Raw genomic sequence first — 55,888 nt, 5'->3', positions numbered from 1 at the left:
GACATCCGGCTCAGCGACTTCGTCAAGGGGCCGCAGCCCGGCGGCACCGTCGTGGCCAGGACCGAGAACGGCACCATCACCGAGGCCGAGGTCGGCGACAAGACCCGGGACGACGCCGGGGTCCCGCAGGTGGACGCCAAGTCCCTCACCGCCGGCCAGCGCGCCGCGCTCGGCTCCGTCGCCCAGGACCAGGGCAAGCACACCGTCGACCTGCCCGGCCTGGGCGGCTACCGCGTCGTCCACGCCACCGGCCCCAACGGCAGCTTCTACGTGGCCATACCGACCACGGAGGTCGACAACACCGTACGGACCCTGGTCCTGGTGGAGATCAGCGTCACCGTCGCCGGGCTCGTCGCCGCCTCGCTCGCCGGTGCCGCCATCGTCGGCGTCGCGCTGCGCCCGCTGCGCCGGGTCGCCGCCACCGCCACCCGGGTCTCCGAACTCCCCCTGCACGCGGGCGAGGTGAACCTCAGCGAACGCGTCCCGGCACCGGAGACCGACCCGCGCACCGAGGTCGGACAGGTGGGCCTCGCGCTCAACCGCATGCTCGACCACATCCACGGCGCCCTGCACGCACGGCAGCGCAGCGAGACGCGGGTCCGCCAGTTCGTCGCGGACGCCAGCCACGAGCTGCGCACCCCGCTCGCCTCGATCCGCGGCTACGCCGAACTCACCCGGCGCGGCGGCGAGCGGATCGGCCCGGACACCCGGCACGCGCTGGGCCGTATCGAGTCCGAGGCCGACCGGATGACGCTGCTCGTGGAGGATCTGCTGCTGCTCGCCCGGCTGGACGCGGGCCGGCCGCTGCGCTTCGAGCCGACCGACCTCCTGCCGCTGGTCGTGGACACCGTCAGCGACGCGCGGGCGGCCGGTCCCGGCCACACCTGGCGGCTCGACCTGCCCGGCGAACCGGCCGCGGTGTCGGCGGACCCGGCGCGCCTCCAGCAGGTGCTGGTCAACCTGCTGGCCAACGCCCGTACGCACACCGCGCCCGGCACGACCGTGACCGCGCGCGTGCGGCGGGACGGGCCGTGGCTGTGCCTGGACGTCGAGGACGACGGACAGGGCATCCCGGCCGGGCTGCTGCCGCACGTCTTCGAACGGTTCGCGCGCGGCGACTCGGGCCGCTCCCGCGCCACCGGTTCGACCGGGCTCGGGCTGGCCATCGTGCGCGCCGTGGCCGCCGCGCACGGCGGCACCGTCGGCGTGGACAGCGAGCCGGGGCGGACCGTCTTCACGGTACGGCTGCCCGCCCTCGGCACGACCGCCGCACCGGCCACCGGCCTCCTCGCCCTTCCGGTCTCCGGCTCCCCCGCCCTTCCGGTCTCCGGCTCCCCCGCCCTTCCGGTCACCGGCTCCCCCGCCCTCCCGGTCACCGGCCCCGCTGCCCTCCCTCCGGCGGTCCCGGGCCCTCCGGCGGTCCCGGGCCGTCCCGCGCCCTGCGGGAAGGCGGCCCCGGCCCCGCACTCACAGGCGCAGCACAGTGTCACCACATCGGTGCGACAGGGGGGTTGAGAAGAGTCGGTCCCATGCGAACCGACCCTTATCCCGGTCCTCTCCCGGCACGGGAGCACCTCCCGGCCGCGGACGCCGGTACACCGGTCCTGGACGTGGTGATCCCCGTCTACAACGAGGAGAAGGACCTCCGGCCCTGTGTGCTCCGCCTGCACGAGCACCTGACCCGGACCTTCCCGTACGCGTTCCGCATCACCGTCGCCGACAACGCCTCCACCGACAGCACCCCGCGGGTGGCGGCGGCGCTGGCGGCGGAGCTGGCCGGGGTGCGCAGCGCGCGCCTCGAACAGAAGGGGCGGGGCCGCGCCCTGCGAGCCGTCTGGTCGGCCTCGGAGGCACCGGTCCTCGCCTATATGGACGTGGACCTGTCCACCGACCTGAACGCGCTGCTGCCCCTGGTGGCGCCGCTGATCTCCGGCCACTCCGACCTGGCCATCGGCTCCCGGCTCGCCCGCAGTTCACGGGTGGTGCGCGGCACCAAGCGGGAGCTGATCTCCCGCTCCTACAACCTGATCCTGCGCGGCTCGCTCCAGGCCCGCTTCTCCGACGCGCAGTGTGGGTTCAAGGCGATACGGCGCGATGTCGCCCAGGTGCTGCTGCCGCTGGTGGAGGACACCGGGTGGTTCTTCGACACCGAGATGCTGGTGCTCGCCGAACGGGCCGGGCTGCGCATCCACGAGGTGCCGGTCGACTGGGTCGACGACCCGGACTCCACGGTGCACATCCTGCGGACCGCGACCGACGACCTGAAGGGCGTGTGGCGGGTCGGCAAGGCCCTGGCCACCGGTTCGCTGCCGCTGGACCGGCTCGCCCGGCCCTTCGGTGACGACCCGCGCGACCGGGACATCCAGGACGTGCCCAGGGGACTGGCCCGGCAACTGGTCGGGTTCTGCGTCGTCGGTGTCCTGTCCACCCTCTTCTATCTGCTGCTCTACAGCCTCTTCCGGCAGTTCGCCGGCTCCCAGACCGCCAACGCGCTCGCCCTGCTGGTCTCGGCGGTCGCCAACACCGCGGCCAACCGGCGGCTGACCTTCGGTGTGCGCGGGCGCGGCGGCGCGGTGCGCCACCAGGCGCAGGGCCTGGTGGTCTTCGCCATCGGCCTCGCGCTGACCAGCGGCTCCCTGGCGGCGCTGGCCATGGCGACCAGGGAACCGGCGCACTCCACCGAACTGGCCGTCCTGGTCGCGGCCAACCTGGCCGCGACCGTGCTGCGCTTCCTGCTCTTCCGCGCCTGGGTCTTCCCGGAACCGCGCGAGGAGCCGCCACGGACGGCGCCCGCGCACCCGCAGGGGTCCCGGCCCGTCGCGATCCGGCCCCAGCACCCGTACGGCACCCGCCACGACCACAGCGACACCGACGCCATCGGCCGCAGCGCCGCCGAAGACAACGGCCTCGACCTCGACCTCGAAATCGACCTCGGAATCGACCAGAAGGACCCCCGATGAGCACCGAACACGACCGGGACGGTCGCCAGCCCGGCACGGGTACGTCCTCCTGGGACCCGCCCCCGGCAGCACCTCCGGCAGCACCTCCGGCAGCACCCCCGGCCGCGTCACCCTCCGTATCCCCGTCCGTGTCCCCGTCCGCGCCCGCATCCGCCGTGGCGACGGCCGAACCCCCGGTCCCGGCCGCCGCCCCGCCCTCCGCGGCCCCCGCCCCGCACGGCGCCGATCCGCGGCTGCCCTTCGCGCGCCGCCTGTGGCGCGGCCGGCCCGAGGATCCGCGCTGGGCCCGGCCCGCCCTCCTCGCCCTGCTGCTCGCGACCGCCCTGCTCTATCTGTGGAATCTGAGCGCCTCCGGCTACGCCAACTCCTTCTACTCGGCGGCCGTGCAGGCGGGCAGCACCTCGTGGAAGGCGTTCTTCTTCGGTTCGCTGGACGCGGGCAACGCCATCACCGTGGACAAGCCGTCGGCCGCACTGTGGCCGATGGCGCTCTCGGTGCGGCTGTTCGGCCTCAGCTCCTGGGCGATCCTCGTGCCCGAGGTGATCATGGGCGTCCTCACGGTCGCCGTGGTGTACGCCTCGGTGCGCCGCCGGTTCAGCCCCGCGGCCGGACTGATCGCGGGCGCGGTGCTCGCGCTCACCCCGGTGGCCGCGCTGATGTTCCGCTTCAACAACCCGGACGCGCTGCTCGCCCTGCTCATGGCGCTCACCGTGCACCTCGTGGTCCGCGCCCTGGAGGACGGACGCACCAAGTGGCTGGTGTGGGCGGGCGTGGCGGTCGGCTTCGCCTTCCTGGCCAAGACCCTCCAGGCGTTCCTGATCCTGCCGCCGCTGGCCCTGCTCTACGGGATCTGCGGGCCGGTCGCCCTGCGCAAGCGGCTCGGGCAGCTCGCGCTGGCCACCGTGGCGCTGGTCGTCTCCGGCGGCTGGTGGGTGGCGGTCGTCGAGCTGTGGCCGGCCTCCTCCCGGCCGTACATCGGCGGTTCGCAGCACAACAGCTTCCTGGAGCTGACCTTCGGCTACAACGGCCTCGGCCGGATCAACGGCGACGAGACCGGCAGCGTCGGCGGCGGAGGCGGTCCGGGCGGGCGCGGCGGCGGGGGCGGCATGTGGGGTGAGACCGGCTGGGACCGGATGTTCAACTCCGAGGTCGGCGGCCAGGTCTCCTGGCTGCTGCCGGCCGCGCTGATCCTGCTGGTGGCCGGGGTGCTCGTGACCCGCAGGGCCCGGCGCACCGACCTCGCCCGCGCGTCCTTTCTCGCCTGGGGCGGCGCGCTGCTGATGACCCTGGCCGTCTTCAGCTACATGGCGGGCATCTTCCACCAGTACTACACGGTCGCCCTCGCGCCCTACCTCGCGGCCGTGGTGGGCATGGGCGTGACCGTGCTGTGGGAGGAGCGGTCCAGGACCTGGGCGTCGCTCACGCTGGCCGCCGCCGTCACGGCGACCGCCGCGTGGGGGTACGTCCTGCTGCACCGCACCCCCGACCACCTGCCGTGGCTCCGCTGGCTGGTCCTGGTCGGCGGTCTCGCCACCGCCCTCGGACTGGTCTTCGTGACCCGGATCGGCCGGCGGCTGGCCGTCGCCGTGGTCGCCGCGGGCTTCGTGACCTGCCTGGCCGGTCCGACGGCGTACACGCTGAGCACGGTGGACTCCGCGCACACCGGCTCCATCCCGACGGCGGGTCCGGCGGGCGCGGGCATGCGGGGCTTCGGCGGCCGGGGCGGCTTCCCCGGCGGCGGTGAGGGCATGCGCGGCGGCCTCCCCGGCGCGGGCGGCCAGCCGGGCCGGAACCAGCAGAACGGCAACGGCTTCCCGGGCGGCGGCACCGGCGGCACCGGCGGCACCGGCGGCACCGGCGGCACCGGCGGCTTCCCGGGCGGCGGCTTCCCCGGCGGCGGCCAGAACGGCGGGACCGCCCCCAACGGCCAGAACGGCACCGGTGGCCAGAACGGCAACGGCTTCCCCGGAGGCGGCTTCCCCGGTGGCGGCCGGACCGGCGAGGGCGGCCGCGCGGGCGGCCCCGGCGGCATGGGCGGCCTGCTCGACGGCGCGAACGTCTCCGCCGCCGCCAAGAAGCTGCTGGAGCAGGACGCGTCCGCCTACACCTGGGCCGCCGCGTCCATCGGCTCGCAGAACGCGGCCAGTTACCAGCTCGCCACCGGCAAGCCGGTCATGGCGATCGGCGGCTTCAACGGCACCGACCCGTCCCCGACCCTGGCCCAGTTCCAGCAGTACGTGGCGCAGGGCCGGATCCACTACTTCATCTCCGGCGGCGGCATGGGCGGCGGCATGGGCGGCAACGGCACCTCCGCCCAGATCACCTCCTGGGTGGAGAAGACCTTCAAGAAGGTCACGGCGGGATCGGCCACGTTCTACGACCTGACGCAGAAGACAGACACCACGGACAGCACCGGCAGCACCGGCACCACCGGCGGCACGGACAGCACCGGCTGACGGACGCCTGAGCACCCCTCACCGCACCAGGGGAGGCGGCGGCCGTACACCGGCCACCGCCTCCCCTCGCTGTGCCCGCCGCGCCCGGGGTAAATGCGTTGTACACCGTACAGGGACAGTTCTACGCTGTATGGCATGTCAACCGCCTCCCCGGACCGGACCGGGGCCCCGAGCCTGCCGCAGCCCCAGGGCCACCCCCAGCGCTGGCTGATCCTGGGCGTCATCTGTCTCGCGCAGCTCACCGTGCTGCTCGACAACACCGTCCTGAACGTCGCGATCCCCTCGCTCACCCGCGAGCTGCACGCGGCCACCTCCGACATCCAGTGGATGATCAACGCGTACTCGCTCGTGCAGTCCGGGCTGCTGCTGTCCGCGGGCAGCGCGGCCGACCGCTACGGCCGCAAGAAGATGCTGATCGCGGGCCTGGCCCTGTTCGGCGCGGGCTCGCTGGTCGCCGGACTCGCCCAGTCCACCGGACAGCTGATCGCCGCCCGCGCGGGCATGGGCGTCGGCGGCGCGCTGCTGCTGACCACCACGCTCGCTGTCGTGATGCAGATCTTCACGCCGGACGAGCACCCGAAGGCCATCGGCATCTGGAGCGCGGTCAGCGCGCTGGGCTTCGCGGCCGGGCCGCTGATCGGCGGCTTCGTGCTCAACCACTTCTGGTGGGGCGCGATCTTCCTGATCAATCTGCCGGTGGCGGCCCTCGGCCTGGTCGCGGCCGTCGTCCTGGTCCCCGAGTCGAAGGCGGCCCGCGCCCCCCGGCCGGACCCCGGCCCGGCGGCGGCCCCCGGCTCCCCGGACCCGGGCGGCAGTCCCGGGCGTCCCGACCGCCCCGACCTGCTCGGCGCGCTGCTGTCCACGGTCGGCATGGCCGCGCTCGTCTACGCCATCATCTCGGGCCCCACGCACGGCTGGACGTCGGCGCGGGTGCTGGGCACGGCGGCCGCCGCCGTGGTGGTGCTGGCGGTCTTCGCGCGCCACGAGAGCCGGACCCCGTACCCCATGCTCGACATGCACTTCTTCCGCGACCGGCGGTTCACGGGCGCGGTCTCCGGGGCGGTGCTGATCGCGTTCGGGATGGGCGGCTCGCTGTTCCTGCTCACCCAGCACCTCCAGTTCGTACTGGGCTACGGCCCGCTGGAGGCCGGTCTGCGCACCGCGCCGCTCGCCCTGACCGTGGTGGTGCTGAACTTCTCCGGGCTCGGGGCCAGGGCGACGGTGAAGCTCGGTACCCCGGTGTCGATCCTGCTCGGCATGGTGCTGCTCTCGGGCGGCCTGGTGTCGATCGCCCTTCTGACGGAGCACGGGTACGCCGGTACGCTCCTCGGCCTGCTGCTGATCGGCGCCGGTACCGCGCTCGCCGGTCCGGCCATGGCGCACGCCATCATGAGCGCGATCCCACCGGCCAAGGCGGGGGTCGGCGCCGGGGTGAACGGCACGCTGGCCGAGTTCGGCAACGGGCTCGGGGTGGCCGTGCTGGGCGCCGTCCTCACCTCGCGGTTCGCCGCGCTGGTCCCGGTGGCCGCGACCTCCCTGCCCGCCGCGCTGGCCGCGGCGCACGACGGCGCGGAGCGGGACCGGGTCCTGGACGCGTACGCCTCCGGGCTGTCCACCAGCCAGCTCGCCGGGGCGGCGGCCGTGCTGCTCGGCGGCGTACTGGCCGCCGCGTTGCTGCGCCGGGCGGAGCGGGCAGACTCGGAGGTGGCGGCGGAGGCAGGGGCCTGAAGGCCGTCCCGGGGCTCCGCCGGGAGGCGCCCGCGCGAGGAGATCTAGCATGACGGGCGTCGGGACGGCTGAGGAAGGTGCGCCATGGTGAAGGCAGCGGGAGCCAGGGGCGCGGCCCGGACCAGTGTCTGGCTGGCGGGCAGGGAACGCCGGGGCGGGCGCGGCGGCGGGCAGCCGTCCGGGCTCGACCGGGAGCGGATCACCGCGGCCACGGTGCGGCTGCTGGACGCCGACGGGCTGTCCGGGTTCTCCATGCGCCGGCTCGCCGCCGAGCTGAACGTCACCGCGATGTCCGTCTACTGGTACGTCGACACCAAGGACGACCTGCTCGAACTCGCCCTCGACGCGGCCTTCGCCGAGCTGCGCCTGCCCGAGGCGGAGGCCGGGACGGACTGGCGCGAGGAGGTGCGCTCGCTCGCCGCCGAGTACCGCGCGCAGCTGGTGCGCCACCCCTGGGTGTCCCCGCTGCACGGCCGCTACCTGAACATCGGCCCGAACCACCTGGCCTTCTCGCGCGCGGTGATGGGCGTCATCGGCCGCACCGGACTGCCCGAGCACCGGGTGGCCGGCGCCATCGCGGCCGTCTTCCAGTTCGTCTACGGCTACGGCACGATCGAGGGCCAGTTCCTGAGCCGGTTCGCGGACAGCGGCATGAGCGTGGACGACTTCCACCGGCAGGCGATGCGCGAGGCGCTGGAGCACCGGACGGCGGCGGACGTCATGCGGCGGTCCAAGGAGATCAGCGACGCCCGCGGCGGCGACACGGTCGCGGAGATGCTCGACCGCGACTTCGCCTTCGCCCTCGACCTGCTGGTCGCGGGCATCGAGGCGATGGTCGCCCGCGGCGGCTGAGCGCCCCCGCCCGGTCCGCTACGGCTCCCGCGGTGCCAGGCGCGCCGGGAAGCCGCCGGTGGCGACCGGGCCCCAGCGCTCGGGGGTGATGCGGATGAGCGACTTGCCCTGGTCGGTCATCGCCTGCCGGTACTCGTCCCAGTCGGGGTGCTCACCGGCGATGGCGCGGTAGTACTCCACGAGCGGTTCGACCGAGTCCGGCGCGTCCACGACCTCGGCGGTGCCGTCGATCTGCACCCAGGGCCCGTTCCACTCGTCGCTGAGCACGACGAGGGCCACCCGGGCGTCCCGCTTGGCGTTGCGGGTCTTGGCCCGCTCCGGATAGGTGGAGACGACGATCCGCCCGGCGCCGTCCACCCCGCAGGTCAGCGGAGAGGCCTGCGGGCCGCCGTCGGCGCGCCGGGTCAGCAGCAGGGCGCGGTGGCGGGGGCGTACGAAGTCGAGGAGTTCCTCGCGCGAGACGCGGGTGTTGGTCGCGATGCCGGGTGCCATGCCCGCAGCCTAGGACAGGTCCCGGGGCCCGGCCCGGCCGCCGGGCCGCTCATGTCCGCAGCGCCTGCTCCGGGTCGTCGTACACCGGGACGTCCCGGCGTACGCCGGTGACCTCCAGGACGCGGCGGGGGATGCCGTGCGGGGCCGCCGCGACCCGCAGCCGGATGTGCGGGGGCAGCCGGTGCAGGACGTCGAGGACCAGCCGGGCGCCCTGGGAGTCCATGAAATCGGTCTGCGTGAGGTCCAGCACCAGCAGGCGCAGCCGGGCGGCGCGGGCGGCCGCGTGCGCGAGGACACCGGCGCACAGGGCGGGGGCGTTGGACAGGTCGATCTCGGGCGGCAGGACGAACAGCGTGCCGCGGCCGGGCACGTCACGCACCCGGCACGGGCTCGGGATGTGGGTCATGGCACTCACCTGGGGGATAGGCGGACATCCGTCCGGTCAAGGCCCGTCCGGCGGGCGGCCGCCGGGCCGGGGGCCCCTCGTCGGCAGGCCGACGGAACCCAGGCCGCTTCCTGACCCGTCGTACCCCATTCCACCACTCCCACGCGCCGGTTCCCAGGGCCCGGGGCCGACCGTCAACCAGGCGTAAGACTCCTGGAAGGACGAGATAAGGTTCTGCTCGTCCTGTGCTCGCAGTCGGGAATGTGCTGCGGAGCTCTCCTGCGCATGGCCTTGGTGCCGTGCATGCCGAAGAGGTTCGTGGTGCCTGCGTCCGACTTTTCTGAATTGCCCCGTTTTTCGGGGGGCATCGAGCTGTCCGAAGCCCTGACCGTGGCCGCTCAGCAGCTCCATGACACCGACAGCCCGCACAACACCATGCGCGCCGCCGTCCGGCTCGCCGTGCATCTGCTGCCGGGCGCCGAGTACGCGGGCATCGCGGTGCTCGACCGCGCGGCCCCGCCCCGCACGGTGGCCTGGAGCGACGACGTCGTACGCGCCGCCGGGGCCCCGGACGGCGACGGCCGCCGGCCGCCCTACTGGGACGGGCTGTGGCAGGCGCCCGTGGTGCGGGTGACCGACAGCGAGACCGAGGACGGCTGCGCGGCCCTGGCCGCCGCGGGGCTGCGCTCGGCGCTCGCGCTGCGGCTGCGCGCCGAGAAGCGGCGGCTGACGGTGCTCACCGCCTACTCCGGCAAGCCGCGCGCCTTCGACGCCACGGCGGTCCGGGTGGGGCGGCTGTTCACCGCGCACGTGAGCCTCGCCCTGGACTCGGCGACCGTGCGCGAGCAGCTCACCGAGGCGATGCGCACCCGCGACCTGATCGGCCAGGCCACCGGCATCCTGATGGAGCGTCTGGACATCGACGCGGCCGAGGCGTTCGACAGCCTGGTGCGCGCCTCGCAGCGGGAGAACGTCAAGCTGCGCGACCTGGCCCGCCGTCTCGTCGACACGAAGAACGCCACGTGAGGGCGGCGGCGGGGCCGGGGTGAGGCGCGGGGCGGACGTCAGGCCGCGGGCAGGGAGTCGCCCTGCACGGCCTGGATGTCCAGCTCCACCTTCAGGGTGGTGCCGATGGCGGCGATGCCCGCCTGGAGGACCTGGTTGTAGTTCATGGCGAAGTCCTCGCGCCGCAGTTCGGTGACGGCCCGGAAGGCGGCGCGGGTGCCGCCCCAGGGGTCGGCGCCGGTGCCGAGGTAGGCGAGGTCGAGTTCGACCGGGCGCACCACGCCGTGCATGGTCAGCTCGCCGCCGACCGTCCAGCGGTCCGAACCGGCGGCGGTCAGCGCGGTGCTCCGGAAGGTGATCTCCGGGTACCGCTCGACGTCCAGGAAGTCCGCGGACTTCAGATGGCCGTCGCGCATGCCGTTGCCGGTGTCGATGGAACCGGCCCGGATGACCGCCTCCACCCGGGACTTGGTGACGTCGTCGGGGGCGATCTCGATGGTGCCGCCGAACTCGGTGAACCGGCCGTGCACGCTGGAGATGCCCAGGTGCTGGGCGACCGCGGCCACCGAGGAGTGCGCCGGGTCGATGGTCCACGGCCCCGGCGGCGGCAGCTCGGTGCCGCCCTGGCGGGCCAGCGTCACGGTGCCCGCCTCGGCCCGCCCGCTGGCGGTGACGATCGCGCTGGAGGCGGCCGGCGCGTACCCGACGGCGGTGACGATGACGGTGTACGCCCCCGGCGCCAGCTCGGTGGTGTCCCGCACCGCGCCCTCGTGGTCGGCCTCGGCGCGCAGCACCTGCGTCCCGGTCATGTCGGTCACCGTGACGACCGCGTGCGACACGGCCCATCCGTCCCGGGTGCGGATCCTCGCGGTCAGTCCCATCCCGTTGTCTCCCTGAGAAGCCTTGCGTAAAAAGTCCGGAAAATGACCGGCCCGCGGCAGGGCGCCTCCACTGGGAGCGCGCCCCGCCCCGGGCCGGGGGTGAACTACTCGCCGGGGTGGGCGAGTGCGATGTCGTGGTCGTCGACACCGCGGCCCGAGACCGCGAGCGCCGTCGCCACCGGCGGGTAGCCCGTCGCGATGACGGTGTACTCGCCGCTGTTCAGGTCGGTGAAGGCGTACGCCCCGTCCACGCCGGTGGTGGCCGTGCCGACCACGTTGCCCGCCGCGTCGACCAGCGTCACGCGGGCGTCCGCGAGCGGACCGTGCGGGGCCCGTACGACGCCCTGGAGCTGCGCGCCGGAGTCCAGGTCGACCTCGATCCGGGTGACCCCGGTGCCGCCCACCTCGACGGGCAGCGCGCGCGGCCGGAACCCGGCGGCGTTCACCGCGACGGTCACCACGCCCGGCACCAGCTCGGCGAAGGAGAACTCGCCCTGCTCACCGGTGGACCCGGTGGCCAGCAGATCGCCGCGCACATCGGTGACGATCACCATGGCGTCCTTGACCGGCAGGGTCGTCTCCGCGGCCCGCACCACACCGCTCAGTCCGCTGGTGCCGCTGAGCAGGATGTCGAACGCCACCGGCTCGTCGTGGACGACGATCGTGGACGCCTGCGGCTGGAAGCCGTCGGCGGAGGCGATCAGGACGTACGAGCCCGCGCCGGGCGTGTCCACCGTGTAGCCGCCGTCGGCCTGCGCGACCGCACGGCCGAGCTGGCGGCCCGTCAGCGAGATCAGCGTGACGGCGGCCCGGGGCACCGGGGCGCTCTCGGCGCCGCGGACGAAGCCGTGCACCGGGATCCCGCCGCCCGCGGGGGCCGCGGCCGGCTCCCGCGGGGCCGCCGTGGCGACGGCGGCCATCCGCTGGGTGCCCTCGGGGCCGGTCTCCGTGGTGGCGGCGGCCGTGGCCCAGCTGGGCACCTTGTCCTCGGCCGGGGCCGCGAACTGGTCGGCGGCCGCGAGGGGGGCCTGCTCCTGGGCCTCGGCGACGGCCGGGGCCGCCACCGGGTCGACCGGGGCCGGCTCGCCCTCGGCGCTCTGCGCGAGACCGCCCCGGGTGCGCAGCGGGACCTCCTTGATGAACAGCGTGATCAGGAAGGCGATGGCGGCCATGCAGCCGGCGATCAGGAAGATGTCGGCGATGCCGTGCCCGTAGGCGCTCTCGATGACCGTGCGCAGCGGCGCCGGGAGCTTGGCGACGTCCGGGATGGTGCCGGTGGACGAGCCGCCCATGGCGGCCTGGTACTTCGGGTCGAGTCCGGCCAGGCCGTCCTTGACGTAGTCGGTGATCCGGTGGGCCAGGACCGCGCCGAGCGCGGAGACGCCCACCGCGCCGCCCAGCGAGCGGAAGAAGGTGACCGTGGAGCTGGCCGAGCCGAGATCGCTCGGGTCGACCTGGTTCTGCGTGCACAGCACCAGGTTCTGCATCATCATGCCGATGCCGAGACCCAGCAGGGCCATGAAGATCGCCATCTTCCAGTACGCCGTGTCGTACCGGATGGTGCCCAGCAGGCCGAGGCCCGCCGTCACCAGCACGCCACCGCTGACCAGCCACGCCTTCCAGCGCCCGGTGCGGGTGATGAACTGCCCGGAGAGGGTGGAGGAGACGAACAGACCGCCGATCATCGGGATGGTCAGCACACCGGACATGGTCGGGGTCTTGCCCCGGGCCAGCTGGAAGTACTGGCTGAAGAAGACCGTGCCGGTGAACATCGCGACACCGACGAAGAGCGAGGCGAGCGACGCCAGCGTGATCGTGCGGTTGCGGAACAGCCGCAGCGGGATGATCGGCTCGGCGGCCCTGGACTCGATCAGCACGAACAGCAGGCCGAGGAGGATCGATCCGCCGACCATGACGGCGGTCTGCCAGGACAGCCAGTCGTACTTGTCACCGGCGAAGGTGACCCAGATCAGCAGCAGCGAGACGGCCGCGGCGATCATGGTCGCACCGGCCCAGTCGACCTTCACGTCCCGCTTGACGACGGGCAGGTGCAGGGTCTTCTGGAGGACGATCAGGGCGAGGACCGCGAAGGGCACGCCGACGTAGAAGCACCAGCGCCAGCCCAGCCACGAGGTGTCGGTGATGACACCGCCGAGCAGCGGGCCGCCGACGGTGGCGACGGCGAAGGTGGCACCGAGGTAACCGGAGTAGCGGCCACGCTCGCGCGGGGAGATCATCGCGGCCATGACGATCTGCGCCAGGGCGGACAGACCGCCGACGCCGACGCCCTGGACCACGCGGCAGACGATCAGCATGCCGGGGTTCTGCGACAGCCCGGCGGCCATCGACGCCACGACATAGATGATCAGGGCTATCTGGACGAGCGCCTTCTTGCTGTACAGGTCCGCCAGCTTGCCCCACAGGGGGGTCGAGGCGGTCATCGACAGCAGGGCGGCGGTGACCACCCAGGTGTAGGCGGACTGGCCGCCACCGAGGTCACCGATGATCTTCGGCAGGGCGTTGGAGACGATCGTGGACGACAGGATCGCCACGAACATGCCGAGCAGCAGCCCGGAGAGCGCCTCCATGATCTGCCGGTGCGTCATCGGAGCGCCGTCCGGGGAGCCGCCCCCGTGCTTGGCGTGAGCCCGCACACCGGCTGGTGTGGTCGTTGCCATGGGCTTCCTTTACTTACGTGCTTGCGGGTGTACGGGTGGTCTCTTCGATCACGGGCTCGGGGATCCGGACCGACGTGGACCGGCAGTCGCCGAAGCTGTCGCGGAGCCTGGTCATCAGCCGGATGAGCTGGCCGACCTCGTCGTCGGTCCAGTCGCTCAGCCGCTCCGCCAGCAGGTGCGTGGTGCGCCGGGACAGGTCGTCGAGCCGGTCGTTCCCGGCGGGCGTCAGGCGCAGGATGCGCGAGCGCTTGTCCGCGGGGTCCGGCAGCCGGTCGATCCAGCCGCGCGCGGCGACGTGCGCGACATGCCGGCTGGTCACCGACAGGTCCACGGCGAGCAGCTCGGCGAGCTTGCTCATGCGCATGTCGCCGTGCCGGCCGAGCAGCGTCAGCACGGCGGCGGATCCGGCCGGGCAGTCGGGCGGCAGGATCCGCCCCATGTCCCGTTTCACGGCGCCGATGGCGCTGAGCTGACGCGCCAGCTCTTCGTACTGCGCGCGCTCGGCCATCACACCTCCCGTAATCGTTGCTTGGGGCAACCATAAGTTCGTTGGTTGCTGAAGGCAAACAAATCCGGGGTCGATGGCGCAAAAACTTGGCAAAGGCAAGTATTGCGACCGTAAACACGCAGGTGAAGAGCGGGAACGCGGGTTCCCCGGCCCGGGGGCGGCGGCAGCGGCCGCCGGGGCGCCGTCCGGGGCGCCCGGCACCACCGGACCAACAGCACAAACAGGCCCCCCACTTGGGCAGGGGCCCGCGTCTTCGCTAGGGTCTCGGCCCATGGCTAACACCCAGGGCCCCCAGGGCAACCACGACCCCGCCGGCAGCACCCAGATGTTCCGCGCGTTCGTCGACGAGGCCGCCCCTCAGGCGAGGCAGCAGCCGCAGGCGGCCGCCGGTCCGCGGGTCGGCCTGATCATCGGCGTCGTCGTCGCCGTGATCGTCGTCGCGGCCGTCGCCTGGCTGGCGCTCAAGTAGCGCTCATCGCTCAGGCAGCGCTCGTACGGGACGGCGGGCCGGGCCCGGTGCGCGGCGGCCGCTCGGCGGACAGCACGACGGCCGCCGACGCGCCGCGTGGGCGCCTCGGCGGCCGGTACGGGCCGCGGGACCGGGGTCCGGGCCGGACTCAGTCCGAGATGAGCCCCTCGCGGAGCTGGGACAGCGTCCGGGTCAGCAGCCGGGAGACGTGCATCTGCGAGATGCCGACCTCCTCGCCGATCTGCGACTGCGTCATGTTGGCGAAGAAGCGCAGCATGATGATCCGCCGCTCACGGGGCGGCAGCTTGGCGAGCAGCGGCTTGAGGGACTCGCGGTACTCCACGCCCTCCAGCGCCGTGTCCTCGTAGCCGAGGCGGTCCGCGAGCGAGCCCTCGCCGCCGTCGTCCTCGGGGGCCGGGGAGTCGAGCGAGGAGGCCGTGTACGCGTTGCCCACGGCGAGGCCGTCGACGACGTCCTCCTCCGACACGCCCAGCACGGTGGCGAGTTCGCCGACGGTCGGGGAGCGGTCGAGCTTCTGCGACAGCTCGTCGCTGGCCTTCGTCAGCGCCAGCCGCAGCTCCTGGAGGCGCCGGGGCACGCGCACCGACCACGAGGTGTCGCGGAAGAAGCGCTTGATCTCACCGACCACCGTCGGCATCGCGAAGGTCGGGAACTCCACGCCGCGTTCGCAGTCGAAGCGGTCGATCGCCTTGATCAGGCCGATGGTGCCGACCTGGACGATGTCCTCCATCGGCTCGTTGCGCGAGCGGAAGCGGGCGGCGGCGTAGCGGACGAGCGGGAGGTTCAGCTCGATCAGGGTGTCCCGGACGTAGGCACGCTCGGGGCTGTTCTCGTCGAGCACGGCGAGCCGCAGGAACAGGGAGCGGGACAGGGTGCGGGTGTCGATGGCCTCCGGGGCCTCGAACGCCGGTGCCGGGGCCGGGACGGCCGGAAGGGCCGCCACGTCGTCGAGGGCGTCGATCGGTTCGAGCGCCGGGGAAGGCGCCTCGCCCTTGGTGAGCGTGAGCACCTCGGAGCTGCCCTGTTCTGCGGACATGCCACCCCCTCTGGGTCGCGGGACGGTCGTGGCGGCGTTCTCTGACGAGGAGAACATCAGCCTTCACCTGAATACCGGAGCCGGAGCCACGGCAAACGCGCTTCCCGCAGAATGTCACATGTCGGCAACGCGCTGTAGTGACATGTCGACATCGACGACATGAATCAGCCCTGGCAGAAAGGGGTCTGACGGTCTTTCGGGGGAAGATGACGGGATCCGCCCTGGTGAGCGATTCGCTCGTGACGGTTACGCCTCGATCCTGTTTGCGGACCGCAGCCGCTGGAAGCTGCGCGCGAGCAGTCGCGAGACATGCATCTGGGAGACGCCGAGCTCCGCACTGATCTGCGACTGGGTGAGATTGCTGTAGTAACGCAGCAGCAGGATGCGCTGCTCGCGCTCGGGGAGCTGGACGAGCAGATGGCGGACCAGGTCGCGGTGCTCGACGCCGTCCAGGGCCGGGTCCTCGTAGCCGAGCCGGTCGAGCAGTCCGGGCAGCCCGTCGCCCTCCTGGGCCGCCTCCAGCGAGGTCGCGTGGTACGACCGGCCCGCCTCGATGCAGGAGAGCACCTCGTCCTCGCCGATGCGCAGCCGCTCGGCGATCTCGGCGGTGGAGGGGGAGCGGCCGAAGGCGGTGGTCAGGTCCTCCGTCGCGCTGTTGACCTGTACCCACAGCTCGTGCAGGCGGCGCGGGACGTGGACGGTGCGGACGTTGTCCCGGAAGTACCGCTTGATCTCGCCCACGACGGTCGGCATCGCGAAGGTGGGGAACTGCACGCCCCGGTCCGGATCGAAGCGGTCGATGGCGTTGATGAGCCCGATCGTGCCGACCTGGACGACGTCCTCCATCGGCTCGTTGCGGGAGCGGAAACGGGCGGCCGCGTAGCGCACGAGCGGGAGATTGGCCTCGATGAGCGCCCCGCGCACGCGGGCGTACTCCGGGCCGCCCGGCTCCAGCTGCTTCAACTGGGCGAAGAGCACCTGGGTGAGGGCCCGGGTGTCGGCACCGCGCCGCTTCTCGGGGGGTGTGGCGGCCGGTGCGGAGGGCGCGTCCGCCGACTGGGCGGAAGCTTCCTCCTGGGGCGGCGCAGTACTGGCCGACACGGTCAACGCCACCTCTTCGTCGATCAACTCATCCGTCAAAAGCGGTCATAGCATCACAAGACAGGCGCTAAGTGTTCAAGCACCGCATATGCACGTGTTGAGGGATGAATTAGTGCATCAGGTGTGTGTGGCGGCGCGTGCGCCAGGTGTGCGCGGACACGACGAAGCCCCGCACCGCTCGGGTGCGGGGCGCGGCGGGGGCCACGGGGCCGGGGAAGGGCTCAGGGGGGCCGTACGGGGCCGTACGGCTAGAACTCGTAGTCCGCGATCACCCAGGTGGCGAACTCCCGCCACAGGGCCACACCCGCCTGATGGGCCGGGTGCTCCAGATAGCGCTTCAGGGCGTCCGCGTCCTCGACCGCCGAGTTGATGGCGAAGTCGTGGGCGATGGGCCGGTCGCTGATGTTCCAGCCGCACTCCCAGAAGCGCAGGTCCTCGATCTGCTCGCCCAGGGCGCGGAACGCCGCGACACCCTCCACGACGCGCGGATCGTCGCGCCGGACGCCCTCGTTGAGCTTGAAGAGGACCAGGTGGCGGATCATCACTTTCCTCCGTTCGCGGCCCAGGTCATGAAGTCGCCGATGGCCTTGGCGGCGTTCGATATGCCCTCGAAGCCTATCTGGACGTAGTCGGCGGCCTTGGCCGGGTCGGTGATGACCACGTACAGCACGAAGACCACGAGCACATAGACGACGACCTTCTTGGCGTTCACCGCCACCGTCTCCCCCTGTCGCTGGTTGCCCCTGCCGCCGGCCGCCCCGTCGTCGACCGCCGCGCGCCGAGCGCTGTCGATGATCGCACGATAGTTGCACGAAGGGCCCCGTCCGACGGACGGGGCCCTTCTCAAGCGGTAGCGGAGGGATTTGAACCCTCGGTGACTTGCGCCACACTCGCTTTCGAGGCGAGCTCCTTCGGCCGCTCGGACACGCTACCGAGAGAGACCTTACAACACCCGGGGTCGTAGACCGAAATCCGTTTCCCGGGGCCCGGCGGGACGGGCTCAGCGGGTCCGGAAGAAATCCGTGAGGAGCCCGGCGCACTCCCCGGCGAGCACGCCCTCGACGACCTCGGGCCGGTGGTTGAGCCGCCGGTCGCGCACGACGTCCCAGAGCGATCCGGCGGCGCCCGCCTTCTCGTCCCGGGCGCCGTAGACGACCCGGTCCACCCGGGCCAGGACGGCGGCTCCCGCGCACATCGTGCACGGCTCCAGCGTGACGACCAGCGTGCAGCCGGACAGCCGCCACTCGCCCGTCCGCGCGGCGGCCCGCCGCAGGGCGAGGACCTCCGCGTGGGCGGTCGGGTCGCCGGTCGCCTCACGCTCGTTGTGCCCGGCTCCGAGCACCGTCGTGCCGTCGCCGGAGAGCACGACGGCACCGATCGGGACGTCGCCGCCCCGGACGGCGAGCCGGGCCTGCTCCAGAGCGAGCCGCATCGCCCCCCGCCAGGGGTCGCGGACGGGGTCGGGATCCCTGGCGGGGGGGCCGGAGCCGGAGTCGGGAGCGGCAGCGGGGCCGGGGGCGGTCCCGCAGCGCTCCGGGTGGTCGGGATGGTCGGGGTGGTCCGGGTGGTCGGACCGGTCAGTGGATCCGGGGTGGCCGGGCCGACCGGGGGATCCGGACCGGCCGGGGCGTGGCGCGCCGGCCGGGTCGTGCGGTCCGGACGGGCGCGGTGTGCCGTCGGGCCGGGGCGGGTGCGGGGTCAGCGGACGGTCTCCAGCACCTCCGAGGCGCCCAGGACCTCGGCGATCGCACCCAGCGCGTCCTCCGCGTCCAGAGCGCGCAGCTCCTTCTCGCCGATGCCGAGGTCGTCGAGGATCTCGGCATCGCCCAGCGGGCTGTGCGTGATGGCCTCGGCGGCACCGGGCTCCTCTTCCTCGTCGTCGGAGGAGGAGGGCTCGCCGTCCTCCGTGCCGTCGAGGTCGAGGGCGTCGAGATCGGGGCCGTCGTCACCGGGATCCCGGCCGAGCAGTTCGTCGGTGAGCAGGATCTCGCCGTACGAACTGCGGGCCGCGGCCGCGGCGTCCGACACGTAGATGCGAGGGTCCTCCTCGCCGTCCACCCGGACGACGCCGAACCAGGCGTCCTCCTGTTCGATGAGGACGAGCACGGTGTCGTCCTCGGCCGAGGCCTCCCTGGCCAGGTCGGCCAGGTCGGCGAGCGTCTCCACATCGTCGAGCTCCGTGTCGCTCGCTTCCCACCCGTCTTCGGTGCGCGCGAGCAGTGCGGCGAAGTACACCGTGACTCTCCCACTGGTCATAGGCGTGCCGGTTGGGGGTCCCCCCGGCGGAGGTCGTGGGCGGGAAGAAGCTGGGCTCCGAGCCCCACCCACTCGGAATCGTGGCAGAAACAAGGCGATCAGGGGACGTCTTCGGCTCCCTGTGTCCGGCTCTTTTGCGGCTCGTCGGTAAAGGACTCACCAGCGCACTCGTTGCCGCCACCTGCGGATCGTACGCGGCATTGCCCGGCAGTCACGAAGGTCCGCCCCGGAACGTCGGCCCGGGTTTCCGTCTCGCCCCGGCTTCCCCAGGGCTTCGCCCGTACTTCCCCGGGGCTTCCCCGGAGCGTCCGCGGACCGGTGGGCGGGCGCCCGCCGCTCGCGCGCTACCAGCGGAACGTGCGCATCCGCATCGCGTGCCGCAGCCGGGCGGCCTTGGCCCGCCGGGGCTGGACGCGGTCGCGCAGCTCGCGGGCCTCGGCGAGGTCGCGCAGGAACTGGGCCCGGCGGCGGCGACGCTCGGCCTCCGTGTCGGCGCCCGGGGCGGTGTCGGTGCCGCTGTCGGCGCTGGTGCCGGTGCCGGTGCTGGTGCCGGTGGTCATGGTGGCGCGGCTGGCGGTGAGAGGGCTGGTGATCGGGCCCGTGCCCGGTCGGCCAGTCGGTCCGCTCGTCGGTCCGCCTGTCGGTCCGCCGGTGGGTGTGGTGCCGTCCGGGTCCGCGGGGTCCGGCTCCCGGCGCGTGCTCCTGCGGCGTACCGCCGCCGTGGCCGCGCTCCTCGGCCGCTCCGCCGCCGCTTCGGGCCGCTCGCCCGGCGACGGTCGCTTGCGGGTCTGCCGGTCAGCCATCGGTCACCACCCCAGTTCCGTCCCTCCCACTTTCCCCCGGACGGCGGGTTTGATGCCACGACGGTGCCGGAGGGGGCGGGTGCGCCCGCCCCCGGTGCCAGGACGGTGGCGGGCGGGCGGGCGCGCGGAGCGCCCGGTTACTGTTGGCACATGCGTCTCCACGTCGTCGACCACCCCCTGGTCGCCCACAAGCTCACCACGCTGCGCGATAGGCGCACCGACTCCGCGACCTTCCGCCGGCTGGCCGACGAGCTCGTCACCCTGCTCGCCTACGAGGCGACCCGGGACGTGCGGACCGAGCAGGTCGACATCGCCACGCCGGTCGCGCGGACCACCGGCGTCAAGCTCTCCCACCCGCGCCCGCTGGTGGTGCCGATCCTGCGCGCCGGACTCGGCATGCTGGACGGCATGGTGCGGCTGCTGCCCACCGCCGAGGTGGGCTTCCTCGGCATGATCCGCAACGAGGAGACGCTCCAGGCGTCGACGTACGCCACCCGGATGCCGGAGGACCTCTCCGGCCGTCAGGTGTACGTCCTCGACCCGATGCTCGCCACCGGCGGCACGCTGGTCGCCGCGATCCAGGAGCTGATCAAGCGGGGCGCCGACGATGTGACCGCGGTGGTGCTGCTGGCCGCCCCCGAGGGCGTCGCGGTCATGGAACGCGACCTCGCGGGCACCCCGGTGACCGTCGTGACGGCGTCGGTCGACGAACACCTGAACGAGCAGGGCTACATCATCCCGGGCCTGGGCGACGCGGGCGACCGGATGTACGGGGCGGCCGAGTAGGACCCCGCTGCCGGTCCCGCCGGTCCCGCCCTCCGGCCGAAGGAACCTCCGGCAGAAGGAAACTCGGGTCGAAGGCACCTCGGGTCGAAGGCCCCCCGGTCGAAGACGATCGATCCCTCCGACCGCCGACCGGACGACGTCGTCGTGTGTCGTCCTGGTCGGCCGGGCGGCCGGGCGGGTTCCGCCGGGCGGCCGGGTTCGGCGAGCCCGCGGTGGCGGCTCCCGGCCTCAGCAGCTCTTCTGCGAGGCGCCGGGCGTCGGCCGGGGCGCGGCCAGGGCGGTCAGTGCCTTCTCGGCGGCCTGCTGCGGCGCCAGTTGCTTGAACGCGTCGCCGATGATCAGGTCGACGTCGGCGCCCTTGCGCGTGTCGGTACGGCTCTCGGCCCCCGGGAGCTGGGTGCCGAGCACCGGCAGCGAGCCGTCGAGGGCCGGTGCGGCGCCGAGCAGCATCCCGGCGCCCTTGACCTTCTTGTCGTACTCCTTGGGCGCGTTGCCCACCTTGCCGATGCGGAAGCCGCGCTTCTTCAGCTCGTCCGCCGTCTGCTTGGCCAGTCCGCCGCGCGGGGTGGCGTTGAGGACGTTGACGGTGATCCCGCCCGGCTTGGGCAGCGCGTGGGCCGTGGCCGCCGGGGAGGGGCCCGTCCGGGCCGCCGCGCCGGTCGCGCAGTGCGTCCCGCCGCCGGCCGCGGCCGCCTTGTCGCCGCCGCCCGTGAAGACGTCGATGAGCTGCAACGTGCCCCAGCCGGCCACTCCGAGCACGACGACGGAGGCGGCGACCGCGGACACGAGCTTGCCGTGCCGCCGGGGCCGGCGCATCCGCGGGTACTTGTTCCCGGTGATCCGGTACTTCCCGCCCATGCCGGGGGGAGTCAGCATGCTCATGGGCGCAGCGTAGTGCGCCGGGGCGACGATTCCTACCAGATGATCATTCGATATCGCCCAGGAGAACCCGAAAGGTCCAAACCGATGCCGGAGGCCCGTCCGGGCCCGGGCGCCGATGCGGAGCCGGTCCGGGGTCAGCCCAGTTCGAGCACGCGCGCGTGCAGGACCTGGCGCTGCTGGAGCGCCGCCCGCACCGCGCGGTGCAGTCCGTCCTCCAGATACAGGTCGCCCTGCCACTTCACGACGTGCGCGAAGAGGTCGCCGTAGAAGGTCGAGTCCTCCGCCAGGAGGGTCTCCAGGTCGAGCTGCTGCTTGGTCGTCACGAGCTGATCGAGGCGGACCGGGCGCGGCGCGACATCCGCCCACTGCCGGGTGCTTTCCCGGCCGTGGTCGGGGTACGGCCGGCCGTTTCCGATGCGCTTGAAGATCACACGGAAAGCCTACCGGCCCGGAGCTTCCGGGCGCAGCCTCGGCAGCGCAGTGCGACGCTGGAAATGCCATGGCAAACCCGGGCGAATCGGTAACCGGGGCTGAACAGGGGCTTGAGATGAGCGACAGCGAGACGGCGCCCGGCGCGCCGAAGCCGCCGGGGGACGACACCCGGATGCCGCCCGAGGCCGGGCGGATCGCCTCCGGATACGCCTTCGCCGGTCCCGCCCTCGACCTGGGCGCCCTCCTCTGGGACGGCCGCTGCCTGCCCGGTGCCCGGATCCGGGTCCCGCTGCCGATGCTCAACCGCCACGGCCTGGTCGCGGGCGCCACCGGCACCGGCAAGACCAAGACGCTCCAACTCGTCGCCGAACAGCTCTCGGCGCAGGGCGTGCCCGTCTTCCTGGCCGACGTCAAGGGCGACCTGTCCGGCATCTCGGCGCCCGGCACGCCCGGCGACCGGACCGGCGCGCGCGCCGCCGAGGTGGGCCAGGACTGGGCCCCGGCCGGTTTCCCCGCCGAGTTCTACGCGCTCGGCGGCATGGGCCACGGCGTACCGGTGCGCGCGACCGTCACCAGTTTCGGCCCGGTCCTGCTGTCCAAGGTGCTCGAACTCAACCCGACCCAGGAGCAGTCGCTCGGCCTGATCTTCCACTACGCCGACACCAAGGGCCTGGAGCTGATCGACCTCAAGGACCTCAGGGCGGTCGTCGCCTTCCTGACCTCTGAGGAGGGCAAGCAGGAGCTGCGCGGCATCGGGGGCCTGTCGACCGCCACGGCGGGCGTGATCCTGCGCTCCCTCACCGCCTTCGAGGCGCAGGGCATGGCGGACTTCTTCGGCGAGCCGGAGTTCGACACCAGCGAGTTCCTGCGCAGGGCCGACGACGGGCGGGGCATCGTCTCCGTCCTCGAACTCCCCGCCGTGCAGGACCGGCCGCGGCTCTTCTCGACGTTCCTGATGTGGCTGCTCGCCGACCTCTTCCACGATCTGCCGGAGGTCGGCGACGTGGACAAGCCCGAGCTGGTGTTCTTCTTCGACGAGGCCCACCTGCTGTTCAACGGCGCCTCCAAGGCGTTCCTGGAGTCGGTCACGCAGACCGTGCGGCTCATCCGCTCCAAGGGCGTCGGCGTCTTCTTCGTGACCCAGACCCCCAAGGACGTGCCCGCCGACGTGCTCGGCCAGCTCGGCAACCGTGTCCAGCACGCGCTGCGCGCCTTCACCCCCGACGACCAGAAGGCCCTGAGGGCCACGGTGCGGACCTTCCCGGACTCGGCGTACGACCTGGAGGAGGTCCTGACCGGGCTCGGCATCGGGGAGGCGGTGGTGACGGTGCTCAGCGAGAACGGCGCGCCGACCCCGGTGGCGGCCACCCGGCTGCGGGCGCCCGAGTCGCTGATGGGCCCGGTCACCGGCCCGGACCTGGACCGCGCGGTACGGGAATCCCCGCTCCACGCACGTTATGCACAGGCTGTGGACCGGGAGTCGGCGTACGAGAAGCTGACGGCGGCTCAGGCCGCTCGGGCGGCTCAGGCGGCGGAGACCGGGGCCGCGCAGCCGTCTCCGTCCCCGGGGCGGGAACCGGAGCGCCCGCGCGGCGGCGGCCGGGGCCGGGACACCGGGGCGGAGCCCTCGGTCGTCGAGCAGGTCGTGGGCAGCGGCGTCTTCCGGTCCCTGGCCCGGTCGGTGGGCACCCAGCTCGGCCGGGAGATCACCCGCTCCCTCTTCGGCACGGCCCGCAGAAGGCGCTGAACGGGAGCCGTACGCCTACGCCGTCGTATGCCTACGCCGCCGTACGCCTATGCCGGTGCCGGTGACGACGGCGGACCGGGCGCCGATGTCCTCGGCGCCCGGTCCGCCGGACAGCGCTCAGAGGGTGGTCAGACGGTGCGGGGCACCTGCTGCGCGTGCCCGCGGATGCGGAAGGCGGTGACGATCTCCATCACGCCGACCACGATCAGCCACCAGCCGCCGATCAGGGTGAGCACCGCGACCGACTCCAGCGGGGAGTCGATCAGGACGATCCCGGCGATGAAGGTGAGGACGCCGAGGAAGATCTGCCAGCCGCGGGCCGGTGCCGTGCGGTCGTGGATCGCGGCGATCGTCTGCGTGATCCCGCGGATCAGCCAGCCGATGCCGATCCACAGGGCGAGCAGCAGGATCGACTGCATGGCGCCGCGGAAGCAGAACAGGCCCAGCAGGATCGACAGCGCGCCGCTGGCGAAGGCCAGCACGCGCAGGGCCGTCGACTTGTGGGTGCCGAAGGCGGAGACCAGCTGGAGCACGCCGCTGACCACGAGGTAGACGCCGAAGAGGACCCCGGCGGCCAGCAGCGAGGCGCCCGGCCAGAGCAGGACGAGGATGCCCAGGACGAGCGCGGCCACGCCGGTCACCAGGACCGCCTGCCAGGCGGCCCGGGACAGGAAGTGGAGCGGCCCTTCCAACGGGGGCTCGTAGGGCCCTTCCGGGCTCTCTGACGCAGGGGGCGCCCCCGGGGTCGTCCGGGGGTCGCGCATCGCGTGGACGCGGCGGTCGTCGTCTCCCGGCCCGCCGGGGCCGACGCTCGGTGGCTCGGTCATGGTCCATGCTTGGACCGGCCGCGGCCGGGCCGCCACCGCTGTGGGCCGTTCGGGTGACAGCGGGCCGCATCGCCGCAGCCTGCACCCCCGCAGCCTGCACCCCCGCAGCCTGCACCCCCGCGGCCCGCACTGCCGCCCATGGCCCGCCCCGGTCCGACGCCCCGGTCCGCCGAGCCGGTCCGCCGGGCCGGTCACTTCCCGGTGGTCTTCCCGGTGGTCTCCGCGGTGCTCTTCGCGGCCTTGGCGGCCGCCTTGATCTCCTGCTTGTGCGCCCGCACCTTGGCCAGCGACTCGGGCCCGGTGATGTCGGCGACGGACCGGAAGGACTCCGCCTCGCCGTACGGACCCGCGGCCGCCCGCCACCCCTCGGGGCGGACGCCGAGCTGCTTGCCGAGCAGCGCCAGGAAGATCTGCGCCTTCTGCTTGCCGAAGCCGGGCAGCGCCTCCAGGCGGCGCAGCAGCTCGGGCCCGCTGTCCACGTCCCGCCAGAGGGCCTCGGGGTCACCGTCGTAGTGCTCGACGAGGTACTGGCAGAGCTGCTGGATCCGCTTGGCCATCGAGCCCGGGTAGCGGTGCACGGCCGGCTTGTCCGACAGCAGCCGGCCGAAGGTCTCCGGGTCGAACGCCACGATCTCGTGCGCGTCCAGATCGTCGGTGCCCATCCGCCGGGCGATGGTCTCCGGTCCCTTGAACGCCCACTCCATCGGGATCTGCTGGTCCAGCAGCATCCCGATCAGCGCGGCGAGCGGACTGCGGCCGAGGAGGGCGTCGGCTTCGGGGTCCTGGGCGAGGTGCAGGGTGACGTTCATGTCCCGATGATCGCCCGCCGCGCGGCCGCCCGCACCGGCGGTGATCAATTCGAGTGGCCGGTCCTTTTTATTCGTGTTCCGTAACTTCGCATATTCCAGGTGCGTTATGCCGGTGTCGCGCCACCTGGCCCACGGAGAAAAATCATGTGGAACGCCACTCTCTGGACGCTGATCGCGTGTGCTTCCCTCTGCACCGCCGGGTCCATTCTCGTACCGCCCTACCAGTGCAGAATGTGGCGGGTCGACAGCGACGAATTGCGCCGCCGCAGGCTCATGGTCGCCGTACTGAAAAGCAATACCCGGACGCCCGAGGGCGACCCGGCCGTCGAGGGGCCGTCGCCCGACGCCCATCTCGTCGGGTGAGCGGATGAACCATCCGATCGCACATATAGGTCTAATCAGGGAATTCCTTCACCCGTTTGCCGCGCATCCGGGGAAGTCGGGTGGCGTTAGGTGGGATATGACGAAGGCATCCAGGGAAGGGTACTTGGGTCTGCTCGTGGGCCGCGAGCGTCAGGACGCGAGTGCCACACATGCGGTGACGTCGGGTCCCGACCCCCGTCTGGCCGCCCCTCCCGTGCAGCTGACGGCCACCGCTCACACCTCTCTGGCCAGGAGGAACAGGACCGGTCCGCCGGTCGCACCGGTCGCGCCGAAGGCGACCGAGTCGCTGCTGAGGGAGTTCCTGGACGCGATGAGCGCGCTCGAAGCCGATCTCGCCCGCCGCTGGGTCGGCTCGGAGAGCCGGACCGTCTTCTCGCGATCCGAATAGCCGGGCCGCCGCATGTATGACGAACGTATGGGCGGGCGCTCAGGCTATTCCGCTGATTATCCCTACGCGGAGCCGGACGGTTTCGCGGAACCCCGCCCTCGTAGCGGCACCGGTCGCCACCGGGCCCCCTCCGCGTTCTTCTCCGGCCCCCTCGGACCTCTGGTGCCCCCGGACTCGGCGTGGGACCCGGCCGAGGAACTGGCTTTCATGCTCCAGGACGCGATGGAGCACCAGACGCCGCCGCACACTCCCGTGGAGGGCGAGTGGGGCGAGTGGATGCGGGGCGGCACCCGGTCGAACGGATTTCCGGCGGCGACGGAGGACGCCGGAGACGCCGTACGAACGGAAAGCCCGGGTTTCCCGGGAGCCCCGGAAAGCACGGGAGTGCCGGAAACGGCGGGGACCCAGGCGGGCAACGGAATTCCGATGCGTACGGGCATCCCGGACCACGCGGAGAACGCGGCTGGTGCGGCGGGCACGGCGGGTGCGACGAGTGCGGTCGGTGCGGAAAGCACGGAAAGCCCAGGAAGCACGGCGAGCGCGGGAAGCCCAGGAAGCACGGAGCAGGTCTCCGGGGCCCTCCGGAACACCCCGTTGGAGAATCTCCAGGAGATCACGGCGGAGCTGCCGCCCCTGCGGGACGCCGCGCGCGGCCACCGGAAGGTGCGGCAGCGCAGGCGGCCGAGCGGCATCCGCGCCGCCAGCCATGTCATCGCGGCCCTCGCGGCGGTCACCGCCTCGGCGGTGAGCTTCTTCGGCGGCATGGTCGCCTACGACCCGCTGCGGATCGTGGCCGTGACCCGGATGCACGGCGGCATCGCCTCCTGGTGGCCGCTGCTGGTCTACGGGCCCTGGTTCGTGGCGTCCCTGTCCGTCCTGCGCGCCGCGCTGCACCGCCGCCGGGCCGTGCACTCGTGGTGCGTGGTGCTGCTCTTCTCGTCCATCGCGATGCTCCTGTGCGTGATCCAGGCGCCCAGGACGGTCATCGACATGTCGGCGGCGGCCCTGCCGGGCCTGGCCTCCCTGGCCTGCTTCCAGCAGCTCGTACGCCAGATCACGCTGACCCGCCCGCCCCGCCGCACGGCGCCGCGCCACCGTGTGCACCGCGTCCCCCGGCCGGACACCGCCGAGACCGAGCCGGCACCCGCCGCCCGCACCACACCGGCGACGGCTTCCCCCTCCTGAGCACCCGGGCGTCCCGGCAGTCACCCTTTCCCGGGGCCTGCCCGTGCTCAGGCGCTCACCACGTCCCGGACCGCCGCGAGGAACTCCTCCGTGCGCGGGTGGGTCGGATGGGCGGGGCGGGCCAGATAGACCGTGGCGGCGGGCGCGTCGGAGACCGGGACGAAGCGCACCCCCGGGTGGCTGTGGCTCTCGGCCGTGCCCGCCGCGCCGAGCCCGAACGCGGCGCCGGTGGCGATCAGGTTCAGCCACTCGTCCACATTGCCCACCTCGACCGTCGCCGCCGGACGCCGCTCCGGCGGCCACAGTTCCGGCGAGGCGGTGCCGGTGTCGGGCCACAGGGCCAGCGGGAGGTCAGGGTCCGCGGTCAGTTCGGCCAGCAGCACCTGCTCCCGGTCCGCGAGGGGATGGTCGTCGGGCAGTGCGGCGACCCGGTCCTCCTGGTAGAGGGCCTCGGTGCGGATGCGCGGATCGGCGGGGACGGTGCGCAGCACCGCCACATCGGTGTCGCCGGTGGCCAGACCCGCGGTGCTGTTGTCCTGCCGGACCACGTCGAGCGGCACGTGCGGATAGGCCCGCCGCCAGGAGCGCAGCAGCGGAACGGTCTGCTGCCCGAGCACCGCGCAGGTGTACCCGAGGCGCAGCGGCCGGGAGACGGCACGGGTGTCGGCGAGGGCGGAGTCCAGGTGCGCGAGGATCGCCCGCCCGTGCCCGAGCAGCGTCGTCCCGGCCGAGGTCAGCGCCAGACGCCGGGCGGAACGGTCCACCAGCCGGACGCCGACCCGCGCCTCCAGCTGGGCGATCGTCCGGGACAGGGCGGGCTGCGTCATGTGCAGCCGGGCGGCGGCGGCCGTGACGGTGCCGGCCGCGGCCACCGCGTCCAGGGCCCGCAGATGGCGCAGCTCCACGTCATCGTTCATGCCTGCGGAGCATAGTCCCTGCCCAGACGGCATTTCCGCGACCGATCCCGGGCCTCTAGCGTCGAAGAGGCCCGGACGTCACGGCCTGCTCTCTACCTCTCTTCTCATCTCTCCCCTCTCTCTTCTCTCCCCTCTCCTCTATCTCTTCTCCTCTATCTCTCTGACACGAAGGACGGTGGCTTGTCGTGAGGATTCTGCTGGTCGGCGCGGGCGGCACGCTGGGCGGCGCGGTGCGCCGGGCACTCGCGGAGCGCGGGCACGAGGTGATCGGTGTGGGCCGCTCGGGCGGTGACGTGAAGGCGGACGTCACCGACCCCGAGTCGGTGGCCCGGCTCTACGCGAGCACCGGCCGCCTGGACGCGGTGGCGGTCGCTGCGGGTGACGCGGTCTTCGGACCGCTGGCCGATCTGACCGCCGAGGACTTCGCGGCGACGTTCCGCGGCAAGGCGCTCAGCCAGATCGAACTGGTCCGCCAGGGCACGCGCCACATCGCGCCGACCGGCTCCTTCACCCTGGTCAGCGGCATCCTCGCCGAGGAGCCGATCGCCTCCGGGGCGGCGGCCTCGGCGGTGAACGGCGCCGTCGACGCCTTCGTACGCGCCGCCGCCATCGAGATCGCCCCCCAGCGCGTCAACGCCGTGAGCCCCACCGTCGTCGAGGAGTCCCTCCCCGCCTACGGCCCCTTCTTCCGGGGCATGGAAGCCGTCCCCGTCTCCCGCGTGGCCACGGCCTACGTACGCTCCGTCGAGGGCGCCCAGACGGGCCGCGTCTACCGCGTCCACTGAGCCCGGCGGACGCGCGGGCCGACCGTACACCGGCGGGGGCATGTGACGCTTCGCGGCGCCGGAGCCAAGTAGGGGTGTAAGGCAGTGACCCGCTCGTCGCAAGGAGCGCCCGTGCCCACGGAGCACCCGATACCCCCACCTGTATCCCCGCCCGTACGAGACACCTCCGGGTTCGCCGAGTTCTACCGGCAGAACTTCGACGCGGTCCTCGGCTTCGTCACCCGGCGCACCGACAACGTGCATCTGGCCGCCGACCTGACCGCCGACATCTTCCTGACCGCGCTGGAACGGGCGGACGGCTACGACGCCAGGCGAGGCACGCCCCTCGCCTGGCTGTACGGCATCGCCCGCAACGTCCTGGCCGCGCACTTCCGCGGCAGCGCCCGGGAGCGGCAGGCCGTCTCCAGGATCGCCGGCCACCGGCTGCTGGACGAGCAGGACGCCGCCGCGATCGAGTCGCGCATCGACGCGGACCGCGCCGCCCGGCAACTGGCCGGGCACCACGCCGCGCTGTCCGAGCCGCTGCGCGCCGTGCTGGACCTGGTGGCCGTCGACGGCCTGACCACCCGGGAGGCCGCCCAGGTCCTGGGCATCGGCACCGCCACCGCCCGGATGCGCCTGCACCGGGCCCGCAAGGCCCTGCGCAACGCGACCCCGCCGTCCACCCCGCCCCTGAACGCCCTTCTGGAGGCCGCCTCGTGAACGTCCCCGTCAACTTCCAGCAGCGGCTCGGCGACGAACTGGCGGCCCGCGCCGCGGCCCTGCCCGCCTTCTCCCCGGTCCCCGTCCGGCCGCGCCACACCCGCCGTATCGCGCTCACCTCGGTCGGGCTGGCCGCCGCCGTCACCGCCGTCGTCCTGGGTACCCAGGCGGGCAGCGGTCCGGCCGCGCCGCAGGCGGCGTCGGTCGCTCCGCCGACCGCGGACGGCGGCTCCGCGCCCGCCTTCGCCAACGTCGACTACTCGGTGACGGTCCGCCCCGACAAGGTCGTCGCGCTCAAGATCGTCGGTACGAGGCTCTCCGGGCTCCAGTCGGCGCTGCGGCGGGCGGGCCTGCCCGCCGTCGTCCTGACCCCCTCGGCCACCTGCGACTCCAAGGTCACCCCGGTCGACAGCGGCCACCTCGGCGCGGCGATGTCCCTGGACCCGGAGAACGGCCGCGTCGCGCTCCTGGACCCCGACGCGATTCCGCACGGCGACACCCTGCTGATCGTCGACGAAGCCCCGGGCAGTGCCCTCCACAAGTCCGTGGGCAGCATGGCCTACATGCTGACCAGGCCCGCTCCGAGCTGCTTCCCCACCTCGCAGGTCGACATCGGCACGAACTGACCCCGCCCGTGACCGGGCTACGCATCCCGGCTCTGGAGTGCCTGCCCCGCGATGGCGGCGATCCGCCCGACCTGCTCGCGCAGCCGGACGAGCTCCGCGGTCCGCCGCCGTCCTGCCACGATCTCGGACAGGGCGGCGGCGACGGTCTCCTCAGGGCCGTCGGTGCCGAGCACCTCGGCGGCCCGGCGGAGCAGAGCGGCGTCCACGCTGACCGAGTGGCTCGCCTCCGGCGAGGCCGGGACGGTGGACTCAGGGGCGGTGGGTTCGGGGACAGCGGGATCGAGGACAGCGGGCTCCGGGGTCGGCCTGGTCCTGCGGCGGCGCGGAGGGGGCACCGGAGCAGGCGCGGACTGAGCCGGGGGCGGGGACTGGGGCGCAACGGTGCCGGGGCTGCCCAGCACGGTGACCACCGGCTTTCGATAGCAGACTCCTCTCCCCGCCTTGGTCGTAAGGACGACGAGTTCCAGGGTGAGGTCGCAGACGGCCGGACCGTCGACCCGCTCCAGCGCGTCCGTCAGGTCGGCGAGCTGCACGGCCAACTGCCACGAGCCGCTCATGAAGCGGAACTCGCCGAGCGAGGGTTCCGCCGCGATCCGGAAGGTGAGGCTGATGGACGGCGACGGGCCGCGCCCTTCCCTGGCCGCCAGCTTCCTGTCCGCGAGCAGCGGCGGGCAGCCGCACGGCTGGCCCTTCTTCTCCTCCGGCGACAGGAACTCCAGGCCGTCGCACCGGTGGACGATCCCCTTGCTGCCCCAGAGCACCATGTGGGACGCCACCGCGTCGGGCCCCTCCAGGAGGACGCGTACCGTCTCCGCCTTCGTCAGCACTTCGTGGGCGAGTGCTTCTCCCCCTTCGTTCGGCTGAGACCGACCGCCCAGCAGACCGGCGACGCGGGCGGCCACCTCCGCGTCGTCGGTCGTGACCCGCCAGGCGTCCAGAGCCTGCGGCCGCCCCTCGGTCACACGCCCCGAGTGAAAGCGACCGACCGGGCCGGGTGTGCTCTGCGTCATTCGTGATCCTCGTCGGAGAGCGGAGAGCGGAGAGCGGAGAGCGGAGAGCGGAGAGCGGACAAAGCGGCGGAGGGATGGCCGCAACCGAGACCACCAACGTCGAAGGGCCCCCTGTTTCCAGGGGGCCCTTCGACAACGTGCCCGGTGAGGCACTGGCGGAGGATACGAGATTCGAACTCGTGAGGGGTTGCCCCCAACACGCTTTCCAAGCGTGCGCCCTAGGCCTCTAGGCGAATCCTCCGCTGGGAACATTACATGACGCGGAGGAGTGCTCGCGAACTCGTTCTCGGCCCCTGGGATCGGGTAGTCTTTCGGCAGCCCCTCACGCGGCGCTATCTGACTGAACTCCCCCAGGGCCGGAAGGCAGCAAGGGTAGGTCGGCTCTGGCGGGTGCGTGGGGGGCCCTTGCGTGGGTGGGCGGATCCGCGGGCCACGCCGGTTGTCGGTGGGCGCCTATAACCTCGTATGCGTGTCGTCTCTCGCGCTGTACCGCCGCTACCGACCGGAGTCCTTCGCCGAGGTCATCGGGCAGGAGCATGTCACCGACCCGTTGCAGCAGGCGCTGCGGAACAACCGGGTCAATCACGCGTATCTGTTCAGCGGTCCGCGCGGCTGCGGCAAGACGACCAGCGCACGCATCCTCGCCCGCTGCCTGAACTGCGAGAACGGCCCGACGCCCACGCCCTGCGGCGAGTGCGACTCCTGCCGTGACCTGGCGCGCAACGGTCCCGGCTCCATCGACGTCATCGAGATCGACGCCGCGTCGCACGGCGGTGTGGACGACGCCCGCGACCTGCGCGAGAAGGCGTTCTTCGGGCCCGCGCGCAGCCGGTACAAGATCTACATCATCGACGAGGCCCACATGGTCACGTCAGCCGGTTTCAACGCGCTGCTCAAGGTGGTGGAGGAGCCGCCGGAGCATCTGAAGTTCATCTTCGCCACCACGGAGCCCGAGAAGGTCATCGGGACGATCCGTTCGCGGACCCACCACTACCCCTTCCGGCTGGTGCCGCCCGGCACCCTGCGGGACTACCTGGGCGAGGTGTGCGGGAAGGAGGCCATCCCGGTCGAGGACGGCGTGCTTCCGCTGGTCGTGCGGGCCGGTGCCGGATCCGTGCGTGACTCCATGTCCGTCATGGACCAGCTGCTCGCCGGTGCGGACGAGGCCGGTGTGACGTACGCCATGGCCACCTCGCTCCTCGGGTACACGGACGGTTCGCTGCTCGACTCGGTCGTCGAGGCGTTCTCGTCCGGGGACGGCTCCGGTGCCTTCGAGGTCGTCGACCGCATCATCGAGGGCGGCAACGACCCGCGGCGCTTCGTCGCCGACCTGCTGGAGCGGCTGCGGGACCTGGTGATCCTGGCCGCCGTGCCCGACGCGGCCGAGAAGGGCCTCATCGACGCGCCCGCCGACGTGATCGAGCGCATGCAGGCCCAGGCCCGCTCCTTCGGCGCCGCCGAGCTGAGCCGTGCCGCCGACCTCGTCAACGAGGGACTGACGGAGATGCGCGGCGCCACCTCGCCCCGCCTCCAGCTCGAACTGATCTGCGCGCGCGTGCTGCTGCCCGCCGCGTACGGCGACGAGCGGTCCGTGATGGCCCGCCTCGACCGCATTGAGCGCGGCGTGCACTTCAGCACCGGCGCCGGAGCCCCCGCGATGGGGTACGTGCCCGGACCCGAGGCCCACGGCGGAGCCGCCGCGACCGCCGCGACCGCCGCGGCCGGTGCCCCGGTGCCGCCCGGCGGCGGTGCGGCGGCGGCCCGCGCGGCGGTGCGGACACCGGGGCCCCAGGGGGCGACGCCCGGTGCGCCGGGGGGCCAGGGAGCGCCCGGTGGTGTCGGAGGGGCGGACGGTGCTCCCCTCGCCGCTCCTTCCGCGCCGAGCGGAGCGGCCGGGTCCGCGGGCGCCGGGGAGTACGGCCAGGGGCCCGCCGCGCCCGCCGCCGACCGCCCCCAGCCCCAGGGAGCCCCCGCGCACGAGGCACCGCAGGCTCCCGCCGCCTCACCGCAGCAGTCCCCGGCCCCGGCCGCCGCGCCGTCCCCGGAGGCCGCGCCCGCGTCGGCTCCCGCGGCCGCCGCGCCCGGCGCCTGGCCCACGGCGGCGCCCACCGGAGCCGGTGCGGGATCCGGTGCCGGATCCGGTGCCCGGCGGCCCGGCGGCTGGCCCACGGCCGCGGCACCGGGCGGCGGCCAGCCCGCGGCCCGGCCCGGCGCGGCACCGGCCCCCGCGAACACCCCGCAGGCGCCCTCCGCCGCCCCCGCGCCCCAGGCCCCGGCCGTCGCCGCGTCCGCCCCGGCGGGCGGCGGGCTCGACCCGCGCCAGTTGTGGCCCAACATCCTGGAGGCGGTGAAGAACCGCCGCCGCTTCACCTGGATCCTGCTCAGCCAGAACGCGCAGGTCACCGGCTTCGACGGCACCACCCTCCAGCTCGGCTTCGTCAACGCGGGCGCCCGCGACAACTTCGCCGGCAGCGGCAGCGAGGACGTGCTGCGGCAGGCGCTGGCCGAGCAGTTCAACGTCCAGTGGAAGGTCGAGGCGGTCGTCGACCCGTCGGGCGGCGGCGCCCCCGTCCCGCAGCCCGTCGGCGGCTACGGCGGCGGCGGGTTCGGCGGGGGCGGCGGTGCCTTCCCCGGCGGCGGCGCGGCCCCGCAGCGTACGGCGGGCTCCCCGGCCGGATCCGCGGCTCCCGGGTCCGCCCCGGCCGCCGACCGCCCGGCCCCGGCGCGTACGGCGGCCCCGGGCCCCGGCGGCTCCCCGGCCGCGTCCCAGGCGGCCCGGCCGGCCCGGCCCGCCGCTCCCGAGCCCGCGCCCGTGGCCCCCGAGGACGACATTCCCGAGGACGACGACCCGGACCTCGACGAGTCGGCCCTGTCCGGCCACGACCTGATCGTGCGGGAGCTGGGCGCGACCGTCCTCGACGAGTACCCGACGGAGTGACGGAGCAGGAGCGGCGGGCGGCGGGGCCCCACCGGGTCCCACGGGCCTCGTCGGCTTCGGAGGAACGTACGAGCACCTCGCCCCCGCCCCCTCGGCAACCCGCACAAGGGGGTGCCGCGCTCTGCCGTTAGGCTGACCCCGTGAAGGTCCTCGTCATCGGCGGCGGCGCTCGTGAGCACGCCCTGTGCCGTTCCCTGTCCCTCGATCCCGACGTCACCGCGCTGCACTGCGCGCCCGGCAACGCCGGTATCGCCGAGGTCGCCGAGCTGCACCAGGTCGACGCCCTCGACGGCGCGGCCGTCGCGGCGCTGGCCACCCGGCTCGGTGCCGACCTGGTGGTCGTCGGGCCCGAGGCGCCGCTGGTCGCCGGGGTCGCCGACGCCGTGCGCGAGGCGGGCATCCCGGTCTTCGGGCCGTCCGGTCAGGCCGCGCGGCTGGAGGGCTCCAAGGCGTTCGCCAAGGATGTGATGGCCGGGGCCGGCGTCCCCACGGCCCGGTCCTACGTCTGCGCCACGGCCGAGGAGACCGACGCGGCGCTCGACGCCTTCGGCGCCCCCTATGTCGTCAAGGACGACGGGCTCGCCGCCGGAAAGGGTGTCGTCGTCACCGGCGACATCGAGGCGGCCCGGACCCACGCCGCCGCCTGCGACCGGGTGGTCATCGAGGAGTACCTCGACGGCCCCGAGGTCTCCCTCTTCGCCGTCACCGACGGTGTGACGGTCCTCCCGCTCCAGCCCGCCCAGGACTTCAAGCGCGCCCTGGACGGCGACGCGGGCCCGAACACGGGCGGCATGGGCGCGTACTCCCCGCTGCCCTGGGCCGAGCCCACTCTGGTGGACGAGGTGCTGCGGACCGTCCTCCAGCCCACCGTCGATGAGCTGCGTCGCCGGGGCACCCCGTTCTCCGGGCTGCTCTACGCGGGCCTCGCGATCACCGGTCGCGGGATCCGGGTGATCGAGTTCAACGCCCGGTTCGGCGACCCGGAGACCCAGGTCGTGCTGGCCCGCCTCCGGACCCCGCTGGCGGGTGTCCTGCTGGCCGCGGCCACCGGGACCCTCGGCGACCTGGAGCCGCTGCGCTGGAGCGACGAGGCGGCCGTGACCGTGGTCGTCGCCTCGCACAACTACCCCGGCACCCCGCGCACCGGCGACCCGATCACCGGTCTCGACGAGGTGGCCGCCGAGGACGCCCCGCACGCCTACGTCCTGCACGCGGGCACCCGGCAGGAGGACGGCGCCGTGCTGAGCGCGGGCGGCCGCGTCCTGTCCGTCACGGCCGTCGGCAAGGACCTCACCGAGGCGCGCGAACGCGCGTACACGGCGGTCGGCCGCATCCGCCTCGACGGCTCCCAGCACCGCACCGACATCGCCGCCAAGGCGGCGGCGGGCGCCTAGCCGAGGGCCTCAGGCACCCTTTTCCGATGATCAGGCCCCGGACAGAATCCGGGGCCTGATCTTTGCTCTGTGTCATCCACCTCTGACCAAAGCCATTCCATCGAGTGAGCAATGGCCCATCCGGCTGACGTGGGCCGGACCCCCAACTAGGGTGCGGCGCAAGCGTTCCGGCACTTGGCCCACCGGCATTGCGATGTCAGTGGCGGGTGCCACAGTGGGGGAGTGAGCACCACAGGGCAGTTCAGGACAGTCGGGAGGGGGTGACGTCCGGTCGTGACCGGAAACGGTGTGGAAGGCAGTGCGCAGTCGGCGCGCTCCCGGGCCCTGGCCGTGCTGCGTGTCCGCGGACGCGCGCTGGCCGTCGCCCTGCTGCCCGCCGCCGTCGCCGTGATCCTGCTCGCCGGCGGTTCCACCGGCCATCTCGTGGGCCACGGCTGGGACCTCGCCCGGTGGGTGGTCGGCGCCGTGGCGGTCGTCGTCCTGCTGGCCGCCGCCGGTATCGGGGCGGTCGTCGCCCGCGCCCGCCCCGCGATGAGCCCCACGGTCCCGGTCCCGGAGGAGTCCGCCCCGGACCTGTACCGCCTGGTGCGCGACCTCGCCGACCGGCTCGACGTCCCGGCCCCGTCCGCCATAGCGCTGACCCCGGACTGCGACAGCTGGCTGGAGGACCGTACGCATCCGGCCCACGGCCCTCCCGCGGGCGCCGACCGGGACGAGCCGGACGGGCCCGGTGCCCTGCCCGCGGGCCGCTCCCGCCGGGCGGCGGCCGCGCCGGTGCTGGTCATCGGCTCCCCGTTCCTGTGGTGGATGCGCGTCGGCGAGCTGCGGGCCGTGCTCGCCCCGGTCGTGGCCGGTACGGGCCCCTCGGCGCACCCCGACATAGCCGCCGCCCGCCGGTTCGTCCGCGGGCTGGACGCGGCGGTGGCCGCCGCCTCTACGGCCGGGCGGTGTCCGCTGTCCCACGCGGTGTGCGCGGCCGTCGGCTGGGTGGCCCGGCTGATGCTCCGCGGCTGCCGGGAGGACGCGGCCCTGATGGAGCGGGGTGTGGCGGCGGCAGCGGCCGACCGCGCACAGGCTGTGGACTACGGGCTGCGGATCGTCGCCCAGGAGCAGGTCGGCCTGGCGTACGCGGGCTGGGACCGGCTGCTGACCCGGGTGGCGCTGCCCGCGTGGCGGATGGGCCGCTGGCCGTCCCGGCTGGACGCGGGCGTCGTCGCGGCCCTCACGGAGCTGTCCCGGCGCGACCGCCTGGCCGAGGGGTTCGCCTCGCGGCTGGGCGAGCGGCCCGCCTGCGACCTGCTGGAGGAGCCCGGCACGGTGGACGAGGCCACCTCGCTGCTGGCGGCGCGGCTCTTCCACGGCGGCCCGGCCGGGACCGGCCCGGACTGGGCCCCGGTGGACTGGGCGGACTACCCGGAGGAGGTCGTCGACCGCAAGTGGCGCACCGACGCCGCCCGTCTGCACCGCGTACTGGACGCGCTGGGCGTCCGCCGCGCCCCCGGCTCCCCGCCCGGCGACCCGCACGGCGCGACGCTGGAACGGGTCCTGCGGCATCTCTCCGCCGACCACCTCCTCGCGTCCCCGCCGCACGGACCGACGGACCCCACCCGCGCGGCCGAGCCCACCCGAACGGCCGAAGCACCCCCATCGGCTGAGCCCGCCGGGCCCGCCGGACCCGCCGGAGCTGTCGAGAAGGCCCAGGCAGCCCCGGTGGCCGGACCGGTCGGGGCGGCCGAGCCACATGAGCCGTACGAGCCACATGATTCGTACGAGCCGCATGGGCGGTACGAGTCGTACGGGCCGGACGACGACGAGTCCGACCCGGGCACCGAGCGCGGCGCCGCGCTCGCCGCCGGACTCAGCGCGGAGCTGGCCCGGGAGGAGGCCGCCGCGCCCGCCGCCCCGACGTCGGCGGAGAGCGGCGGACAGACTCCCGCCGCACCCCTCTGGGACGAGGGCGCGCTCCCCCTCCTCCCGCTCCAGCCGCCGCGCACCGGCCGGGAGCTCCTCGCCGACCACGTCACCGCGATGGTGTGCTGCGCCGCGATGGACACCGCCGGGGCCGCCCCCGGCCTCGACTGGCTCGACGGTCCCTCCCTGCTGATCGACGGCGAGAGAACCGCCGACCTCGGCCCCAAGGTCCTCGCCCTGGTCGAGGACGGCGATCCGGGCCCGTTGCGGACCTGGCTGATCGACGCGGGCATACGGCCGGAAAAGCCGGTGCGGCTGGCCTGAACCCGGCGGACGCGGATCCGGAGGGCGGCCTACCGGACCCAGGACTTCCACTTTCGGTCAATTCGCAACGAGTAGTGACAGCATGCGTGCGTCATGTGATGTGCTGGGACCGACCGCGCACGTGGCAATCGCACACGACATACGACAGACGGGCGCCGTCCCGCTCTGCCTGCCTGCACCAGGACGCACGGCACCCCGGACCGGCCGGCACACCACCCGGCCCTCCGGTCACCCGGCGGCCGTACCCGGCCACCCCCGCCGCCCGGACCAGGCCCACGGCATCCGGCAGCAGGACGCACCCAAACCGCACACACGCACCGCACACCCACATCAGGACGCACCGCACACCCACCAGGGCGCACGGACACACCGGCCGGACGGAAGCGCAGAAACGCATCCGCACCGCACCGCCCCGCCGGTCACGACAGAGCACGGGGGACGAGGGAGGGGAACAGCCATGGGACCGGACCGTGTCCGCCGCTGGGAGTCGGGAGCACTCGCGCACGCCGTCACCGATCCGTTCGGCCAGGGGCCCGTGCCCTGGCTGCGGGGCAGCGAGACGTACTACGACGACAGCGGCCATGTCGTGCCCTGGTACGTCGACCCGGCCGCGCCCTCCGCCCCCGGCGGCGGACCGGGCGGCAAACCGGGCGGCACCGCCTCCCGCATCCCGGCGCCCCGCCCCGCCGAGGTCGGCCCCCGCTCGGCCGACGACGTGCACCGCCAGATCAAGGGCTTCGCCTCCACGGGCGCCGTCACGCCCGGCGAGGCGATCGACTTCCACGTCACCGTGGACCCGCCCCAGGAGTTCGGCGTCGACGTCTACCGCATCGGCCACTACGGCGGCGACGGAGCCGCCAAGATCACCACCAGCCCGCGGCTGTCCGGCATCGTCCAGCCGCCGCCGCTCACCGCCGACCGCACCGTGTCCTGCCACCACTGGTGGCTGTCGTGGCGGTTGCAGATCCCCTCGTACTGGAGCATCGGCGCGTACGTCGCGGTGCTGACCACCGCCGACGGCTACCGCTCCCACATCCCCTTCACCGTCCGGGACAGCCACCCCGCCGACCTGCTCCTGCTGCTGCCCGACGTCACCTGGCAGGCGTACAACCTCTACCCGGAGGACGGCCGCACCGGCGCCAGCCTCTACCACGCCTGGGACGAGGACGGCCGGCTGCTCGGCGAGGCCGACGCCGCCACCACGGTCTCCTTCGACCGGCCGTACGCGGGCGCGGGCCTGCCCCTGCACGTGGGCCATGCCTACGACTTCATCCGCTGGGCCGAGCGCTACGGCTACGACCTCGCCTACGCCGACGCCCGCGACCTGCACGCGGGCCGGGTCGACCCCACCCGCTACCGCGGCCTGGTCTTCCCCGGCCACGACGAGTACTGGTCCGTCCCGATGCGCCGCACCGCCGAACGCGCCCGCGAGCACGGCACGTCCCTGGTCTTCCTCTCCGCCAACACCATGTACTGGCAGGTCGAACTGGGCCCCTCCCCGGCCGGGGTCCCCGACCGCCTGCTGACCTGCCGCAAACGCAAGGGCCCCGGCCGCCCGGTGCTGTGGCGGGAGATCGACCGGCCCGAGCAGCAGCTCATCGGGATCCAGTACGCGGGCGGCGTCCCCGATCCGCACCCGCTGATCGTGCGCAACGCCGGCCACTGGCTGTGGGAGGCGACCGGGGCCCGGGAGGGCGACGCGATCGACGGTCTGGTCGCGGGCGAGGCCGACCGCTACTTCCCGCGCACCCCGCTCCCCGACCACCAGCGCCGCATCCTCCTCGCGCACTCCCCGTACACCGACGGCGAGGGTGTCCCGCGCCACCAGGAGACGTCCCTGTACCGGGCGCCGTCCGGTGCCCTGGTCTTCGCGTCCGGGACGTTCGCCTGGTCACCCGCGCTGGACCGCCCCGGCCACGTCGACGCGCGCGTGCAGCGGGCCACGGCCAACCTTCTGGACCGCATCTGCAAACGCGACTGACCCGTGCTCCACCCGCTGTCCGCGGCCCGTGTCCGATACGGGAGAATCGAGCCATTGGACAGAACCACGGGGAGGAACCGTGTCCGGATTCGTCGAAAAGCCCGAGCCGATCCAGGTTCCGGGTCTGGTGCATCTGCACACCGGCAAGGTGCGCGACCTGTACCAGAACGAGGCGGGCGACCTCGTGATGGTCGCCAGCGACCGCATGTCCGCCTACGACTGGGTGCTGCCCACCGAGATCCCCGACAAGGGGCGCATTCTCACGCGGCTCTCCCTGTGGTGGTTCGACCGGCTCGCCGACCTCGTCCCCCACCACGTCATCAGCACCGACGTCCCCGAGGGCGCCCCCGCCGACTGGGCCGGGCGCACGCTCGTCTGCACATCGCTGCGGATGGTCCCGGTGGAGTGCGTGGCCCGCGGCTACCTCACCGGCTCGGGCCTGGCCGAGTACAACGCCTCCCGCACGGTGTGCGGCCTCGCCCTCCCCGAGGGCCTCGTCGACGGCTCCGAGCTGCCCGCCCCGATCTTCACCCCGGCCACCAAGGCCGAGGTCGGCGAGCACGACGAGAACGTCTCCTACGAGGAGGTGGCCCGCCAGGTCGGCGCCGAGACGGCAGCGAAGCTGCGCCAGACGACCCTCGCCGTCTACGGCCGGGCCCGGGACATCGCCCGGGAGCGGGGGATCCTCCTCGCCGACACCAAGTTCGAGTTCGGCTTCGATGGGGAGACGCTGGTCCTCGCGGACGAGGTGCTCACACCGGACTCCTCCCGCTTCTGGCCCGCCGACCAGTGGCAGCCGGGGCGCGCGCAGCCGTCGTACGACAAGCAGTTCGTGCGGGACTGGCTGACCTCCGCGGAGTCCGGCTGGGACCGCACCGGTGAGCAGCCCCCGCCGCCGCTGCCCGAAGCGGTGGTGGAGGCGACCCGGGGCAAGTACGTGGAGGCGTACGAGCGGCTGACCGGCACGAGCTGGTCCTAGAGCACGAAGAAGCCCCCCGGCCGAGACCGGGGGGCTTCTTGCTGGAGCGGACGACGAGGCTCGAACTCGCGACCTCAACCTTGGCAAGGTTGCGCTCTACCAACTGAGCTACGTCCGCAGTGCGCCGTGGCGCGAGAGCAACTATACCCAACCTCGCTCGCGGGCGAGCCGCGCCGCGGCATGCCGGTTCTCCGCGCCCAGCTTGGTCACGGCCGACGACAGGTAGTTGCGGACGGTGCCGGGGGAGAGCGCGGCCCGCTCGGCGATCTCCGTGACGGGGGCGCCGTCCGCCGCCAGTTCCAGCACCTCCGCCTCCCGCGCGGTCAGCGGGGAGTCACCGGCGGAGATCGCGTCGGCGGCCAACTCCGGGTCGATGTAGCGGTTTCCGCCGTGGACGGTACGGATGATCTCGGCGAGCCGCTGAGCGCTGACCGTCTTGGGCACGAAGCCGCGCACACCCGCGGCCAGCGCCCGCTTCAGATGCCCCGGGCGGCCGTGGCCGGTCACGATCAGCACCCGGCAGCCGGGCAGTTCCGTCCGCAGCGATGTGGCGACCTTCACACCGTCGGCGCCCGGCATCTGGAGATCCAGGACGGCGACATCGGGTTCGTGCGCCCGTGCCATGGCCAGCGCCTCGGGGCCGCTCGCCGCCTCCGCGACCACCAGCAGGTCGTCCTCCAGCGAGAGCAGCGCGGCGAGCGCGCCCCGGATGAGGTGTTCGTCGTCGGCCAGCAGCAGCCGTACGGGCCCGGCCTCGCGGTACGTCGTCATCTGCCGGTCCCACCGGCCCCACGCACCGACCGCGTCTCCTCCGCCATGTCACCCTCCATCGACTCCGACTCCGACTCCGACTCCGGCACCAGCTTCTGCGCTGCCTCCTGCCCCGGCACCGGCACCGGCCCCGACTCCGCCCCCGGCCCTGGTTTCCCTTCCGGTCCGGACCGTGTCCGGACCGCCTCGGCCGGGAGCGGCACCTCGGCGGTCAGCCGGAAGCGGCCGGGGCCCGCGGGTCCCGCGTGCAGCAGGCCGTCGAGCTCCGAGAGACGTTCGCGCAGCCCCGCGAGGCCGGAGCCCGGCCGGCCGGCGGGCGGCGTCTCGGGCACGCCGTCGTTCTCGACCGTCAGCTCGGCCCGCCCGTCGCGCACCCGCAGGGAGATGGCGCACTGCCGCGCGTCGCCGTGCCGCAGCACATTGGTGGCGGCCTCGCGGACCACCCAGCCGAGCGCGGACTGCGCCGCGGCGGGCAGCCGGGTGGCCGAGCCGGTGACGGCGCAGTCGATGCCCGCGGCGGCCAGCACCCCCTGGGCACCGGCGAGTTCCGCCCCGAGGTCGGCCTCCCGGTAGCCGCGGACCACGGCACGCACCTCCCGCTGGGACTCCTGAGCCAGCCGCTGCACCTCGATCATCTGCTCCACCGCGTCGGGCCGTCCGCGCCGTCCCCACTGCACGGCCAGCTCGGCCTTCAGCGCGATCACCGCGAGATTGCGGCCCAGCACGTCGTGCAGATCCCGTCCGAAGCGCAGCCGCTCCTCGGCGACGGCCAGCCGGGCCTCGACCTCGCGGGCGCGTTCGGCCTCCCACAGCACGGACAGCGTCCAGGCGCTGCAACGCGCGGCCAGCAGCGCGAAGCCGATGGTGAAGGCGATCAGCACCGCGATCATCAGAACGTCGGCGGGCTCCTGGACGGTGAGAGCGTCCGCCGCCATGACGAGCAGTCCCACCACGGCGGACCGGCGCAGGAACACGGGGACGGACACGATCAGCGCGTAGACGAGGCCGAACATCAGCAGGGCGGCGCCGACCGCGAGCCGGGCCGCCCAGGGGTCGATCCCGTCGGCGGCGATCAGCGCGAACGGCAGGACGAGCGCCGCGACCAGCAGTCCGAAGGAGGTCCTCAGTGCGCGTCCGGACAGTCGGCCGCGGCCCAGGAAGTGGTCGAAGGCGGGCTGGGCGAGCCGGTTGGCGGCCGCGCACTGGAGCACCCCGACGACGATCACCAGCCCCGCGAGGACGAGGGGCAGCGGCCGGTGGCGCACCCCGGCGACGACCGGGGGTGCCATCCAGGTGAGCGAGAACACCCACTCCGCCGCGCACAGCATGATCACGCTGTGCAGCTCGACCCGTTCCGCCTTGCTGCGCTCCCGCCACTGCCGCCGCTGCCACCGCCGGATGCCGTCGAACATCGCGCTTCTCCGCCCATCCGTTCCGCCCGTTCCGCCTGCTCCGCCTGTTCCGCCCGTTGCCTTCGTGCCGTTCGTTCCGGCCCGTGTCTCAGCGCCGGGGCTCCCAGCGGAACCACCGTCGCACAGCGAACACCGCGAGCGTCAGCCAGACCAGGGCGAGCACCAGGGCCCGCAGCACCTCGAACCCGCTGAGCCCGCCGGTCCAGCCGCCGCGCAGCAGGGTGATCGCCGGGGTCAGGGGGAGCAGTTCGCACAGGTGGGCCAGCCGGTCGGGAAGGATCTCCAGCGGGACGGCGATCCCCGAGCCCACCGCCGACACCATGATCAGCGGGATCGAGGTGACCTGGGCGCTCTCCGTGGTGCGGGTCAGTCCCGCGGTGACCGCAGCCAGGGTCAGGCACAGCGCCAGCCCCAGCAGCAGGCCGAGCACGGCGAGGTGGGGCGCGTGCGGGGCGGGCACATGCAGCAGGGCCGTACAGGCGGCAATGAGGATCAGTGACTGCCCGAGCCCCGTGACGAGCGCCGGGAGCGCGGTCCCGGCGAGGATCTCGGTGTCCCGCGCCTCACCGGTGCGCAGCCGCTTGAGGACGAGCTGCTCGCGCCGGGCGACGAACACGCCGACGAGCGTGGAGTACACGGCGAACAGCAGGGAGAAGCCGAGGGCGGCGGGCAGCATGACGAGCCCGACGGTGAGCCCGGCGTCCTTGAGGTTCATCCCCTCGGCCGCCGAGTGCAGGCTGAACGGCAGCACCAGCGGGACGAGTCCGGCGGCCACGAGGGTGCTGCGGCTCCGTACGAACAGGGTCAGTTCGGCGCGGGCGAGGGCGGTCATACGGCTCCGCGGCGTACTGGGAGCCCGGTCGGCGCGGGCCGCGCCGGTGGGGGTGGCGATGCTGGTCATACGGCGTGCTCCGGCTTCCTCGGCTCCGCGGGCTCCCCGGGTGCCGACACCTCGCGGGCGATGGTCAGGAACGCCTCCTCCAGTGAGGCCGACCGGGCGTCCAGGCCGTGCAGGGCGAGCCCGGACCGCCGGGCCCACAGGAGCAGTTCGGTGGCGGTGCGCTGCAACTCCCGGGTGTGCAGCCGCAGGACGCGGCCCTGCACGTCGTGCCCGCACACCCCCAGGGCGGCGAGCGGCGGGAGGTCGCCGGGGAAGTAGCCGGTGGGCAGCTCGAAGGAGATCCGGGACGGCTGGGCGGCCGTGACCTCGGCCGGGGTGCCGGATACGGCGATGCGTCCCTCGTGCAGGATCGCGAGCCGGTCGGCGAGCCCCTCGGCCTCCTCCAGATAGTGCGTGGTGAGCAGCACGGTGGTGCCCGCGTCCCGCAGGGCCCGGACCAGGTCCCAGGTGTCCCGTCGGCCCTCGGCGTCCAGCCCGGTGGTCGGCTCGTCCAGGAACAGCACCTCGGGGTCGCCGAGCAGGGCGAGCGCCAGGTCCAGCCGACGCCGCTCACCGCCGGACAACTGCTTCACCCGGACGTCCGCACGCCGTTCCAGACCGACCAGGGCGAGGGCTTCCCGGGGGTCGTGGGCCCCGCTCACGCAGCCGGCCCACATCCGTGTGGTCTCGCTGACGGTCAGTTCGGAGGGGAAGCCGCCCTCCTGGAGCATCACGCCGGTACGCGGCCGTACGGCGGCCCGCTCGGTGAAGGGGTCGTGGCCCAGCACCCGGACGCGTCCCGCGGACGGCGCGGCCAGCCCCTCCAGCACCTCGACCGTCGAGGTCTTTCCGGCGCCGTTGGTGCCGAGCAGGGCGAAGATCTCTCCTTGTTTCACGTGAAACGTGATGCCGCGTACGGCCTCGAACCCGCCCCCGTACACACGTCGTAGGTCGGTGACCTCAATCACGTGCTCGTGTTCGTTCCTGTCCATGGCTCCAGCGTCGGGGCGGACGCGGGCTCCGCGCAGTGCGCGGTGTCATCGGACGGAATGACAAATGTCAGTCGTGAGCGGGGAAGCGGGCAGGGCGCGAGCGGGGAAGAGTGTGCGGGCCCGGGTACGGGACACGAGAAGACCCCGGTCCGATGGACCGGGGTCTTCTTCCCGAGCGGACGACGAGGCTCGAACTCGCGACCTCAACCTTGGCAAGGTTGCGCTCTACCAACTGAGCTACGTCCGCATTGCCTCCGACCGGCTCTCACCGATCGGCGCGAGCACCAGCCTACCTGATCCACTCGCGTGGTCGGACCGGCGGTGCAGAGCGGGTGACAGGGATCGCACACTGCGCCTTCCCCCTGGAAGGGGGATGTTCTACTACTGAACTACACCCGCATGTAGTCCGTGGGTCTCGGCCTTTCGGCCTCGCCCCTCGGCGTGCTCCAGACATTAGCTGATCAGCAGGGGGGTAACGCAAGTCGGCTGCTCCCAGGGGCCGCTGACGGTCCCTGGGGCCGCTCCTGCGGCGTCCGTCCGGGTGTCCGGCCCGGACCGCCGCCCGTCACTGGGCCGCGCTGAACGCCTCGTAGACCTTCTTGGGGATGCGTCCGCGGGCCGGCACGTCCATCTTGTTGGCCTGTGCCCAGGCCCGGACGGCGGCCGGGTCGGGGGCCACCTCCGTCTGCCGGTAGGCCTTGCCCGACCTGGACCGCTTGCGGCCCGCCTCGACGTAGGGCTCCAGCGCCTTACGCAGTTTCTTGGCATGGGTTTGGTTCAGGTCGATCTCGTAGAACCTGCCGTCGAGTCCGAAGGCGATCGTCTCCGCCGCTTCCGAGCCGTCGATGTCGTCAAAGAGAGTGACCACGACACGCTGCGCCACGAATATCGGTCCCTTCGTTCGGCACCTCCGCGCCCATCTGCTCCGCCATGACATGCGGGGACGTTCGGAGATGCCGGCTGTCCGCCGGTTATCGGGAAAAGTATCGGCTGTTGCCAATTCATTTGTACAGTGCCGAGCATTGTGAAGTGAAGCCCCGACTAAATCTGTCCGCGTGTCCCCGCGTGGCACAGTGCAATACCCGATGCGAGACGGAACGCCGAACTTTCCCAGAACTTTTCACGAAGCCCCCCGATCGAGGCCCGATCGTGACCGGCGTCACGTACTTTCCTACAGGTCTACCCGCGTAGAAATTTTGTGCGGGTAGTCTGAAGGAACCTGCTCAGCACCACACACCGGGAGTGCCAGTGGCACGCGTCGTAGTCGACGTCATGCTCAAGCCGGAGATCCTCGACCCCCAGGGCCAGGCGGTGCAGCGCGCACTGCCGCGCCTGGGTTTCGACGGCATCTCCGACGTACGTCAGGGAAAGCGATTCGAACTGGAAGTGGACGGGCCCGTCGACGAGGCAGCGCTCGCCCGCATTCACGATCTTGCCGAATCCTTCCTCGCCAACACCGTCATCGAGGACTTCACCGTCAAGGTCGAGTCCGACGACGTGGTTGCGGGGGCCGCGAAGTGACCGCTCGTATTGGCGTCGTCACTTTCCCGGGCAGCCTCGACGACCGCGACACCCAGCGGGCGATCCGCCTGGCGGGCGCCGAACCGGTCGCCCTCTGGCACAAGGACAAGGACCTCAGGCAGGTCGACGCGGTCGTCCTGCCCGGCGGCTTCTCCTACGGCGACTATCTGCGGGCCGGTGCCATCTCCCGCTTCTCGCCGGTGATGGAGACCGTCATCGAGCAGGCGAAGGCCGGTCTGCCGGTCCTCGGCATCTGCAACGGCTTCCAGGTCCTCACCGAGGCCCACCTGCTCCCCGGCGGCATGCTCGGCAACGACCACCTGCACTTCATCTGCCGCGACCAGAAGCTGCGGGTGGAGAACGCGGAGACCGCCTGGACCGCCGACTACACGGCCGGCCAGGAGATCCACATCCCGCTGAAGAACATGGACGGCCGCTATGTGGCCGACCGGTACACGCTGGACAAGCTGGAGGCCGAGGGGCGGGTCGCCTTCCGCTACCTCGACGTCAACCCCAACGGCTCGCTCAACGACATCGCCGGCATCACCAACGAGGCCGGCAACGTGGTCGGCCTGATGCCGCACCCCGAGCACGCCACCGAGCCGCTGATCGGCACCGGCCGCACCGACGGCCTCCCGTTCTTCACCTCGATCCTCAAGAAGCTGGTCACCGCATGAGCAGGACGCCTCTGGACACGGTCGAGCACGCGGCCGCGACCCCCGACGTCGAGCTGCCCTGGGCCGAACTGGGCCTGAAGAAGGACGAGTACGAGCGGGTCGTGGAGATCCTCGGCCGCCGCCCGACCGGTGCCGAGCTGGCCATGTACTCCGTGATGTGGTCCGAGCACTGCTCGTACAAGTCCTCCAAGGTCCATCTGCGCCAGTTCGGCGAGAAGGCCCCCGAGTCCGACGCGATGCTCGTCGGCATCGGCGAGAACGCCGGTGTCGTGGACGTCGGCCAGGGCTACGCCGTCACCTTCAAGGTGGAGTCGCACAACCACCCCTCGTACGTGGAGCCCTACCAGGGCGCGGCCACCGGCGTCGGCGGCATCGTGCGCGACATCATCGCGATGGGCGCCCGCCCGGTCGCCGTCGTGGACCCGCTGCGCTTCGGCGCCGCCGACCACCCCGACACCAAGCGGGTGCTGCCCGGCGTGGTCGCGGGCATCGGCGGCTACGGCAACTGCCTGGGCCTGCCCAACATCGGCGGCGAGGTCGTCTTCGACGCCTGCTACCAGGGCAACCCGCTGGTCAACGCCGGTGCCATCGGCGTCATGAAGCACGAGGACATCCACCTCGCCAAGGCGTCCGGCGCGGGCAACAAGGTCATCCTGTACGGGGCCAGGACCGGCGGCGACGGCATCGGCGGCGCCTCCATCCTCGCCTCCGAGACCTTCGACGACGCCAAGCCGTCCAAGCGCCCCGCCGTCCAGGTCGGGGACCCCTTCCAGGAGAAGCTGCTCATCGAGTGCACCCTGGAGGCGTTCGCCGAGAAGCTGGTCGTCGGCATCCAGGACCTCGGCGCGGCCGGTCTGTCCTGCGCCACCTCCGAGCTGGCCTCCAACGGCTCCGGCGGCATGCGCGTCACCCTGGACGACGTCCCGCTGCGCGACTCCACGCTCTCGCCCGAGGAGATCCTCATGAGCGAGTCGCAGGAGCGCATGTGCGCGGTCGTGGAGCCGGAGAAGGTCGACCGGTTCCTGGAGATCTGCGCCAAGTGGGACGTCATCGCCACCGTCATCGGTGAGGTCACCGACGGCGACCGCCTGGAGATCTACTGGCACGGCGGCAAGATCGTCGACGTCGACCCGCGCACGGTCGCGCACGAGGGCCCCGTCTACGAGCGCCCCTACGCCCGCCCGTCCTGGCAGGACGCCCTCCAGGCCGACGACGCGAACAAGCTGCCCCGGCCGGAGTCGGCCGAGGAGCTGAAGGCGCAGGTCCTGAAGCTGGTGGCCTCGCCGAACCAGGCGTCCAAGAAGTGGATCACCCAGCAGTACGACCACTTCGTGCAGGGCAACACCGTGCTGGCCATGCCCGAGGACTCCGGCATGATCCGCATCGACGAGGAGACCGGCCTCGGCGTCGCCCTCGCCACGGACGGCAACGGCCGCTACGCCAAGCTCGACCCGTACACCGGCGCGCAGCTCGCGCTGGCGGAGGCGTACCGCAATGTCGCCACCACCGGCGCCAGGCCGCTGGCGGTCTCCGACTGCCTGAACTTCGGCTCGCCCGAGGACCCGGCGGTCATGTGGCAGTTCACCGAGGCCGTGCGCGGTCTCGCGGACGGCTGCCTCCAGCTCGGCACGCCGGTGACCGGCGGCAACGTCTCGCTCTACAACCAGACCGGCGAGGCGGCCATCCACCCGACGCCGGTCGTCGCCGTCCTCGGTGTGATCGACGACGTGGCCCGCCGCACCCCGGCCGCCTTCCAGGAGGAGGGCCAGCTGATCTACCTCCTCGGCGACACCCGCGAGGAGTTCGGCGGTTCGGCCTGGTCGCAGGTGGTCCACGACCACCTCGGCGGTCTGCCGCCCCAGGTCGACCTGGAGCGCGAGCGGCTGCTGGCCGAGATCCTGATCTCCGCCTCCCGCGACGGCATGGTCGACTCCGCGCACGACCTCTCCGACGGCGGTCTGGTCCAGGCCGTCGTGGAGTCCGCGCTGCTCGGCGGCAAGGGCGCGCGGCTGGTTGTCCCGGACGGCCTGGACGCGTTCACCTTCCTGCTCTCCGAGTCGGCCGGGCGCGCGATCGTCTCCGTGCCGCGCTCGGAGGAGGTCCGCTTCACCGACATGTGCGGCGCGCGCGGTCTGCCCGCCGCCCGGATCGGTGTCGTCGACGGCGACACGGTCGAGGTGCAGGGCGCGTTCGCGCTGACGCTGGACGAGCTGCGCGAGGCCCACGAGGGCACCATCCCGGCGCTGCTCGCCTGAGCCGGTCCGCCGCACGCGGCGGCCGCGAGGCCCGGTCGCTCCGGCGGCCGGGCCCTCCGGCGTGCCCGGACCCGCGCCGGACCCGGCCCGGGAACAGGCCGGGGACAGACCGGGGACAGACCGGGGACAGGCCCGGATCCGGTTCGTCGCGCCGCCCCCGCGCCGCGGCGGGCTCGGCGGGCAGCAGGGCTGCCCGTTCCTGACGCCGACGCCGACGCCGACGCCGACGCCGACGCCGACCGCGAACGCGCGCCCGCGCCCCCGTCGAAAAGGCCCTGAGCGCCCGTGCCGTCCCGGCATAGGCTCACCGCCATGCCCCCGGCCAAGAAGCGCACCAGGACCTACGACCCGATCCGGACCCGCACGGCGGTCCTCGCCCAGCTCGACGCCGTACGGGACGCCGTGCGCGGCCTGCCCCCGGAACAGCTCGCGTCGCCCACCCGGCTCGGGGACTGGACGGTCCGGGAACTGATCGCGCACATCGGCATGGCGGCCACCGCGATCGGCCGCGCCCTGGACCTGCCCGAGCCCGCCCGGCAGGACACCGCCCTGCTCGACTGGCCGTTCGCGACCTCGGACAGTGCCCCGGCCATCGACGCCTTCACCCGGCGGATCGCCGCCGAGCACCCCGACCCCGCCGCCTATCTCGACGGTGTGGGGCAGGAGTTGCGCGCCCGGCTGGACGCCCACCCGGGCAACCGGCTGCTGGCCACCAACGCGGGCGCCCTGCCGCTCGCCGACTACCTCGTCACCCGCGCCGTCGAACTCGTCGTCCACACCGACGACCTGAACGCCGCGGTGCCGGGCCTGGACGTCCCGTACGACCGCCAGGCGCTCGCCGCCGCCACCCGCCTGCTCGCCGACGCCCTGGCCCACAAGGCGCCCGGCGGTTCCACCGAGGTGCGGATCCCGCCGTACGCCGTCGTCCAGTGCGTCGAGGGCCCCCGGCACACCCGCGGCACCCCGCCCAACGTCGTGGAGACCGACCCGCTGACCTGGCTCCGCCTCGCCACCGGCCGCATCGCCTGGCGGGACGCGCTCGCCCGGCCCGGGACCACCGCGAGCGGCGAGCGGGCCGACCTCGGCGGGCTGCTGCCGCTGATGTCCTGAGCCGGTGTCCCGAGCCGGTGCGCCGGGGGGCGTTCGCGCGCCGCGGGATGTGCGACACCTCACTCGTCCCCGCCCCGACGGCGCCCGTCGTGCGGGACGTGTCAACCGGACGTTCCGCCCATGCCCCCCAGAGTGACCCCTCTGACCTGGGGGAATACCGAGAGTTGGGCAGTGGTCGCAGTTGCCGGGCGGGGCGGGGCGATGTTTTTTTGACATTCCCCAATTCGGACCAGTGGTCGACCTCGCCTACACTCGGAGCCGTGCCACGTGGTGACGGTCGACTCAATCACGATCTGCTCCCCGGCGAGAAAGGCCCCCAGGACGCATGCGGCGTCTTCGGTGTCTGGGCTCCGGGCGAAGAGGTCGCAAAGCTCACGTACTTCGGGCTCTACGCCCTCCAGCATCGGGGCCAGGAATCCGCGGGAATCGCGGTCAGCAACGGCTCCCAGATCCTCGTCTTCAAGGACATGGGCCTTGTCTCCCAGGTCTTCGACGAGACCTCGCTCGGTTCGCTCCAGGGTCATATCGCGGTCGGACACGCCCGCTACTCGACCACCGGCGCCTCCGTGTGGGAGAACGCCCAGCCGACGTTCCGCGCCACCGCGCACGGCTCGATCGCGCTCGGCCACAACGGCAACCTGGTCAACACGGCTCAGCTCGCCGAGATGGTCGCCGACCTGCCCAAGGACACCAACGGCCGCTCGACCCGTGTCGCGGCCACCAACGACACCGACCTGCTGACGGCCCTGCTGGCCGCCCAGGTCGACGCCGACGGCAAGCCGCTGACCATCGAGGAGGCGGCCCACACCGTCCTCCCGCAGGTCAAGGGCGCCTTCAGCCTCGTCTTCATGGACGAGCACACGCTGTACGCCGCCCGCGACCCGCAGGGCATCCGCCCGCTGGTCCTCGGCCGGCTGGAGCGCGGCTGGGTGGTCGCCTCCGAGTCCGCCGCCCTCGACATCTGCGGCGCCAGCTATGTGCGCGAGATCGAGCCGGGCGAGTTCGTCGCCATCGACGAGAACGGCCTCCGGACGTCGCGATTCGCAGAAGCGAAGCCCAAGGGCTGTGTCTTCGAGTACGTCTACCTGGCCCGCCCCGACACCGACATCGCCGGACGCAACGTCTATCTGTCCCGGGTCGAGATGGGCCGCCGGCTGGCGAAGGAGGCCCCCGCCGAGGCCGATCTCGTCATAGCGACGCCGGAGTCCGGCACCCCCGCCGCCATCGGCTACGCGGAGGCGTCCGGCATCCCCTTCGGCGCCGGCCTGGTCAAGAACGCCTATGTCGGACGGACGTTCATCCAGCCCTCGCAGACCATCCGCCAGCTCGGGATCCGGCTGAAGCTGAACCCGCTGAAGGAGGTCATCCGGGGCAAGCGCCTGGTCGTCGTCGACGACTCGATCGTCCGCGGCAACACCCAGCGCGCCCTGGTGCGCATGCTCCGCGAGGCCGGCGCCGCCGAGGTCCACATCCGGATCTCCTCGCCGCCGGTGAAGTGGCCGTGCTTCTTCGGCATCGACTTCGCCACCCGCGCCGAGCTGATCGCCAACGGCATGAGCATCGACGAGATCGGCACCTCGCTGGGCGCCGACTCCCTGGCGTACATCTCCATCGACGGCATGATCGAGGCGACCACCATCGCCAAGCCGAACCTGTGCCGTGCCTGCTTCGACGGCGAGTACCCGATGGAACTCCCCGACCCGGAGCTGCTCGGCAAGCAGCTGCTGGAGACCGAGCTGGCCGCAGGGCCCGCCGCCACGGCCGCGGCCGACGCCATCCGTCGCCCGTAGTCAGCCCGTCACACCCGCAGTACGACACGAAAGTTCTCATCGTCATGTCTGAGACCACCGGGGCCAGCTACGCAGCGGCGGGCGTCGACATCGAAGCGGGCGACCGCGCCGTCGAGCTGATGAAGGAGTGGGTGAAGAAGACGCGGCGCCCCGAGGTCCTCGGCGGCCTCGGCGGCTTCGCCGGGCTCTTCGACGCCTCCGCCCTCAAGCGCTACGAGCGCCCCCTGCTCGCCTCCGCCACCGACGGCGTCGGCACCAAGGTCGACCTCGCCCGGCGCCTGGGCGTGTACGACACCATCGGCCACGACCTGGTCGCCATGGTCATGGACGACATCGTGGTCTGCGGCGCCGAACCGCTGTTCATGACCGACTACATCTGCGTCGGCAAGGTCCACCCCGAGCGGGTCGCCGCCATCGTCAAGGGCATCGCGGAGGGCTGTGTCCTGGCCGGCTGCGCCCTGGTGGGCGGCGAGACGGCCGAGCACCCCGGTCTGCTCGGCGAGGACGACTTCGACGTCGCCGGTGCCGGTACGGGCGTGGTGGAGGCCGACCGGCTGCTCGGCCCCGACCGCATCCGCGAGGGCGACGCGGTGATCGCCCTGGCGGCCTCCGGACTTCACTCCAACGGGTACTCGCTGGTGCGGCACGTGCTGCTCGATCGGGCGGGTCTGTCCCTGGACGCGCACATCGAGGACTTCGGCCGCACCCTCGGCGAGGAGCTGCTGGAGCCGACCAAGATCTACTCGCTGGACTGCCTGGCGCTGACCCGGACCACCGAGGTGCACGCCTTCAGCCACATCACCGGCGGCGGACTGGCCGCCAACCTGGCCCGGGTGATCCCGGACACACTGCACGCCGTGGTCGACCGCTCCACCTGGACCCCGGCCCCGGTCTTCGACCTGGTCGGCCGGAGCGGTGACGTGGAGCGGCTGGAGCTGGAGAAGACCCTGAACATGGGCGTGGGCATGATCGCGGTCGTGCCGCAGGAGTCGGCGGACGCGGCCCTGACCACGCTCGCCGACCGCGGGGTCGACGCCTGGGTCGCCGGTGAGATCACCGCCCGGGGCGAGCACACCACGGGTGCGGCCCTGGTGGGCGACCACGCCTGAGCGGCCGGTACGGGCAGCACAAAACCCGGTCCGGCGCTGGAAGCACCGGACCGGGTGAGTGAAGGACCCTGGCGACGCGCGTGGGACGGCAGAACCGACCGCGGATGTCAGGCGCCGCGACGGTGTTGTGAGGAGTCGCCGCGCTCGTCCTCGTCGTCGTCCTCATAGAGGTCGGCGTACCGTGCGTACAGGTCGTCGTCTTGCTCATCGTCCTCGAAACGGTCGCCGTTAGTCGGCGGCGCCGGATTCGACGTCGATGCGCCCAGCTCCTCGGCCAGGCGTGAGAGGTCAGTCCCACCGCTGTTGTACTTCAGCTGGCGGGCGACCTTCGTCTGCTTGGCCTTGGCCCGGCCGCGCCCCATGGCTCGACCCCCTCAACGACGGGGCTCAACGGCCCCAGAGTCTGACACGCGTTCATGATCTGGAACGGGCTCTCCGCAGAGAGACCGGTCCGTAGGGCTTCCACGGTACCTGAGCCCGCGGCCATACGGTACGTCGCCCGCAGGACGCGCGTGTGCGCAGAACCTTCGAGGAGCCCCGTCCTCGCTGGTCAGTGGCGATTTTAACCACTTATCGGGGAGCGACCCGCCGGTGGAAGTGACAGTTCTCTCCACCCGGCCACCGGCAGGTACCGCCCGGACACGCCCCGTCGAGGGGCCCGCGGTCACCGCGCGGCGCGCGCGTCCGCCATCCGCTGCTCGGCGATCCGGTCGGCCGCCGCGGCCGGCGGAATGCCGTCCTCCTTTGCACGTGCGAAGATCGCGAGCGTGGTGTCGAAGATCTTCGCGGCCTGCGCGCGGCACCGGTCGAAGTCGAAGCCGTGCAGCTCGTCGGCCACCTGGATGACCCCGCCCGCGTTCACCACGTAGTCCGGCGCGTAGAGGATGCCGCGGTCGGCCAGGTCCTTCTCGACGCCGGGGTGCGCGAGCTGGTTGTTGGCCGCCCCGCACACCACCGCGGCGGTCAGCGCCGGAACCGAGTCGTCGTTCAGGGCGCCGCCGAGCGCGCAGGGGGCGTAGATGTCGAGCCCCTCGGTGCGGATCAGGGCGTCGGTGTCGGCGGCGCGGGCCACCTCGGGGTGCGCGGCGACGATCCGGTCCACGGCCTCGGCCCGCACATCCGTGATCACGACCTCGGCGCCCTCGTCCAGCAGGTGCCGCACCAGGTGGTGCCCGACCTTGCCCACGCCCGCCACGCCCACCTTGCGGCCGCGCAGCGTCGGGTCGCCCCACAGGTGCTGGGCGCTGGCCCGCATGCCCTGGTAGACACCGAAGGCGGTGAGCACCGAGGAGTCGCCCGCGCCGCCGTTCTCCGGGGAGCGGCCGGTGGTCCAGCGGCACTCGCGCGCCACCACGTCCATGTCGGCCACGTACGTGCCGACGTCGCACGCGGTGACGTAGCGCCCGCCGAGCGAGGCCACGCAGCGCCCGTAGGCGAGCAGCAGCTCCTCGGTCTTGACCAGCTCCGGGTCGCCGATGATCACGGCCTTGCCGCCGCCGTGGCCGAGACCGGCCATGGCGTTCTTGTACGACATGCCGCGGGCGAGGTTCAGCGCGTCGGCGACGGCCTCGCCCTCGCTCGCGTACGGGTAGAAGCGGGTACCGCCGAGCGCGGGTCCGAGGGCGGTGGAGTGGATGGCGATGACGGCCTTGAGGCCGCTGGCACGGTCCTGACAGAGCACGACCTGTTCGTGGCCCCCCTGCTCCGAGTGGAACAGGGTGTGCAGTACGTCAGCGTGCGCGCCGGTTACGTCGGTCACGGTGGTGACTCCCAGGTAAGTAGCGGCGGGTGGTGTCGCGGTCCCGTGCGGGTGGCGGGGCCGTGGCAGGAGATTAGACCCTGGCCGCCCCCGCCACCGGCGCAGTGGTCGGGATCACCCTCCCTAGAGGTACCTTCCGACCCGGGCGTGGGACGATTTGCCGTGGTTTTCCGTCCGTCCGGGCGCGGTCCGGGCGGGTTTCGCGCCCGGCGGGCTGGGGAGGGAGCAGGCGTGCCCAAGGTGTCGTCCGTGGTCGTCCCGTACGCGACCTATCTGCGCGTCTATGAGCCGCTGGCCGCCTTCCCGGAGCCGGAGCGCAGCCACTGGGCGCGCTACGCCCGCCGCCCCGACCGGCCCTCCTACCAGGACGAACTGCGCCGCTCGCTGGCCGATCTGCTGCCCACCCCGCCGGTGGCGGTGCCGGTGCACGAGAGCGGGGACGCGTTCGTGCTCGACGTCGACGGGGTGGTGTGCGTCTGCCCCTGGCGGACCCGGCTGCGCGGCTGGCAGGCCCTGGACGGTCTGTCCGAGGACCTTCCCGCAGTGGTCCTGGACGCGGTGCTGCCCCCGCTCGTGCGCCGCCAGGCCGCCCAGGACTACGAGCGCTGGCTGGCCCGGAACCCGGACGCCCGCCCCTGGATCCGCACCTCCACCTGGCAGGTGCCGATCAACTGGTTCGTGCTGGTCTCCGACGAGGAGCGGGAGTACGTCAAGGGGGTGGGCGGCGCGGCGGCCGGGGCGCGGGACGCGGCGGCCGCCTTCGGGGACGAGCAGCCCTCGCTGCGCTACCGGACGCCGATGGTGCAGGCCCGGCGGCGGGTGGCGCGGGCGCTGCGCGCGCTGCGCGAGGCCGTCGACGAGGGGCCGCTGATCGACGGGCTGGTGGACGTGGGCCGCTGGCTGGAGGAGTTCCACCCGCGCTCGCTGGTGGAGCTGGACTACGGCGGTCTGGTGCATGTGCTGCCGGCCGGTGA

Annotated in this window: 51 protein-coding genes, 5 tRNA genes, 1 other RNA gene and 1 pseudogene (2 of these 58 only partly in view); 28 read left to right on the top strand and 30 right to left on the bottom strand. The window is 73.0% G+C overall.

The window, feature by feature from the left end; translation table 11 throughout:
• The 5 genes from ACWDYF_RS07535 to ACWDYF_RS07515 all read left to right on the top strand — a co-directional run.
• Positions 1–1,515, top strand: partial view of a sensor histidine kinase gene (locus ACWDYF_RS07535; RefSeq protein ID WP_389462826.1) — the 3' portion only. It extends 306 nt beyond the left edge of the window; 1,515 of the gene's 1,821 nt are visible here — the last part of the coding sequence; its start codon lies beyond the left edge, outside the window; it ends in the stop codon at positions 1,513–1,515.
• A gap of 14 nt (positions 1,516–1,529) precedes the next feature.
• Positions 1,530–2,960, top strand: coding sequence for a glycosyltransferase (locus tag ACWDYF_RS07530; RefSeq protein WP_381739011.1), 1,431 nt, complete (start codon positions 1,530–1,532; stop codon positions 2,958–2,960).
• Positions 2,957–5,416 (top strand): mannosyltransferase YkcB-related protein, encoded by a 2,460-nt coding sequence (locus ACWDYF_RS07525; RefSeq protein WP_389462827.1) that lies wholly within the window; start codon positions 2,957–2,959, stop codon positions 5,414–5,416. Before ACWDYF_RS07530 ends, ACWDYF_RS07525 begins: the two co-directional genes overlap by 4 nt.
• A 135-nt stretch (positions 5,417–5,551) precedes the next feature.
• Entirely contained in the window at positions 5,552–7,144 is a 1,593-nt protein-coding gene (locus ACWDYF_RS07520) for an MFS transporter (RefSeq protein ID WP_389462828.1), read from the top strand.
• Between the two features lie 84 nt (positions 7,145–7,228).
• Entirely contained in the window at positions 7,229–7,996 is a 768-nt protein-coding gene (locus ACWDYF_RS07515) for a TetR/AcrR family transcriptional regulator (protein WP_381739014.1), read from the top strand.
• 18 nt (positions 7,997–8,014) lie between these two features.
• On the opposite strand, the gene ACWDYF_RS07510 is transcribed toward ACWDYF_RS07515, so the two are convergent.
• A complete protein-coding gene (locus ACWDYF_RS07510) occupies positions 8,015–8,488 on the bottom strand; it encodes a PPOX class F420-dependent oxidoreductase (protein ID WP_381739015.1) in 474 nt (157 codons plus the stop codon).
• A gap of 49 nt (positions 8,489–8,537) precedes the next feature.
• Entirely contained in the window at positions 8,538–8,894 is a 357-nt protein-coding gene (locus ACWDYF_RS07505; protein ID WP_018566327.1) for an STAS domain-containing protein, read from the bottom strand.
• A gap of 282 nt (positions 8,895–9,176) precedes the next feature.
• On the opposite strand from ACWDYF_RS07505, the gene ACWDYF_RS07500 reads away from it, so the two are divergent.
• A complete protein-coding gene (locus ACWDYF_RS07500) occupies positions 9,177–9,899 on the top strand; it encodes a GAF and ANTAR domain-containing protein (protein ID WP_381739016.1) in 723 nt (240 codons plus the stop codon).
• A 38-nt stretch (positions 9,900–9,937) separates the two neighbouring features.
• Here ACWDYF_RS07500 and ACWDYF_RS07495 read toward each other — a convergent pair whose 3' ends face one another.
• The 3 genes from ACWDYF_RS07495 to ACWDYF_RS07485 form a co-directional block, all read right to left on the bottom strand.
• Positions 9,938–10,759 carry a YceI family protein gene (locus ACWDYF_RS07495; RefSeq protein WP_389462829.1) on the bottom strand — a complete coding sequence of 274 codons (822 nt, stop codon included), beginning with the start codon at positions 10,757–10,759 and terminating at the stop codon, positions 9,938–9,940.
• 104 nt (positions 10,760–10,863) lie between these two features.
• Positions 10,864–13,437, bottom strand: coding sequence for an MFS transporter (locus tag ACWDYF_RS07490; protein WP_389462830.1), 2,574 nt, complete (start codon positions 13,435–13,437; stop codon positions 10,864–10,866).
• Between the two features lie 13 nt (positions 13,438–13,450).
• Complete coding sequence (locus tag ACWDYF_RS07485; protein WP_389462831.1) at positions 13,451–13,945, bottom strand: MarR family winged helix-turn-helix transcriptional regulator; 495 nt, start codon at positions 13,943–13,945, stop codon at positions 13,451–13,453.
• Positions 13,946–14,216: 271 nt separating this feature from the next.
• On the opposite strand from ACWDYF_RS07485, the gene ACWDYF_RS07480 reads away from it, so the two are divergent.
• Positions 14,217–14,414: a hypothetical protein gene (locus tag ACWDYF_RS07480; protein WP_064533972.1), complete on the top strand. Its 198-nt coding sequence runs from the start codon at positions 14,217–14,219 to the stop codon at positions 14,412–14,414.
• A gap of 148 nt (positions 14,415–14,562) precedes the next feature.
• Here the strand turns inward: ACWDYF_RS07480 and ACWDYF_RS07475 are convergent, their stop codons facing one another.
• The 8 genes from ACWDYF_RS07475 to ACWDYF_RS07440 all read right to left on the bottom strand — a co-directional run bounded on the left by ACWDYF_RS07475 (position 14,563) and on the right by ACWDYF_RS07440 (position 19,388).
• Positions 14,563–15,471 (bottom strand): RNA polymerase sigma factor SigF, encoded by a 909-nt coding sequence (locus ACWDYF_RS07475; protein WP_018566333.1) that lies wholly within the window; start codon positions 15,469–15,471, stop codon positions 14,563–14,565.
• Between the two features lie 246 nt (positions 15,472–15,717).
• Positions 15,718–16,578: an RNA polymerase sigma factor SigF gene (locus ACWDYF_RS07470; protein WP_026252283.1), complete on the bottom strand. Its 861-nt coding sequence runs from the start codon at positions 16,576–16,578 to the stop codon at positions 15,718–15,720.
• A 242-nt stretch (positions 16,579–16,820) separates the two neighbouring features.
• On the bottom strand, positions 16,821–17,114 hold the full coding sequence (locus ACWDYF_RS07465) for a Dabb family protein (RefSeq protein ID WP_018566335.1): 294 nt from the start codon (positions 17,112–17,114) through the stop codon (positions 16,821–16,823).
• Complete coding sequence (locus ACWDYF_RS07460; protein ID WP_389462883.1) at positions 17,114–17,284, bottom strand: hypothetical protein; 171 nt, start codon at positions 17,282–17,284, stop codon at positions 17,114–17,116. The genes ACWDYF_RS07465 and ACWDYF_RS07460 overlap by 1 nt, the downstream gene beginning before the upstream one ends.
• Before the next feature lie 136 nt (positions 17,285–17,420).
• Positions 17,421–17,505: transfer RNA gene (locus ACWDYF_RS07455), tRNA-Ser, on the bottom strand.
• Between the two features lie 67 nt (positions 17,506–17,572).
• Complete coding sequence (gene tadA, locus ACWDYF_RS07450; protein WP_382845100.1) at positions 17,573–18,004, bottom strand: tRNA adenosine(34) deaminase TadA; 432 nt, start codon at positions 18,002–18,004, stop codon at positions 17,573–17,575.
• Positions 18,005–18,270: 266 nt separating this feature from the next.
• Positions 18,271–18,807: a tRNA adenosine deaminase-associated protein gene (locus tag ACWDYF_RS07445; RefSeq protein ID WP_389462832.1), complete on the bottom strand. Its 537-nt coding sequence runs from the start codon at positions 18,805–18,807 to the stop codon at positions 18,271–18,273.
• A gap of 365 nt (positions 18,808–19,172) precedes the next feature.
• A complete protein-coding gene (locus ACWDYF_RS07440; protein WP_389462833.1) occupies positions 19,173–19,388 on the bottom strand; it encodes a hypothetical protein in 216 nt (71 codons plus the stop codon).
• Between the two features lie 393 nt (positions 19,389–19,781).
• On the opposite strand from ACWDYF_RS07440, the gene upp reads away from it, so the two are divergent.
• Positions 19,782–20,417, top strand: coding sequence for a uracil phosphoribosyltransferase (upp, locus tag ACWDYF_RS07435; RefSeq protein ID WP_018566340.1), 636 nt, complete (start codon positions 19,782–19,784; stop codon positions 20,415–20,417).
• Positions 20,418–20,645: 228 nt separating this feature from the next.
• Here upp and ACWDYF_RS07430 read toward each other — a convergent pair whose 3' ends face one another.
• Together ACWDYF_RS07430 and ACWDYF_RS07425 are read right to left on the bottom strand one after the other, a co-directional pair.
• On the bottom strand, positions 20,646–21,275 hold the full coding sequence (locus ACWDYF_RS07430) for a LytR C-terminal domain-containing protein (RefSeq protein ID WP_018566341.1): 630 nt from the start codon (positions 21,273–21,275) through the stop codon (positions 20,646–20,648).
• Positions 21,276–21,433: 158 nt separating this feature from the next.
• Positions 21,434–21,730, bottom strand: a complete 297-nt coding sequence (locus tag ACWDYF_RS07425; RefSeq protein WP_003986294.1) for a type II toxin-antitoxin system VapB family antitoxin — start codon at positions 21,728–21,730, stop codon at positions 21,434–21,436.
• Positions 21,731–21,846: 116 nt separating this feature from the next.
• Here ACWDYF_RS07425 and ACWDYF_RS07420 point away from each other — a divergent pair, with 116 nt between their 5' ends.
• The gene (locus tag ACWDYF_RS07420) at positions 21,847–23,478 is read left to right on the top strand and encodes a helicase HerA-like domain-containing protein (RefSeq protein WP_389462834.1); all 1,632 of its coding nucleotides are present in this window, start codon (positions 21,847–21,849) and stop codon (positions 23,476–23,478) included.
• 128 nt (positions 23,479–23,606) lie between these two features.
• Here ACWDYF_RS07420 and ACWDYF_RS07415 read toward each other — a convergent pair whose 3' ends face one another.
• Complete coding sequence (locus tag ACWDYF_RS07415; RefSeq protein WP_381739036.1) at positions 23,607–24,305, bottom strand: HdeD family acid-resistance protein; 699 nt, start codon at positions 24,303–24,305, stop codon at positions 23,607–23,609.
• A 191-nt stretch (positions 24,306–24,496) separates the two neighbouring features.
• Positions 24,497–25,114 (bottom strand): HhH-GPD-type base excision DNA repair protein, encoded by a 618-nt coding sequence (locus tag ACWDYF_RS07410; protein WP_389462835.1) that lies wholly within the window; start codon positions 25,112–25,114, stop codon positions 24,497–24,499.
• A gap of 144 nt (positions 25,115–25,258) precedes the next feature.
• On the opposite strand from ACWDYF_RS07410, the gene ACWDYF_RS07405 reads away from it, so the two are divergent.
• The 3 genes and pseudogenes from ACWDYF_RS07405 to ACWDYF_RS07395 form a co-directional block, all read left to right on the top strand.
• Positions 25,259–25,477, top strand: a complete 219-nt coding sequence (locus tag ACWDYF_RS07405) for a hypothetical protein (protein ID WP_389462836.1) — start codon at positions 25,259–25,261, stop codon at positions 25,475–25,477.
• A gap of 124 nt (positions 25,478–25,601) precedes the next feature.
• Positions 25,602–25,886 (top strand): hypothetical protein, encoded by a 285-nt coding sequence (locus tag ACWDYF_RS07400; RefSeq protein ID WP_381739040.1) that lies wholly within the window; start codon positions 25,602–25,604, stop codon positions 25,884–25,886.
• A gap of 588 nt (positions 25,887–26,474) precedes the next feature.
• Positions 26,475–27,071 (top strand): annotated as a pseudogene (locus tag ACWDYF_RS07395) (DUF2637 domain-containing protein); the annotation flags it as partial.
• A gap of 47 nt (positions 27,072–27,118) precedes the next feature.
• On the opposite strand, the gene ACWDYF_RS07390 reads toward ACWDYF_RS07395, so the two are convergent.
• Complete coding sequence (locus ACWDYF_RS07390) at positions 27,119–27,988, bottom strand: LysR family transcriptional regulator (RefSeq protein ID WP_389462838.1); 870 nt, start codon at positions 27,986–27,988, stop codon at positions 27,119–27,121.
• A gap of 185 nt (positions 27,989–28,173) precedes the next feature.
• Between ACWDYF_RS07390 and ACWDYF_RS07385 the strand changes: the two genes are divergently transcribed.
• The 3 genes from ACWDYF_RS07385 (at position 28,174) to ACWDYF_RS07375 (ending at position 30,101) form a co-directional block, all read left to right on the top strand.
• Complete coding sequence (locus ACWDYF_RS07385; protein WP_381739043.1) at positions 28,174–28,773, top strand: short chain dehydrogenase; 600 nt, start codon at positions 28,174–28,176, stop codon at positions 28,771–28,773.
• A gap of 111 nt (positions 28,774–28,884) precedes the next feature.
• Entirely contained in the window at positions 28,885–29,475 is a 591-nt protein-coding gene (locus ACWDYF_RS07380; RefSeq protein ID WP_389462839.1) for an RNA polymerase sigma factor, read from the top strand.
• Positions 29,472–30,101, top strand: a complete 630-nt coding sequence (locus tag ACWDYF_RS07375) for a hypothetical protein (RefSeq protein ID WP_389462840.1) — start codon at positions 29,472–29,474, stop codon at positions 30,099–30,101. The genes ACWDYF_RS07380 and ACWDYF_RS07375 overlap by 4 nt, the downstream gene beginning before the upstream one ends.
• Before the next feature lie 17 nt (positions 30,102–30,118).
• Here ACWDYF_RS07375 and ACWDYF_RS07370 read toward each other — a convergent pair whose 3' ends face one another.
• Positions 30,119–31,111: a recombination directionality factor gene (locus ACWDYF_RS07370; RefSeq protein WP_389462841.1), complete on the bottom strand. Its 993-nt coding sequence runs from the start codon at positions 31,109–31,111 to the stop codon at positions 30,119–30,121.
• A gap of 153 nt (positions 31,112–31,264) precedes the next feature.
• Positions 31,265–31,352, bottom strand: a tRNA-Ser gene (locus ACWDYF_RS07365).
• Between the two features lie 73 nt (positions 31,353–31,425).
• On the opposite strand from ACWDYF_RS07365, the gene ffs reads away from it, so the two are divergent.
• The 6 genes from ffs (at position 31,426) to ACWDYF_RS07335 (ending at position 40,638) form a co-directional block, all read left to right on the top strand.
• An RNA gene (ffs, locus tag ACWDYF_RS07360) (signal recognition particle sRNA small type) lies at positions 31,426–31,520 on the top strand.
• Positions 31,521–31,580: 60 nt separating this feature from the next.
• Positions 31,581–34,049, top strand: coding sequence for a DNA polymerase III subunit gamma and tau (locus ACWDYF_RS07355; protein WP_389462842.1), 2,469 nt, complete (start codon positions 31,581–31,583; stop codon positions 34,047–34,049).
• A 140-nt stretch (positions 34,050–34,189) separates the two neighbouring features.
• Positions 34,190–35,443, top strand: a complete 1,254-nt coding sequence (purD, locus tag ACWDYF_RS07350) for a phosphoribosylamine--glycine ligase (RefSeq protein ID WP_381739051.1) — start codon at positions 34,190–34,192, stop codon at positions 35,441–35,443.
• Between the two features lie 273 nt (positions 35,444–35,716).
• On the top strand, positions 35,717–37,678 hold the full coding sequence (locus ACWDYF_RS07345) for a hypothetical protein (RefSeq protein WP_389462843.1): 1,962 nt from the start codon (positions 35,717–35,719) through the stop codon (positions 37,676–37,678).
• 457 nt (positions 37,679–38,135) lie between these two features.
• Entirely contained in the window at positions 38,136–39,659 is a 1,524-nt protein-coding gene (locus ACWDYF_RS07340; protein WP_037894651.1) for a N,N-dimethylformamidase beta subunit family domain-containing protein, read from the top strand.
• Positions 39,660–39,738: 79 nt separating this feature from the next.
• Positions 39,739–40,638 (top strand): phosphoribosylaminoimidazolesuccinocarboxamide synthase, encoded by a 900-nt coding sequence (locus tag ACWDYF_RS07335; protein ID WP_389462844.1) that lies wholly within the window; start codon positions 39,739–39,741, stop codon positions 40,636–40,638.
• 42 nt (positions 40,639–40,680) lie between these two features.
• Here ACWDYF_RS07335 and ACWDYF_RS07330 read toward each other — a convergent pair.
• From ACWDYF_RS07330 to ACWDYF_RS07295, 8 genes are all read right to left on the bottom strand, one after another.
• Positions 40,681–40,756, bottom strand: a tRNA-Gly gene (locus tag ACWDYF_RS07330).
• 23 nt (positions 40,757–40,779) lie between these two features.
• Positions 40,780–41,409, bottom strand: coding sequence for a response regulator (locus tag ACWDYF_RS07325; protein WP_389462845.1), 630 nt, complete (start codon positions 41,407–41,409; stop codon positions 40,780–40,782).
• The gene (locus tag ACWDYF_RS07320; RefSeq protein ID WP_389462846.1) at positions 41,406–42,821 is read right to left on the bottom strand and encodes a sensor histidine kinase; all 1,416 of its coding nucleotides are present in this window, start codon (positions 42,819–42,821) and stop codon (positions 41,406–41,408) included. The genes ACWDYF_RS07325 and ACWDYF_RS07320 overlap by 4 nt, the downstream gene beginning before the upstream one ends.
• Before the next feature lie 88 nt (positions 42,822–42,909).
• Positions 42,910–43,722, bottom strand: a complete 813-nt coding sequence (locus ACWDYF_RS07315) for an ABC transporter permease (RefSeq protein ID WP_381739061.1) — start codon at positions 43,720–43,722, stop codon at positions 42,910–42,912.
• Positions 43,719–44,693 carry an ABC transporter ATP-binding protein gene (locus ACWDYF_RS07310; protein WP_389462847.1) on the bottom strand — a complete coding sequence of 325 codons (975 nt, stop codon included), beginning with the start codon at positions 44,691–44,693 and terminating at the stop codon, positions 43,719–43,721. Before ACWDYF_RS07310 ends, ACWDYF_RS07315 begins: the two co-directional genes overlap by 4 nt.
• A 174-nt stretch (positions 44,694–44,867) precedes the next feature.
• Positions 44,868–44,940 (bottom strand) — tRNA-Gly (locus ACWDYF_RS07305).
• A gap of 80 nt (positions 44,941–45,020) precedes the next feature.
• Positions 45,021–45,092: transfer RNA gene (locus tag ACWDYF_RS07300), tRNA-Gly, on the bottom strand.
• Positions 45,093–45,258: 166 nt separating this feature from the next.
• Complete coding sequence (locus ACWDYF_RS07295) at positions 45,259–45,576, bottom strand: histone-like nucleoid-structuring protein Lsr2 (protein WP_018566379.1); 318 nt, start codon at positions 45,574–45,576, stop codon at positions 45,259–45,261.
• A 365-nt stretch (positions 45,577–45,941) separates the two neighbouring features.
• On the opposite strand from ACWDYF_RS07295, the gene purS reads away from it, so the two are divergent.
• The 6 genes from purS (at position 45,942) to purM (ending at position 53,155) form a co-directional block, all read left to right on the top strand.
• Positions 45,942–46,214, top strand: coding sequence for a phosphoribosylformylglycinamidine synthase subunit PurS (gene purS / locus ACWDYF_RS07290; RefSeq protein ID WP_018566380.1), 273 nt, complete (start codon positions 45,942–45,944; stop codon positions 46,212–46,214).
• Positions 46,211–46,891, top strand: a complete 681-nt coding sequence (gene purQ, locus ACWDYF_RS07285; RefSeq protein WP_389462848.1) for a phosphoribosylformylglycinamidine synthase subunit PurQ — start codon at positions 46,211–46,213, stop codon at positions 46,889–46,891. Before purS ends, purQ begins: the two co-directional genes overlap by 4 nt.
• A complete protein-coding gene (gene purL / locus ACWDYF_RS07280) occupies positions 46,888–49,146 on the top strand; it encodes a phosphoribosylformylglycinamidine synthase subunit PurL (protein ID WP_018566382.1) in 2,259 nt (752 codons plus the stop codon). The genes purQ and purL overlap by 4 nt, the downstream gene beginning before the upstream one ends.
• 312 nt (positions 49,147–49,458) lie before the next feature.
• Positions 49,459–50,256 (top strand): maleylpyruvate isomerase family mycothiol-dependent enzyme, encoded by a 798-nt coding sequence (locus tag ACWDYF_RS07275; protein ID WP_389462849.1) that lies wholly within the window; start codon positions 49,459–49,461, stop codon positions 50,254–50,256.
• A 260-nt stretch (positions 50,257–50,516) separates the two neighbouring features.
• The gene (purF, locus tag ACWDYF_RS07270) at positions 50,517–52,046 is read left to right on the top strand and encodes an amidophosphoribosyltransferase (protein ID WP_381739068.1); all 1,530 of its coding nucleotides are present in this window, start codon (positions 50,517–50,519) and stop codon (positions 52,044–52,046) included.
• A 44-nt stretch (positions 52,047–52,090) separates the two neighbouring features.
• On the top strand, positions 52,091–53,155 hold the full coding sequence (gene purM / locus ACWDYF_RS07265; RefSeq protein ID WP_018566385.1) for a phosphoribosylformylglycinamidine cyclo-ligase: 1,065 nt from the start codon (positions 52,091–52,093) through the stop codon (positions 53,153–53,155).
• Between the two features lie 107 nt (positions 53,156–53,262).
• On the opposite strand, the gene ACWDYF_RS07260 is transcribed toward purM, so the two are convergent.
• Together ACWDYF_RS07260 and ACWDYF_RS07255 are read right to left on the bottom strand one after the other, a co-directional pair.
• Positions 53,263–53,517, bottom strand: a complete 255-nt coding sequence (locus ACWDYF_RS07260) for a DUF3073 domain-containing protein (RefSeq protein WP_018566386.1) — start codon at positions 53,515–53,517, stop codon at positions 53,263–53,265.
• Between the two features lie 302 nt (positions 53,518–53,819).
• The gene (locus tag ACWDYF_RS07255) at positions 53,820–54,914 is read right to left on the bottom strand and encodes a Leu/Phe/Val dehydrogenase (RefSeq protein ID WP_037894662.1); all 1,095 of its coding nucleotides are present in this window, start codon (positions 54,912–54,914) and stop codon (positions 53,820–53,822) included.
• A gap of 231 nt (positions 54,915–55,145) precedes the next feature.
• On the opposite strand from ACWDYF_RS07255, the gene ACWDYF_RS07250 reads away from it, so the two are divergent.
• Positions 55,146–55,888, top strand: the 5' portion of a protein-coding gene (locus ACWDYF_RS07250; RefSeq protein ID WP_381739070.1) for a hypothetical protein. It continues 142 nt past the right edge of the window; 743 of the gene's 885 nt are visible here — the first part of the coding sequence; it begins with the start codon at positions 55,146–55,148; the stop codon falls past the right edge of the window.

The sequence above is a fragment of the Streptomyces sp. NPDC003284 genome, from assembly GCF_053589675.1.
Note: the sequence above shows the minus strand (reverse complement) of the source record. Positions and strands in the feature narration are given on the sequence as shown.

What these genes read in the sequence shown, in the direction of transcription:
- ACWDYF_RS07530 (WP_381739011.1), top strand. Translation starts at nt 1,530, where the DNA reads ATGCGAACCGACCCTTATCCCGGTCCTCTCCCGGCACGGGAGCACCTC.
- ACWDYF_RS07525 (WP_389462827.1), top strand. Translation starts at nt 2,957, where the DNA reads ATGAGCACCGAACACGACCGGGACGGTCGCCAGCCCGGCACGGGTACG.
- ACWDYF_RS07520 (WP_389462828.1), top strand. Translation starts at nt 5,552, where the DNA reads ATGTCAACCGCCTCCCCGGACCGGACCGGGGCCCCGAGCCTGCCGCAG.
- ACWDYF_RS07515 (WP_381739014.1), top strand. Translation starts at nt 7,229, where the DNA reads ATGGTGAAGGCAGCGGGAGCCAGGGGCGCGGCCCGGACCAGTGTCTGG.
- ACWDYF_RS07510 (WP_381739015.1), bottom strand. Translation starts at nt 8,488, where the DNA reads ATGGCACCCGGCATCGCGACCAACACCCGCGTCTCGCGCGAGGAACTC.
- ACWDYF_RS07505 (WP_018566327.1), bottom strand. Translation starts at nt 8,894, where the DNA reads ATGACCCACATCCCGAGCCCGTGCCGGGTGCGTGACGTGCCCGGCCGC.
- ACWDYF_RS07500 (WP_381739016.1), top strand. Translation starts at nt 9,177, where the DNA reads ATGCCGAAGAGGTTCGTGGTGCCTGCGTCCGACTTTTCTGAATTGCCC.
- ACWDYF_RS07495 (WP_389462829.1), bottom strand. Translation starts at nt 10,759, where the DNA reads ATGGGACTGACCGCGAGGATCCGCACCCGGGACGGATGGGCCGTGTCG.
- ACWDYF_RS07490 (WP_389462830.1), bottom strand. Translation starts at nt 13,437, where the DNA reads ATGGCAACGACCACACCAGCCGGTGTGCGGGCTCACGCCAAGCACGGG.
- ACWDYF_RS07485 (WP_389462831.1), bottom strand. Translation starts at nt 13,945, where the DNA reads ATGGCCGAGCGCGCGCAGTACGAAGAGCTGGCGCGTCAGCTCAGCGCC.
- ACWDYF_RS07480 (WP_064533972.1), top strand. Translation starts at nt 14,217, where the DNA reads ATGGCTAACACCCAGGGCCCCCAGGGCAACCACGACCCCGCCGGCAGC.
- ACWDYF_RS07475 (WP_018566333.1), bottom strand. Translation starts at nt 15,471, where the DNA reads ATGTCCGCAGAACAGGGCAGCTCCGAGGTGCTCACGCTCACCAAGGGC.
- ACWDYF_RS07465 (WP_018566335.1), bottom strand. Translation starts at nt 17,114, where the DNA reads ATGATCCGCCACCTGGTCCTCTTCAAGCTCAACGAGGGCGTCCGGCGC.
- tadA (WP_382845100.1), bottom strand. Translation starts at nt 18,004, where the DNA reads ATGCGGCTCGCTCTGGAGCAGGCCCGGCTCGCCGTCCGGGGCGGCGAC.
- ACWDYF_RS07440 (WP_389462833.1), bottom strand. Translation starts at nt 19,388, where the DNA reads ATGACCACCGGCACCAGCACCGGCACCGGCACCAGCGCCGACAGCGGC.
- upp (WP_018566340.1), top strand. Translation starts at nt 19,782, where the DNA reads ATGCGTCTCCACGTCGTCGACCACCCCCTGGTCGCCCACAAGCTCACC.
- ACWDYF_RS07430 (WP_018566341.1), bottom strand. Translation starts at nt 21,275, where the DNA reads ATGGGCGGGAAGTACCGGATCACCGGGAACAAGTACCCGCGGATGCGC.
- ACWDYF_RS07420 (WP_389462834.1), top strand. Translation starts at nt 21,847, where the DNA reads ATGAGCGACAGCGAGACGGCGCCCGGCGCGCCGAAGCCGCCGGGGGAC.
- ACWDYF_RS07415 (WP_381739036.1), bottom strand. Translation starts at nt 24,305, where the DNA reads ATGACCGAGCCACCGAGCGTCGGCCCCGGCGGGCCGGGAGACGACGAC.
- ACWDYF_RS07410 (WP_389462835.1), bottom strand. Translation starts at nt 25,114, where the DNA reads ATGAACGTCACCCTGCACCTCGCCCAGGACCCCGAAGCCGACGCCCTC.
- ACWDYF_RS07405 (WP_389462836.1), top strand. Translation starts at nt 25,259, where the DNA reads ATGTGGAACGCCACTCTCTGGACGCTGATCGCGTGTGCTTCCCTCTGC.
- ACWDYF_RS07390 (WP_389462838.1), bottom strand. Translation starts at nt 27,988, where the DNA reads ATGAACGATGACGTGGAGCTGCGCCATCTGCGGGCCCTGGACGCGGTG.
- ACWDYF_RS07370 (WP_389462841.1), bottom strand. Translation starts at nt 31,111, where the DNA reads ATGACGCAGAGCACACCCGGCCCGGTCGGTCGCTTTCACTCGGGGCGT.
- ACWDYF_RS07340 (WP_037894651.1), top strand. Translation starts at nt 38,136, where the DNA reads ATGGGACCGGACCGTGTCCGCCGCTGGGAGTCGGGAGCACTCGCGCAC.
- ACWDYF_RS07325 (WP_389462845.1), bottom strand. Translation starts at nt 41,409, where the DNA reads ATGACGACGTACCGCGAGGCCGGGCCCGTACGGCTGCTGCTGGCCGAC.
- ACWDYF_RS07320 (WP_389462846.1), bottom strand. Translation starts at nt 42,821, where the DNA reads ATGTTCGACGGCATCCGGCGGTGGCAGCGGCGGCAGTGGCGGGAGCGC.
- ACWDYF_RS07315 (WP_381739061.1), bottom strand. Translation starts at nt 43,722, where the DNA reads ATGACCAGCATCGCCACCCCCACCGGCGCGGCCCGCGCCGACCGGGCT.
- ACWDYF_RS07310 (WP_389462847.1), bottom strand. Translation starts at nt 44,693, where the DNA reads ATGGACAGGAACGAACACGAGCACGTGATTGAGGTCACCGACCTACGA.
- purL (WP_018566382.1), top strand. Translation starts at nt 46,888, where the DNA reads ATGAGCAGGACGCCTCTGGACACGGTCGAGCACGCGGCCGCGACCCCC.
- ACWDYF_RS07275 (WP_389462849.1), top strand. Translation starts at nt 49,459, where the DNA reads ATGCCCCCGGCCAAGAAGCGCACCAGGACCTACGACCCGATCCGGACC.
- purM (WP_018566385.1), top strand. Translation starts at nt 52,091, where the DNA reads ATGTCTGAGACCACCGGGGCCAGCTACGCAGCGGCGGGCGTCGACATC.
- ACWDYF_RS07260 (WP_018566386.1), bottom strand. Translation starts at nt 53,517, where the DNA reads ATGGGGCGCGGCCGGGCCAAGGCCAAGCAGACGAAGGTCGCCCGCCAG.